Raw genomic sequence first — 46946 nt, forward strand, 5'->3', positions numbered from 1 at the left:
GTACCGGCTCGGTTCCTTGCAAATGGCTGGCATACTTACAACCGCCCGCTCAAGCCGCCCCCACTGACCGGGGAGATGGAGCCTCTGGGAGGGTTCTCGAGTTCGATGATGACGCGTTTCATGGGGGGTCTCTGGGTTGACTGGAGGAACAGTGGGCTAGGAACAACCGGGTAATCGGCAGCCAGCCCTCAGCGAGGTTCTGGATCCCTTGTATTCATCAGCATGATTGCACCGTGGAGCCTGCAATCGAGTTCGCGTTGCAGAACCAGGCACATTTCCCTACGCAACACTGGACGCAACACTGGCTTCGAAACCCCTATTCACCCCCTTGCCAGCAAACCCACCTGAGCCTCGCCTGCGAAGGCGCTTTTTGGACCAGAGTTGGCTGGTCTGGTTCGGCGGGGCATGGAGTCTTCGCTCCTGGCCTTTGAGCCAGGTTCGCGATTCTCACAAAAACGTAATCCAACCTTTGGTAGGTGGTTCCAGAGGCTCAGTCCAGGCGGCGATAGACATGGGGTAGTGGGCGAAAAATCAAGTCCGAAGCGGCTTTCTTAATATATGGTCGAATCGGCTGGACAAAAGTGTGGTTATGTTATACGCTTACCTCATCCGAGTTGGTACAAAAACCAAACGGGGGAAGGAACAAAACGTAAGTGAACTGAAGAACCGACCGCAACGCACACCCAACGAGCCGCCCGACACCTAAGCCCCTAGCAGAAGCGCCCTGTGGCGCAGACCGAAACGGAAGTGGATGATGAAGAAGCTCGAGCTACCCCTGCACCCCCATCTGAAAGCCATTTTTGGTTCCCCTGCCGACGCCCCTCTGGCAGCACTCGACTGGGAAACCAAAAACCACAAGCTGATGTACGACCACGGCCTCGAGAGCAGCCCCTTGTAGCCGTTTGGCGCTTCGCGGCTGCCAAACCACCCCGAACCGGCCCCCCCAGGTCTCGTGGTTACAACCCGCAAAGCCTGCGCTTTTGTCCACAGCAAACTGGCTGAAAGACCGTCTCAGTTTTACCCGCCAGAGGACGGTACCCGGTGCAGCAGCACACCCCTGAACCGCTTTTTAGCCAAAAGCCCCAACATACCTGACCGAAATGTACAAGGAGTAACACATGTCCACCAATCTGGTTCTTATCAGCGGCGTCCTCAGCAAGCACGAGCTTCGCTACACCCCCAAAGGCACCCCTTTGCTCGAGGTCTCCCTCATCGGCAAGCGGGCCATCGGCGAAAACCTCCTCTTCTTCCGCACCGACCTCACCTTCTATGGCAAGCTGGCCGAGAATTGGGCCAATCAACTGGTCGGCGGGCAGGCCTACCAGGCCATGGGTCGCCTGGTTTACGAATCCTGGGAAGCAGATGGCGTGAAGGGCTCGCGCCTGCGCATTGTGGGCGAGGAGCTCTTCAAGCTGGAAAACGCCGATGTGCGCGAGGAAGAAAAAGGCCCGGTGCTCTTTGGGGCCGAAAACCGGGTGATTTTGTCGGGCGGCCTGACCGCCGATCCCGAAATTCGCCAGACCTCGCTCAAAACCCCGGTGGCCAGAGCCAGCCTGGGCTTCTCGAGCTGGGATTCTTCCGCAGGACAGGCCCGGAGCCACTACATCGAGCTGGAAGCCTGGCGCGACCTGGCGGTGCAGTTTGCCGGTCTAAAGAAGGGTTCACAGCTACTCCTGGAAGGCTCGCTCAAAACCGAGGTCTGGGAAGACAGAGAAACCAAAACCAAGCGCTTCAAGCGCGTCCTGGAAGTCCAGCGCGTTACCCCCTTGGCCCGCATCCGCAGCACCGAGCACAACCCGGAAAAACCGCAGGTGGTGGGCACCAGGGCCAAAACCAAAACCAGGGCCGCCTGAATTGCCCTTCCGTGCTTCGGGGACCAATCGGCATAGAGGCGCACGGGCCGTGCGCCTCTACTTTCTCGAATGACGGTGCAGATGAAATCGGCTTATCGCGCTCTTCACAGACGTGACCGCCCATCCAGGCGGCCACGGTTCTGTTCAGAACCAGGCTTTCTCGAACCCGAGTGGCTCATAATGAGCGCTCTATCGCTGAGCGAGCCGTAGGAGGGGCGAAGCAGGAAGCAGCAACTTGGAGGTAGAGGGCAGGTGTTGGAGACCTACCACCTACCTCCCGACCACCCACTCCCATCTTGTGAATCCTTGAAAGCTGCTGGTACGCCTGAAGTCGGTGTTTCATCACCGCCCAAATAGGCAGGCTGGCAAAGGAGCAGGCTGGGAAAGGTCCACCACCTATCCCTCAATGATTTCCAGCGCTGACCTACGCCCTGCGATGACCCCCCAAAGTTGCTGAAGGGCCGAAAGCTATCTATGGTCAGTCCAGCCGCTCGTAGGCGGGCAGGGTCAGGAACTCCTTGAACTCGGGTTGCAGCACCAGTTCGTCCAGTAGTTGGGCGGCCTCCTCGAGGTTCTTCATCCCGGCCAGCTTGGTCATCTCTTCCTGCTTGAGCTGAGCATACAACTCAGGGGTGAAGGTGCGCCCATCCTCCAGCTTGGCGCCCTTGCGAAGCCACTGCCACAGCTGCGAGCGGGAGATTTCGGCGGTGGCGGCGTCTTCCATCAGGTTGAAGATGGCCACCGCCCCGCTTCCGCCCAGCCAGGCCGCCATGTATTGCAGCTCCACGCTGATGTTGTTGCGAACCCCGGCCTCGGTAATTTTGCCGCCCGGCACGTTGAAGTCAATGAGCTGTTCGGCCCTCACTTGGCCGTCTACCTCCTCGCGCAGGCGGTCTTTCTGGTGGGGCTTCTCGCCCAGCACCCGGTCGAAAACAGCCAGGGCCACCGGCACCAGGTCGGGGTGGGCCACCCAGGTGCCGTCGAAGCCGTCCCCGGCCTCGCGCTCCTTGTCCTTGGTGACCTGTTCGATGGCCCGTGCGTTCACCTCGGGATCCTTGCGGCTGGGGATAAAGGCCGACATCCCCCCAATGGCGTGGGCCCCGCGCTTGTGGCAGGTACGCACCAAAAGCTCGGTGTAGGCCCGCATGAAGGGCACGGTCATGGTGACCTGGGCCCGGTCAGGGAACAAGACATCGTGGGTGGCGAACTTCTTGATGCAGCTGAAGATGTAGTCCCAGCGCCCGGCATTGAGGCCCGCGGCGTGCTCGCGCAGCTCATAGAGGATTTCCTCCATCTCGAAAGCGGCCAGGATGGTCTCGATGAGCACCGTAGCCCGGATGGTGCCCTGGGGAATCCCCAGGTAGCTCTGGGCGAACTTGAAGACCTCGTTCCAGAGGCGGGCCTCGAGGTGGCTCTCGAGCTTGGGCAGGTAGAAGTAAGGCCCGCTGCCCCGCTTCAGGAGTTCATGGGCGTTGTGGAAGAAGTAGAGCCCAAAGTCGAAGAGGCTCCCCGACATGGGCTCGCCGTCCACCAGCACGTGCCGCTCCAAGAGGTGCCAGCCCCGGGGGCGCACCAGCAAAGTGGCAATTTTCTCGCCCAGCCTGTATTCCTTCTCGGGCGTGCTCAGGCTAATGGTGCGGCGCACCGCGTCCATCAGGTTCTGCTGGCCCTGCACCACGTTGGCCCAGGTGGGCGAGAGGGAGTCCTCGCAGTCGGCCATAAAGACCTTGGCCCCGGAGTTGAGCGCGTTGATCATCATCTTGCGCTCGGTGGGGCCGGTAATCTCGGTGCGGCGGTCGTTGAGGTCGGGCGGTGCGGGCGCGACCTTCCAGTCGCCCTCGCGCATGAAACGGGTGTGGGGCAGGAAGTCCGGTTTCTCACCGGCGGCAATGCGCCGGGCCACCTCGGCGCGGCGTTGCAGCAGACCCTTGCGAACCGGATTAAACTCGCGTTGGAGCCCGGCCAAAAAGGCCAGGGCTTCGGGGGTGAGCACGCTCTCGGAAGCGGGGAGCTTTGGGCCGATAATCTCAACACCTTTGGGCATCTGGCTCATAGGAGTCTCCTGGGTACAGGGAGCAGAACGGCTTGCCTCCTGGCTATGCCCAAGCCTAGCCCCTTGAAAAAGAGTTTGTCAATCAGTGAGATTATTTTGCATCTATTGAAAAATAGAGCCGGCTCACCTATGCTCTAAGACTATGGAAACCAAGCGTCGCCCAGGGCGCAACCGCTCCACCGAGGTCGGCGAGGTGCGCACCCTCGAGCGCGGCCTGCACCTGCTGGAAGTGCTGTCCGAGGCCGAAACCCTCTCCCTTTCGGAACTGGCCCGCCGCACCGACCTCTCCCCCAGCACCGCCTACCGCCTGCTGGAAACCCTGCGCCGCCGGGGCTTTGCCGACTGGGACGAGGCCAGGGGCCTGTGGAAGGTGGGCCTGCGGGCCTACCAGGTCGGCTCGGCTTTCCTGACCCGGGGCGGGCTGATTGAGGCCGCCACCCCGGAGATGGAAAAGCTGGTGGACGAACTCAACGAGACCGTCAACCTGGCCGTGCTGGACGGCCACGAGGTAATCTACATCGCCCAGGTCGAGGGGCGGCAGCTCATCCGCATGTTCACCCGCATTGGGGCCCGGGCCCCCATCTACTGCACCGGGGTGGGCAAGGCCCTGCTGCTGGAGCACAGCGAGGCCGAGGTGCGGCGCATTGTGGGGGCCGGGCCCTTCAAGCCCTACACCGCCAAGACCATCACCACCTTAGAGCGCTTCCTGCACACCCTGCACGAAGCCCGCCAGCGCCGCTACGTGCTCGACGACGAGGAGCGGGAGGACGGGGTGCGCTGCATTGCCGCCCCCATCCACGACAACCGGGGCAAGGTGGTGGCCTCGATGTCGCTCTCGGCGCCCGCCACCCGGGTGCCCGACGAGCGGCTGCCCGAGCTCGGAGCGCGGGTGCGCCAGGCCGCCGATGCGGTCTCGGCCCGGCTGGGCTGGGCGGGGTCTCAAGCTCCAGGCTCCACGTGTACCTGAATGGCCTCGAGCGCCAACCCCACCCGCACCACACTGTAGCGCGCTCCGGGGGCTGAAGGGCCGTCGTAGCCCCTCGTTTCCGGAGATTTGAAAAAGCGCACCCGCACCCCCCTTGCGCTAAAACTATCCTCCAGGCCCGCCCTGAACGACAAGCCCAGAGCTGCCGGGTCGGGGCTTTGCACCAGGCGGGTCAGCAGCCAGGGCAAGATGCGGGGGCCAAAGACATCGGTGCTCACAAGGTTTTTTAGCTCCGGGTCGGGTTCGGTCATCGGGCTGCGGCCTAGGTGTATCAGGAACTCCCCCAGGGCCGGGTCGTAGCAGTCGCCCTGGGCCAGCAGGCTCACCTGCCAGAGGGCAGGGGTGCGCTCGAGGAAGGCCACATGGCTGGCCCCCACCACCTCCCAGGGGCCCCGCTCCGGCACCACCAGCGCGGTGTTTTCGTCTACCCCCACACCAAGCTCTACCCCGACCTGCTCCACCGCCCGCATGAGCCGCCCAAAGCGCCCCCAGGCCAGAAAATGCTGGTCTACCTGCACCTTCCTGACCAAGCCCAACCCCGGCTGCAAGGAGAGCGTATCGCCCTCCCCCAGCCAGGTGTCCAGACTTGAACCTCCGGCAATCATGGGATCGGCCATCACCGCCGTCCCGGCACTGCTGCCGGCCACCCCGGCGCCTTCCGTAAACCTGCGCCTGAGCAGCGCCAGCACCGGCGTGCCCTGCAAAGCCTGGGTAATCCGGCGCTGATCTCCCCCAGCAAAGAAAAACCCCGAGCAGCTTTCCATTTGCCGCAGTACCGCAGGGTCATGGGCAAGACTAGCGGCGTTCTCCAGCGTGATACCAATGTGCTGGGGGTCGAAGCCCTGCGCCCTGAACATGGCCGCATTCCCTTCCCAGCTTTGGGCCGGGTGGCTGCTGGCGGTGGTAAAGATGCCGATGCGCGGGCCGCAGTGCTCCAGGATGCTGGCAAACACCGCCCGGTTATCGGCCTGAAGCGCCCCTCCTATCAGAACGACGGTTCCCATGTTCTAAAAAAACCGGGATTGCTCCCGGCCCTGAGTCGCATACTTGGGTTCGGGCAGCTACCCGATGCGGGCCTCCACATATTCCCGCTCACCGGCCACAATTTGCCGGGCGAGTTCGATGTCCTTGGGGTACTCCTTGCCCCGGTTGATGAGATAAGTCTCGTAGCGCCCAATTTCGAAGTGCTCGACCACTCGTTTGAGGGCCCTGCTCAGGTCAAACTCCTTGCAGGAAAAAATGTCCACGCTGATGAAGCGCTGGCTGGGAAAGGTATGAATCGCAATGTGGCTCTCGGCGATGATCACCACCCCCGAAATTCCCTCCGCCTGACCTGGCATGGCCGGGTAGCGCTGCACGATGGGCGGCAGCACCTTGGTCATCTCCATCTCTTCGGGAAGCTGATCCAGAACCTGCCGGATCAGCTCGAAGTCCGCCAGCTTTTCTGCGTTTGCGTGGTAGCCGTCTATCATCAGGTGCGGGCCAAAACCAAACAGTTCCAACCTCGTATCCTCCAAAAGCTTGCGGCTTTCAAGCCCTGGGTTTTTCCCCGCGCCTTGTCCGCAGCCCCTGCAAGACGGCCACCCAAGGGTCGTCTCAACAGCCCATCATTATGGGCAATGGGGGGGTCAGTGTCAATCAAAGCCCCAAAAAGGCGCTTCTGCACAAAAAATAGGCACCCTTCAGAGCAAGTAGATTGGAATAAGTGTTATTAATTACACCAGTCCCCCCACAGGTCAATGTGTGCCCCTATTGGTTTCCATACCAACCTTAAAGCGGGTATAGTCTAGAGGAAATGAGCACGAAACCTGTGACAGGTAGTGAAAAGCAGACCTCGGACCGACAAGACAACTGGTGGATCGAGCCCCTCTTCACGGTGCTAAGCCTGGGCCTGTTTGGGTTGTATGCGCTGTGGGTTGCCTGGAATCGCCAGCACTACGAGTACGGACCGTATCTTTCGCCCTTCTACTCGATTCCCATACCGGGCGTTCATGCCAAAGACCTCGACTGGCTGGCCATCTCCCCCGCGTTTCTGGTGCTCTGGATTCCCCTTGGCTTCCGCGCTACTTGCTACTACTACCGCAAGGCCTACTACCGGGCTTTTTTCTGGGATCCCCCGGCCTGCGCCGTCCCGGAGCTGCGCAAGGCCTACAGCGGCGAGCGCGCGTTCCCCTTTGTGCTCAACAACCTGCACCGTTATTTCTGGTACCTGTCGGTTCCGGTTGTCGCTTTCCTCTGGTACGACGCCATAAAAGCTTTTTTCTTCGAGGATGGGTTCGGGGTTGGGGTGGGCAGCCTGGTGATGCTTGGCAATGTGATTCTGCTCTCCTACTACACCTTCTCCTGCCATGCCTGGCGGCACATCGCCGGAGGCTGCCTTAACTGCATGTCCAAGCACAAAACCCGCTACAACCTGTGGCAACGCATCACCCGCATCAACGAGAGCCACGGTTTCTGGGGGGTGACCAGCATGCTGTCGGTGTGGTTCACCGATGTCTACATTCGCCTGTGCTCGATGGGCACCATCACCGATTTCCGCCTTTTCTAAAGGAGCCAGATTATGGAATCCTACACAACCTACGACTACGACGTACTGGTCATTGGCGCGGGGGGCGCGGGCCTCAGGGCAGCCATCGCAGCCATTGAAAAAGGGGCCAGGGTGGGCGTTGTCACCAAGAGCCTCCTGGGCAAGGCCCACACCGTGATGGCCGAGGGGGGCATGGCCGCCGCCATGGGCAATGTGCGCCCGGAGGACAACTGGAAGGTGCACTTCCGCGACACCCTCAAGGGCGGGGGGATGCTCAACAACTGGAAGATGGTGGAAAACTACACCAAGGAAGCCCCCGACCGGGTGCGCGAGCTCGAGCAGTGGGGCGCGGTCTTCGACCGTACCCCCGATGGGCGCATCAACCAGCGCAACTTTGGGGGCCACTCCTACCCCCGGCTGGCCCACGTGGGCGACCGCACCGGCCTGGAGCTGATCCGCACCCTGCAAGACCACGCCGTCAAGATGGGCATTCACGCCCACATGGAGACCACCATCTACCGCCTCCTGACCGACGCGGGCCGGGTGGTGGGGGCCCTGGGCTTCAACCGCCAGACCGGCGAGTTTCTGGTTTTCCGGGCCAAGGCGGTGGTGCTGGCGACCGGGGGCCTGGGCCGGATTTACCAGATTACTTCCAACTCCTGGGAGTGCACCGGCGACGGCTTCTCGCTCGCCAGCATGGTCGGCGCCGACCTGATTGACATGGAGTTCATCCAGTTCCACCCCACCGGCATGGTCTGGCCTCCCAGCGTGATGGGCATCCTGGTCACCGAAGGGGTGCGCGGCGAGGGTGGGGTGCTCAAGAACAGCCTGGGTCAGCGCTTCATGTTCGACAACGTGCCCGAGCGGTACAAGGGCGAGTTTGCCGAGACCGAAGAAGAGGCCGAGCGCTGGTTGCAGGGCGACCGCAACGCCCGCAGGCCGCCGGAACTCCTCACCCGCGACGTGGTGGCCCGGGCCATCCGCAAGGAGGTCAACGAGGGCCGGGGCAGCCCCCACGGCGGCGCTTTCCTGGACATTGCCAGCCGTCGCCCTGCCGACTACATCAAAAAGAAGCTCCCCAGCATGTACCACCAGTTCATGAAGCTGGGCAACCTGGACATCACCAAGGAGCCCATGGAAGTGGGCCCGACCTGCCACTACGTGATGGGGGGGGTGCGGGTGGATCCCGACACCCAGGCCACCAACGTGCCGGGCCTGTATGCAGCCGGCGAAGTGGCGGGTGGCCTGCACGGGGCCAACCGCCTGGGGGGCAACTCGCTTTCCGACCTGGTGGTTTTTGGCCGCCGGGCAGGCCTGGCCGCCGCCGAATACGCCGCCCAGCAAACCGGCTCGTACCAGGTGGACGAGGCCCAGGTACAGGCCTACATTGCCGAGGCCCTGCAGCCTTTCCACAACCCCCAGGGCGAGAACCCCTTTGCTCTGATGAAAGAGCTGCGCAGCACCATGCAGAAAAACGCGGGCATCATGCGCGAGGAGGGCGAGCTCAAAACGCAGCTCGAGATCCTGGAAAACCTTAAAAAGCGGGCCTGGAACACCTCGGTCTCGGGGGGAAGGGCCTACAACCCGGGCTGGCACACCGCGCTGGACATCCGCCTGATGGTGGAGATTTCCCAGGCGGTGGTGCTGGCTGCGCTGGCCCGTAAGGAAAGCCGGGGTGGGCACGCCCGCCTGGACTACCCCGACCCCGACCCCACCTTTGCCAAGCTCAATCACATCATCCGGCGCAGCCCCGACGGCAGCCTGAGCGTGGTGGCCGAGCCGCTGCCGGAGATGCCGGAAGAGCTGCGTAAAGTGGCCGAGGCCAAAGACCTCAAGGAACTCAGCGATAAGGTAGGAGCCTAAGATGTCAACCGTCACCTTCAGAGTATTTCGAGGCGACCGGAGCGGCGGTGAGCTCAAAGACTACACCGTCGAGGTACAAGAAGGCATGGTGGTGCTGGATGTCATCCACCAGATTCAAGCCGAACAGGCCCCCGACCTGGCCTGCCGCTGGAACTGCAAGGCCGGCAAGTGCGGCTCCTGCGGCGCGGAGGTCAACGGCAAGCCCACCCTGATGTGCATGACCCGCCTCGACACCATTGACACCTCCAAACCCGTTACGGTGCGGCCCATGAAGACCTTCCCGGTGATCCGCGACCTGGCCACCGATGTAAAGTGGAACTACGAGGCCAATAAGAAAATCAAGCCCTTCACACCGTCGCCCAACACCGACTGGATTATGTTCCAGGAGGATGTGGACCGGGTGCAGGAGTTTCGGAAGTGCATCGAGTGCTTCCTGTGCCAGAATGTCTGCCACGTGCTGCGCGAGCACGACGAGAAAACCGGCTTCATCGGGCCGCGCCTGCTGGTGCGTACCGCCAGCCTGGAGATGCACCCCCTCGACACCGCCAACCGCCTCGAGATGCTCAAAAACGAAGGCGGCATCGGCTACTGCAACATCACCAAGTGCTGTACCGAGGTCTGCCCCGAGCACATCCACATCACCGACAACGCCATCATCCCGCTCAAGGAACGGGTGGTGGACGAATACTACGACCCGGTTCTGGGATTCTTCCGGCGCCTCTTTAGCAGCAAGAAGCGGGCCGAGCCCAGCGGTCAGGCAGCCGACGACTGAGTAACCCCGAAGCCGGGCCCCTCTCCAGGATGCGAACAGGAGAGGGGTTTATTTTTGCTTCATTCACCGAAGCGCTCGGGGTATTACCCCCGGCTGGACGGCACCACATAAGGCCAGGTCAGTGGCCTCTGTCAGACCATTTGCGAAACCCCGAACCTATTGCAGAATGATAAGAAAGTTTTATGCCGCCGCAGCCCATCCTCGAGCTCGAAGACTCCACGGCTCCCCTGCGGGCCCGGGCTTATTTTTACATCCTGCCGGTGGTGGTGTGGGCCGCGCTGTTTGCCTGGTTCCAGCTCGACATCCCCAGCGAGGAAACCTTTTACGAGAAGTATTCGCTGCTGATTATGGCGGTCTGGTTGGGGCTGTGCTGGTTGGGGCTATTGCTGCCCAGGTGGGTGCGCTTTCACACGGTCGAGCGGGGGGTCTTCTGGAGCACGGCGCTGCTGATGGTGTTCAACGTTTACTATAACCTGCTGGCCGTGAACAGCGAGGGGCTTTGGAATTCCTCGCTGTGGATTGCGGTGGTGTTTGTGATGGCCTACTTTGTGTTCGCACCCCGCCAGGCCTGGCTGGTTTCACTGGGAATTTTCGCCGCTTTTGTGATAGTGGGCCTGCTAGCCCTGGTGCCCCCGTCCTTGCGGGGAATGCCCCTGGACCAAAACGCAGTCGTACAGCTTTACGTTTCTCAGTTGTGCTATTTGATTCTGTTCCGGCTGCTGGTGCTCTCCAAGGAGCACTCCCTGCGGGTGCGCCTCGAGGCGGCGAAACTATACGGGCTGGCCCACACCGACCCACTAACCAATGTAGCCAACCGCCGCTCGATTATGGAAGCCCTGTATCAGGCCCTCGAGCAAAACCGTCAGACCGGCCAACCCCTGTCGCTGGCCTTGCTCGATCTGGACCGCTTCAAACAAATCAACGACCAGTATGGGCACGAGATGGGCGATAAGGCGCTGGTGCATACCGCCCAGGTTCTAAAGCAAAACCTGCGCCCAGGCGACCTGTTGGGGCGTTGGGGTGGAGAGGAGTTTGTGCTGCTGCTACCCAATACCTCCCTCCAGGAAGCCCGGCAGCTTTGTGAGCACCTCCAGCAGAAGCTAATCGAGAACCCCCTGGACAACCTGCGGCCTGTGTCGGCCAGCTTTGGCATTGCCACAGCAACGCCGGGCGACACGCCCGATTATCTGATCTCCAGGGCCGACACCGCAATGTACCTCTCAAAGCAGGCGGGGGGCAATCGGGTGGAAGTAGCCTAAGCCAAGCCGCTGACCTCGAGAACAAACAGCACATACATCAGCAAAAACAGCATTCCCTCCCAGCTCGAGATGCGCCGATCCTGCACGAGCAGGTAGAACAGCAGCGCGGAGCCCACCACAAAGGGCAGCGCAAACCCCGTCAGTTCGGGCGGCGCCTTGACCCCGCCGTAAACGGCCCCCGCCCCCACCACCACCAGCGCGTTGAACACACATGAGCCCAGGATGTTGCCCACCGCCAGGGAAGCCTTGCCCTGCCGTGCCGCCGTGATGCTGACCACCAACTCGGGCAGGGTTGTGCCCAGGGCCAGAATCGTCACCGCCACAATGGCCGTGGGCACGCCGAGGCCGCTGGCCAGGCCCTGAAGACTGCTGACCGTCCAATCGGCCCCGAAGTAGATGCCCACCGCACAAAGCCCCACCATGAGCAGATCCCGGCCCGCAATAGGGGGCCTGGTTTCACTCTTCTGCCCGCTGCCACCTTCCTTCAGCAAATACGCCACATAGACCCCATAAACGGCCAGCAAACACAGCCCCTCCACCCGGCCCACCACCCCGTCAAACATCACCACTCCCAGCACAAAGGCCGAGCCCACCAGGAAGTGCAAATCTATGGCAATGTAAGCCTCGCCCAGATACACCGGGCGTAAGACCGAAAAAACCGTGCTCACCCCCAAAATCAGGAGCAGGTTGGAAACATTGGCCCCCAGCACGTTGCCGCTCACGATCTCCGAGACCCCCTGGCTTACCGAGACCAGCCCCGAAACCAGTTCGGGCAGCGAGGTGCCCACCCCCACAATGATGACCCCCACCATAAAGGACGACAGGCCCAGGGCCAGCCCGATGCGCTCGGCAGCTCCGGTGAATAAACGCGCGGAGATAAGCAGCAAGGCCAGGCTGGCGATGAAGGTCAGGAAAAGCAGCAACATGGCGTACTCCCAGACAGCACCATACCCGACCAGGCTCTATCCAACCAGCACATAGCTACTGGAGCAGGGCAAGGCTGTTTTGCCAGGCATCCACGCTCAGGGTGCCCACTTGACGTCGCTTTCCAGCACACACAGTAAAAATCCACCCGCAAGGATGCGGTTGTTGTCTGGGTTTGACTGCGGGGCTAACGGCTTCGTTGCCCGGGGCTGCACGGGCATTATCGAGTGTCGGAAACTGCTCACCGAGGTCTTGCAGCAGGTGATGTAGCCAGCCCGCTCGTTTCCCAATGATTGTACAGAGGTCGCGCAATAAAGCCCCCGCCCAACAGCCGCTCGCCCTGGTAAAGCACCGCCGACTGCCCTGCCGTCACAGCAAACTGAGGCTCCTCGAGGCGAATCACCATACGGCCCGGGCCCAGCTGCTCGATGCGGGCCGGTACGGGCCGGGTGCGGTAGCGCACCTGCACTTCGAGCCGCTCCGGTAAGTCCTGCGGCTCTACCAGCAGGTTGACCTCGCGGGCCTCGAGGCCCCCCCACAAGCAAGCCTCGCGGGGGCCGACCAGCACCTCGTTGGTGGCCGTATTGACCCGCACCACGTAGCGCTCGAGGTGGCTCTTCCACAGGCCCAGGCCCTTTTTCTGCCCTACCGTGTAGAACTGCGCTCCGCTGTGCTCGCCAATTTGCTCGCCGGTTTCCAGGTCTATGAGGGGCCCCGGGCGGGCCGTCAGGTGACCCGCCAGGAAGTCCTTCAGGTCGCCCTGCACAAAGCAGATGTTCTGGCTCTCGGGCTTTTGGGCGGTGGGCAGGCCAAACTGCTCGGCCAGGGCCCGCACCTGGGGCTTTTCCAGGTGCCCCACCGGGAAAAGCATATGGGGAATGGCCTCCTTGGGCGTGCCCCACAGGAAGTAGGTCTGGTCTTTCTTGGGGTCGCCCCGGTACAGCCCGTCCTCCCGGTTAATCACGTAGTGCCCGGTGGCCACATAGTCGCAGCCCAGCATCCGGGCCTTCTTCAAAAGCGAGTCGAACTTGACCCGGGTGTTGCAGTTCACGCAGGGGTTGGGCGTCTCGCCCGCCTGGTAGCCGGCAATGAAGGGGTCAATGATTTTGGCCTGGAACTCCTCGCGGTAATCGAGCAAATAAAAGGGAATGCCGATGATATCCGCGACCCGCCGGGCCTCGTAGGCGGCATCGGGCGAGCAGCAGGTCTCGAAGCAGTCATCCTGTTTGTGGTCGGGCCAGAAGCGCATCATGGCCCCGATCACCTCGTAACCCTGCGCCTTGAGCAAAGCCGCGCTCACCGAGGAGTCTACCCCCCCGCTCATCGCCGCCAGTACACGCTTGCCCACGTTGAACCCCAGGAGCCAGGGCTCCCGAAGATTAAGTGTACCCGATGCTTTTAGGAGCCAGGGCACACTTCCACCGTCGAGACTGGGCAGACTTCAGGGGCGTGTCCATCATGGCCCTGCGGAGGGCGGCCCAACCCCCATCCCCCTATTCACCTCGGCTTGACCGGCCATCTGCACCGAGCGTGGCTTGCTTGACCCGAACCATGCCTAAGGTGTCTCCCGCTTGTTGACCGAACCGACCACAGTGGCATAGCATATCGCCTGGGAGTAATCCCGTGCCTTTAATCCCGATCCCGCGAGGTCGGAAAGGAGCCAGAATGAACCATTTCAAAGCCCAAAAAACAGAGCCAGGCGCCCGCTTTGGGCGCGTTTTTTTGTCCACGGGGGAGCCATGACCTTCAAATCCAAGCTGCTTAACCACGAGGAAGTCCGCCGCGCCCTGACCCGCATCGCCCACGAGGTGATCGAAAAGAACAAGGGCAGCGAGGGGTTGTGCTTTGTGGGGATTCACACCCGGGGCATCAGCCTGGCCCGGCGGCTGGCAGACCTGGTCGAGAAGTTCGAGGGCAAGCGGGTTCCGATGGGCATTCTGGATATCACCCTCTACCGCGACGACCTGACCGAAATCGGGCTGCAACCCAAGGTACGCGAGACCCGCATCCCCTTCGATTTGAACGGCAAAGCAGTGGTGCTGGTCGACGACGTGCTCTACACCGGACGCACCGCCCGGGCAGCCCTCGATGCCCTGATTGACCTGGGCCGGCCCAGCCGCATCTACCTGGCGGTGCTGGTCGACCGGGGGCACCGCGAGTTGCCCATCCGGGCCGACTTTGTGGGGAAAAACCTGCCCACCGCCCGGAGCGAGGTGGTCAAGGTCAAAACCCAGGAAGACGACGGCGAGGATGCGGTCGAGCTATGGGAAATGGAGGGCGCATGAGCGAGTCGGCCACCCCTACCTTCCCCAAGCACCTGCTGGACTTTCGGGACTGGAGCCGCCCGCAGGTGGAGAGCCTCCTCGAGACCGCCCAGATGATGCAGGAGGTGCTCTCGCGCCCGGTCAAGAAGGTGCCCGCCCTGACCGGCTTCACCGTCGCCACGGTTTTTTTCGAGCCTTCCACCCGCACCCGCCTCTCGTTCGAGCTGGCCGCCCGGCGGATGTCCGCCGATGTGGTCAGTTTTGCCAGCGCGACCAGCTCCACCACCAAGGGCGAGACCTACAAAGACACCCTGCGGACGCTCGACCAGATGGGCATTGACGCCTACATCCTGCGGGTGGATGCCGCCGGGGTCTGCCACCAGGCTTTTGGCTGGTTGCAAAAACCCATCATCAACGCCGGAGACGGCTGGCGGGCCCACCCCACCCAGGCTTTGCTGGACGCTTTTACCCTGCGGGAAAAGCTGGGGAGTCTGGAGGGTAAAAAAATCGCCATTGTGGGCGACATCCTGCACTCCCGCGTGGCCCGCTCCAACGCCGAGCTGCTGCCCATGCTGGGGGCCTCGGTGGTGGCCTGCGGCCCGGCTACCTTGCTGCCCGGCCACCTGATCGGGGCCAGCCTCACCACAAACCTCAAGGAAGCCCTCTCCGAAGCCGACGCGGTGATGGTCTTGCGGCTGCAAAAAGAGCGCATGGACAAGGGGCTGCTGCCCTCGCTGCCGGAGTACATCGCGGGCTACCAGGTGACCGAGGAACGCCTCCGCTGGGCCAAGCCCCAAGCACCCCTCCTCCACCCCGGCCCCATGAACCGCGACGTGGAACTCGAGGGCAGCCTGGCCGACACCCCCCGCAGCCTGGTCGAGCGCCAGGTGGCCAACGGGCAGGCCGTCCGCATGGCCGTGCTGTATCACCTGCTGGTGGGGAAGAAAAGCTGATCACCAGTAGCCGGTAGCCCATTGCAAGGAGCTTTATGAAGGGTGAAATCCTGATCAAGAACGCAAAACTGGTTGACGGGCGCGGCGAGCACGGCCAGGCCGACCTGCTGATTGGCGAGGGGCACATTCTTTCGCTGGCCGGGGGCGATGCCCCCACCGTGCTGGACGCTGCAGGGAGGGTGCTGTCGCCGGGGTTTTTCGACCCCCACGCCCATCTGCGCGAACCCGGACAGGAGGTGAAGGAAGACCTAAAGAGCGGCCTGACGGCGGCTGCCAGAGGAGGCTATACCGATGTGGTCTCGATGCCCAACACCTCGCCCGTGGTGGACAGCCCCGAGGTGGTGCGGGCGCTGAAGGAGAAAGCAGCCCGGATCGGTCAAGCCCGGCTCCATCCCGCCGCCGCCCTGACCCAGGGACAGGAGGGCAAGGTGCTGAGCGAAGCCCGCTTGCTACGCGAGGCAGGAGCCGTCATGCTCACCGACGATGGGCGCACCAACGAAGACGCCGGCGTGCTGGCCCAGGGCCTCCAGTACGCTGCTTCGTGGGGCCTTTTGGTCTCGGTCCACGCCGAGGACGCCGGACTGCGCCGGGGCGGGGTGATGCACGAAGGGGAGGTTTCATTCCGGCTGGGCCTGCCCGGGAACACCGGTTTTGCCGAGGCGGCCCGCATCGCCCGCGACCTGGAGATTGTGCGCTATGTGGTGCAGGGGCCGGGGGCCCTAAGCCTGGAACCGGGAAGAAGCCTTCTGCACGTGCAGCATCTGAGCACCCGCCGGGGTCTGGAACTGCTTCGGCAGGCCAAGCAGGCCGGGCTGCCCGTGAGCACCGAGGTGGGGCCGCACCACCTGACCCTGACCGATACCCATCTGGAGAGCCTCAACCCCATCTACAAGGTGGCCCCCCCGCTGCGTACCCAGGCCGATGTAGAGGCGCTTTTGAAGGGGCTTTTGGACGGGACCATTGACTGCATCGGCACCGACCACGCCCCCCACACCCAGGACGAAAAGGAGCTGGACATGCTGCGGGCGCCTTTTGGGATTCCCAACATCGAGGTCTGCTGGCCCCTGCTCTACACCGAGCTGGTGCTCAAGCGGGGCTTTCCCCTGCCCACCCTGCTCGAGCGCTTTACCGATGGCCCCCGGCGCCTGCTGGGCTTCCCGCCCATTCACCTGCGCGAGGGAGCCGAGGCCAGCCTGGTGCTGTGGAGCCCCGCCGACGAGCGCCCGGTGGAGCCCCACACCTTTGCCTCCAAGGCCAAATACAGCCCCTGGGCCGGCTGGGTGCTGCGGGGCTGGCCAGCTTTGACGCTGGTGGAGGGGCGGGTGGTGTATGCGCAAACGGTGCAGGTGTGAGCACCGGCGGGGTTTTTGTGCTACCGAGCATTTGTGGAACGCAAGGCCTGCCACTGCCCTGCTCAACCCTCTTACCAACCTTTGCGTGAACACTTTGCATGGCATGGAAGCGGTGCGCCGGAGCAGGGGTTGGGGCGTGGGGAGCAGGGGTTGGAGACCGACCACCCGCTCCCACCCAGTGTTTCCTTGAAGGTCGGAGGTACGCCTAAAGTTGGTATTACGCGAAGGCTTTTTCCTTGAAAGAACAGTGGCCGCCTGGGTAGGCGGCCACGTCTGTCAAGCGCGCGATGAGAAAGCTTGAAACGGGGGGTCAGCGTCTTCAATAGGGCAGCGGCCAGGTTCGGAAATAATCCCGAATCCGGCCCCATAGCCCCACCAGACCCCGGGGTTCCAGGATCAGAAAGAGCAGAATCAGCACCCCAAAAGCCACGCTGCGCCAGGCCGAAAGCTGGGCCACGTACTGTGGCCCAAAGGCTCCGGCAATCACGCTCAGGACTTCGGGAATCAGCACGATGAAAAAAGCACCCAACACCGCACCCAGCACGGTTCCGGCCCCACCCACAATCACAATGGCCAGGTACTGAATGCTGAAGGAGAGCACGAAGTTTTCCGGGGTCACCGCCCCAATCAGGTGCATCAGAATGCCCCCGGCGATGCCCCCGTAAAAGGCCGAAAGGGCAAAGGCGGTGAGCTTGGAGCGCACCAGGTCTACCCCGGAAAGCTGGGCCGAAAGGTCGTTGTCGCGCACCGCGAACCAGGCCCGGCCCGCGCGGGTGGAGAGCAGGCGCTTGGCATAGAAGAACATCGGGATGGCAAAGAACAGACCCAGGTAGAAAATCACCCGGTCGTCGGCCAGCGAAAGGCCCAGCATGGTGCCCTCAGCCGGGAGCTTGCGCCCCGCCACCCCGCCGGTGAAGTCTGTCCAGCGTTTGAAGATGTAATCGGCCAGGAACTGAAAGGCCAGGGTGGCGATGGCCAGATAAGCGCCCTTGATGCGGAGGGAAGGAATGCCCAGCACCACGCCGATGAGGGCGGCCACCAACCCTCCGGCAAGAATGCCCAGGGGGGCCAGGTCGCCCGAGAGGTGGCTGGAGGTATAGGCGCCAATCCCCACAAAAGCGGCCTGACCCAGCGAAATCTGGCCCGCACCGCCCACCAGCAGGTGCAGGCCCAGCCCGGCCAGCGCAGCCACCAGAATCTGGGTGGCGACAAACATCGGGTACTGTGGCAACAACAAAGGCAGCAGCAGCAACCCCACAATGGCCACGGCCAGCCAGAAGCGGCCCTGCGGGGTGCTGGCGTAGGCTTCATCCTGGCGGTAGTCCTCGCGCACCGTGCGGGAAAAGCGACGGCTAAAGGCATCGGTGAGGGATTGACTCAGGCGGTACATGGTCGGGTCTCCTCCGGAGATTCCACAGGCTCCATCACGTTCCTACCTTCTGTCCGGCGGATACCGGTGTGCCCACATCGGCAATCTGGACTTCGGCCTCGAGGGTTCCCTGGCCCTCCAGGTAGCGGATGGGCAGGCTCAGCCTGACCTGCTTGGAGCCGTCGTAGAGGGCCGCCAGCAGGCCCGCATAGCGCGACTCCACCGTGCCGCGCTTGACCTTGCGGGTGCGGGTAATCTCCTCGTCGTCGGCGTGGAGTTCCTTGGGCAGAATAGCAAAGCGGCGCACCTTGAGCTCCTCGGGCAGGCTCTCGCAGGCCATTTTCAGCTCCTGGGCAATCAGCTCGTAGACCAGCGGGTTGGCGGTCAGGCTCTGGTAGGTGGTGAAGATGATGCCGCGCTTGCGGGCCCAGTTCTGGGTGTTCTCGGGGTCGAGCTCGATCAGGGCGGTCACGAAGGGCCGGCCATGGCCAATCACCACCGCCTCCCGGATGTAAGGCGAGTACTTCAGGCGATTTTCCAAAAACTGCGGCGCAAAGCGGGTGCCGTCGGCCAGGGCCCCCACCTCCTTGAGGCGGCCCAAAAGCACCAGGTGACCGTTTTCATTGAAGAAGCCGGCATCGCCCGTGCGGAACCAGCCATCTTCGGTGAAGGACTCGCGGGTGGCCGCCTCGTTTTTGAAATAGCCGCTAAACACCTGCGCACCCTTGACCTGAATCTCGCCATCCTCGGCGATGCGCACTTGGGTATTGCGCAGGGGCTTGCCCACCGTCTCGGGTGGGGTATCGCCGGGCAGGTGGGCCACGCTGGTGGCCGCCGTCTCGGACTGGCCATAGACCTGGCGGATATCCACCCCCAGGGCGCGGAAAAAGGTGAAGACCTCCGGGCCCAAAGGCGCCCCGCCGGTAGCGGCAATGCGGCAGGCCGCCAGCCCCAGGCGGGCCCGGATCGGGCGGGCCACCAGCGGATAGGCCAGCGCCCGCGCCAGGTTCAGGCCAAAGCCAATCGGCTCTTTGCGGAACTCGCGCTGGGCGCACTCGAGCAAAACCCCCATGCCCCAGCTATACACCGCTTTCTTTAGGCCGTCGGCATCCTCCATGCGGCTGCGCACAATGGCCGCCATATCCTCCCACAGCCGCGCCGGGGCCAGGTAGAAGTCGGGCTGGACTTCCTTGACGTCCTCACGCAGGGTAATCATGTCCTCCGGGAAGTGCAGCACGGTACCGTCGGTCAGGCCCCGCACCACCGTTAGCATCTGTTCGCCAATCCAGGGCAAGGGCAGGTAGGAAAACACCCACTCGCCCCCGGTGATGGTAATGGTGTCCTTGCCCGCCTCGGCCCCCGCAATCAGCTGGGCATGGGTCAGCATGGCCAGCTTGCTGCGGGCCGTGGTGCCCGAGGTCGGGGCCAGCAGGGCAATGGTCTCGGGCCTGACCCCGGCTCTGGCCGCCTCCACGGCCTGTCGGCTCGGCCCCGACTGCCCGAGCTGCTGGGCTGCGCTGAAAGGCCGCACCCGCTCGCTCCAGTACTTGCTCATGCCGGCTTCTTCCCAGACCAGCACAAACCGGAGCCTGTCCAGGTGGGGCAGCACCTTGTCGAGTTGTTCTTCATCCGAGACCACGATGCCCGCACACTCGGAGAACTCGATGAAATAGCCGACCTCCTCCGGCATGGCGTCGGCGTAGATGCCCATCGGCCAGGCCCCCACGGCCTGGGCGGCCAGCTCGGCCATCACCCACTCCGGCGCGTTCTGGCCCAGGATGGCCAGCACCCGGCCCGGCTCCAGCCCCAGTTGCAACAGCCCGCCCGCCAGGTCGTCCACCTTCTCCTTCAGCTCGGCCCAGGGTGTGGTCTCCCACACCCCCAGGCGCTTGACCCGCAGGGCCGGTGCCTGGGGTTTGGTCTGGGCGTGATGGGCCAGGTAGTCCACCAAAGTCCGGCTCATGCGCTCCTCCCCAAATAAGCCTCGGCCACCCGCGGGTTCTCCCGCACCCCTGCCGGGGCGCCCTGGTACAGCACCTCGCCATACGACATCACCAGCACGCCGGTGGAGAGCTCGAGCACCGCCTTGAGGTCGTGCTCAACCAGCACCAGCGTCACCCCCCACTCGCGCCGGGCATCCAGCAAAAAGCGGGCCAGGTCTTGCTTTTCCTCCAGGCTGAGGCCCGCCATCGGTTCGTCTAAAAGCAGCAGTTTGGGCCGCCCGGCCAAGGCCCGCGCCACCTCCACCCGCTTTTGCAGGCCGTAGGGCAGAGCCCCAGCCGGCGCGTGGCGGTAGGGGGAGAGGTGCAGGTAGTCCAGCACCTCCTCGGCATGGCGGCGAATTTTCCACTCCTGCACTGCTTTAGGGGCCAGGTCGGTGTAGCCGCCCACGGCCAGCTCGGCCCCCAGTTTAACATTGTCCAGCACGGTCATTCCCCGGAAGAGCTCGAGGTTCTGGAAGGTGCGGCCCAGCCCCTTGCGCACCCGGGCCTGGGGGCTTTGCCCGGCCAGGTCTTCGCCCAGGAACACCACCCGGCCCTGCTGCGGCCTGTACAGCCCCGACAGCACGTTGAGCAGGCTGGTCTTGCCGGCCCCGTTGGGGCCAATCACCGCAAAGAGGTCGCCCTCCGAAACACTAAAACGCACCCCCACCAAAGCCTTGACGCCCCGGAAGGAGAGGTGCAGATCCTGCGCCTCCAGCAGCACCCTAGCCATACAGACCCTCCACCCAGGCCGCCCGCCTGCGCCCCACCGCCGCGCCCTTCCAACTCAGACCCATCGCTTCCTCCTGCGGTAGCGTTTGGCCTCGGCGAACCCCCCCGCCACCGCGCCGCCCAGGTAGAACTCCATCACGTCGGCATCGGCCTGGGCTTCCTGGGCCGTCCCCTCGAAGACCACCCGGCCCTGCTCCATCACATACACCCGCTCCACAATGGCAAAGGCCGCCCGGGCGTTCTGCTCGACCAGCACCAAAGTCAGGCCCTTGTCGCGCCGAAGTTCGTTCAGGACGCGCATGACCTCCTCGGTCAGTTTGGGCGAAAGCCCCAGGCTGGGCTCGTCCACCACCAGAATTCGGGGTTCGGTGAGGAGGGCCATGCCCAGCAGGAGCATCTGCTGCTCACCCCCCGAGAGGTAGCCCCCCTGCTCGAAGCGGCGCTCGTAGAGGCGGGGAAAACGGGTAAAAATCTCGTCGGTAATCTCCTTCTGGCGCTGCGGTGTGAGCTTGTGGGCGGCAGCCCGCAGGTTTTCCAGCACGGTCAGGTAGCGAAAGATGGGGCGGCCCTCGAGGATGGCCGTCAAGCCCAGCTCGGCCACCTTGAGGGCGGGCAGGTGGTTGGCCTCCTGCCCGTTGACGACAATCTTTCCATCCAGAACCCGGCCATCGTACTGCGGCAACAAACCCGACAAGGCCCGCACCAGGGTACTTTTCCCGGCCCCGTTGGGGCCTAAGAGCGCAATGGCCTCACCGGCCCCTGCCCGCAGGCTCACGCCCTGCAGGGCCAGGATAACCCCGCGGTAAACCACCTTCAGGTTCTCTACGTTTATTTCAGCCATATTCACCTTGTTTCAAGTCGCGCGCGCTGGCGTTGCCCAATCTGCGATGTATACTCACCCCTCACACCCGCTCGATGCGGTGCTGGCCCAATAGGCCGTAGGGGCGGAAGAGCAGCACCAGCAAAACAATCAGGAAGGGTATGGCCTGGGTAATGCCGGGCAGGAGGGACTCCAGGTAAAGCTGCGAAAAGGCTTCAATGAGGCCAATCAAAAGCCCCGCCACCACCGCTCCCGGCACCGAGTCGAACCCACCCAGAATGGCCACCGGAAAGACAATCAGCCCCAGCAAGACCAGATGGTGACCCGGCCCGCCCCCTCCCGCCGCCCCGGCTAAAAAGGCGCCGCCCACCGTGGCCATCACCGCCGAGATGCCCCAGGCGATGGCGACCACCCTGGGGGCGTTGATGCCCATGGCCAAGGCCGCAGTCTCGCTTTCGGAAACCGCTCTCAACAAAACCCCATACCGGCTGTATTTGAGCCCCCCCACCAGCAAGAGCGCCAGCGGCAGGGCCAGCAACAGGCTCCAAACCGCCTTGGAGGATAAAAACACCCCTCCCAGGCTGAAGGCCAGGTTGGGCACCTCCTTGGGCAGCTGGGCCACATCGGCGGCCCCCATGGCTTTCTGATCGGGCCCCCACAGAATGAGCGCTGTGCCGTCCAGGGTGGAGGCCAGACCGATGGTCGCCATAATCACGGCCACCACGTTGCGGCCCAGCAGGGGCCGCACGAACCCCCGCTCCACCAGCACCCCAAAAAGGAAAGCCAGGGGCAGCGCCAGCAGAATGGCCAGGAGCAGCGGAAAAAAGAGCGACATGGTGTAAGTCAGGTAAGCCCCGATCAGCATGAACTCGGCGATGGCAAAGTTGACCACACTGGTCGCCCGATAGACCAGCACAAACCCAGCCGCAATGACCGCGTACAATGCGCCGTTGGCCAGACCATTGAGGGCGGTTTGTATAACAAGTGCAAAATCCATTGTTTAGCCTTTTGCGATATGCAGAGGGCCGAGAGCCCCAAACCCTGGCCCCGACCCTCGACGCTGGTCAGCAAGTTTAGAGTTTCGAGCCGTCCACCCAGTCGGTGATGGCGTCAAAGCGCCCATCCCGCACGTTGGCCCGCCAGAGTTTGGTGAAGGGCAGCCGACGGCTCACCCAGCGCATGTTGCGCGCCTGCCCTCCGGCGTTGTAGTCGCCCAGCCCCTCGAGGGCCTCAATCATGCCGGGACGGGTCAGCTTACCTGCCGCCGCCGCCCTCCGCATCGCCTCGGCAATCACATCCATGGCCATCCAGGAACCCATGTAGTAGGTTGTGCGGTAGGACAAATCGCGGCCTTTGGCCCGCCGCAGGGCCCGAATCTGCTCCACCGCAGGCACGGTGGTGTCGTAGTAGTAAGCGTTGTGGTAGGTCACAATGAAGCCATCGGCGGCGGCCCCTGCCCGCTGCATCAGGGCCAGTTCGGCGGAGTAATAGGTGCCCATAAAGGTCGCCCGGATGCCCTGCTCCCGCGCAGCGCGCACCAGAATGGGCTCCACCGTCAGCACATAGCCTTGCAAAATCACGAAATCGGGCTGGGCCTGGCGTAGCTTGGTCACGATGGGGGTGGCGTCGGCAATGGCCAGCGGCGTCACCTCCTCGCCCACAATCTGGAAGCCCAGCCGGGCCGACTGCTCCTTGATGAAGGGGATGGGGTCGCGGCCAAACTCGGAGTTGGAGTAGCACAGGAAAATTTTGGCCCCACGCCCCCTCTGGCGGCGTATCTGTTGCAAAAGCGCCCCGGCCATGTCGTTGTAGGTGGGGCCGAACACGAAGATGGTGGGGTAGGTTTGTGGGTCGGCCAGTTCGTTGGAGAACGAGGTGGCCGTGTAGGGCAGGCGCAGGCGGGTGATTTCAGGGGCCAGGGCTTTGGACAGGCCGGTGGAGTTTCCGTACACGAAGACCAGCTCCTCCGGGCTTTCGCGCTGCACGATGCGGTTGAAAACAGCGGTACCCCGGGCCACATCGTAGCCATCGTCCTCCACCACCAGCTCAAAGCGTCGCCCGCCAATCCCACCAGCATCGTTGATGCGGTCGGCTGCATCACGGAATGCGTCCAAAGCCGCATTGCCCGCAAAGGCAAAGGCACCGGTGAGGGGCAGGATGGCCGCGAGCTTGACCGGACGGGCCTGAGCGCGGGCAATCATCCAGGGGCTATACACCGCAGAAGCTGCCAGACCTGCTTTGAGCACTTGCCGACGGTTCATTTTCATGTACTTCCTCCTTTTGGGTTACTGGTTCGATTGTGTTGTGCCCATAGGATACATGACCACCCGCAATTTGTGTACCCGGTTCAAAACCTTTCGGAAAAAGCCCGCCCCTATCGAAATTGAAGGGCCTCTATAAAGCCCCTCCTCATTGCTCAAAGACCGGCCTGCTGCCGAGCCTGACGCGTCATTTGGTTTTTTTGAGCGCGCTCAGAGTATCGCGCTTTTCACAGAGCGGGCCGCCCATTCAGGCGGCCACGGTTCTATCCAGAACAGACTTATCTCGAACCCGCATAGCTCAGAATGTGAGAAGAGCACCCCACTTCAGCCCGCTTCCACATACGAGGCGATGTACTCCAATTCCTTCAGGTGCCGCAGGTCGTGGCCAGCCAGCATCTGCACGATGAAGGTGATGGTCTCGGGGCCGCGTTCGGGGTGGTAGGCCACTTTGTTCCAGTCCTGAGGCTCCAGGTTGCGCAATAGCTCGAGGTTCCACCGCCGCAGGCCGCTAAAGGCATCCAGGGCCAGCCGGGCCGAGTAACTCTCGTAGTTGCGGTAGCGAATGCCCCAGCGGTCGTGGTCGAAGGCCTGGGCCTTTTCGGTGCCGGCCAAGGCCTGGCGCAGGCGGAAGCCGTAGCCAATCTCGAGGTCGGCGAGGTGGCAGTAGATCTCCCCTGCCGTCCAGTGGGTCAGCTCACAGCCCCGGCGCATGTCCAGCCGGGGGAACAAATCGCTCAGCAGTTCGGGCGTCTGCGCCAGCACTTCCAGGGGGTCGCGGTCACCCAGGGCCTCGAGGTTCTTCTGGACATACTCGAGTTTTTCCATACGACCATGCTAGTGCCAGAGCCCCGGTACAGAATTCCCCTTTCACAGACGTGGCCGCCTACGAAAACGAGAAGGGACAAAGAGACGTGCCTCACCGAGGTGAAGCCCGCTTGTCTGCGTTGCGTCTGGGCCGAGACGCACGTTTTCGAGTTTCCAGGCGGCCACTGTTCTGTTCAGGACAAAGCTTGCTTATAGTCGAATGGCTCTAAATATGTGAAGAGCGCTCTAAGCCCCGGCAAAGGACAGCTCGGCCACCTCCACCATGGGCGAACCCACGATGCCCATCATGGGGTTCCACTCCAGCTTGGTGCCCAGGGCGGTGATGTGGGCCAGCAGGGTTAGAAAGTTGCCGGCCACGGTAAAGTTCTCCACCGGATAGGCCACCTCGCCCCCCTCGACCCGAAGCCCCAGGGCTTGCAGGCTGAACTCCCCCGAGATGGGGTTGGCCCCGGCGTGCAGGCCCATCAGGTCGGTTACGATGATGCCCTCCTCCAGCCTCACCCCCTGCCCTGGCTGCACGAACAGGTTGGAAGGCGCCACGCCCAGCACGCCCTTGTAGCTGCGCGAGGCATGGCCGGTGTTCTCCACGCCCATCCGACGGGCGGTCTCGGAGTTGTGGGCGAAGGTGCGAAGCACCCCATTTTCAATGAACACGGTGCGCCGGGCTGCGGTGCCCTCGGCGTCGAAGGGGCGCGAGGCCAGCCCGTCGGGCAGGGTGGGGTCGTCCACCAGGGTAAAAATCTCCGAAGCCACCCGCTGCCCCAGCTTGTCGGCCAGCAGGCTCTTGCCCTCCAGCACGTTCTTGGCCGAGAGCAGGAACCAGCCCATCATGCCCAGGAGCTGCCCAAAGGCTTTGGGCTCGAGGTAGGCCCGGTAGCGCCCGGTCTTGAGGGGGCGGGCCCCCAGCAGCCGACCGGTGTTCTGAAGGAAAGCCTGGGCGGTGCGGCCCGGCTCGAGGGCGTGGAACTCCTTGGAGAGGTCGAACTCGTAGCCCTGCTTGAGGCTCTGCCCTTCGGCCATGACCGCGCTGGTGAGGAGCAGGGCGTAACCGTTGCGAAAGGCCCCGGCCACCCCCTGGGTGGAGCCCAGGGTGGCCTGGGTCTCACGCTCGGCGTAGCGGGTCATCTGCACCTGCTTGACCCGGGGGTCGGCCCGTAGGCCTGCCTCGAGGGCCAGGGCCGTCTGGCGCTTTTGCTCTAGCGGGGCCGAAAGCCCCTCGCCCAGCAGGTCGTGCTGGCCCAGCGCCCCTCCGGAGGGCAGGAACCCGCCTGTCTCCGACTGCAAGAGGGCGTTCTCGTGGGCCTCCTGGAGCACCCAGTCCAGGGCTTCCGGGGTGCGCTCCTCGGTGTAGGCGTAGCCGGTCTTGCCCGCCACCACCACCCGCACCCCCACCCCACCCTGGGTGGCCTGGGTAATCTCTTCCACCCTGCCGCCGTGGGCCTGGATGGTCAGCTCGCGGCTGTAGGTGGCCAGCACCTCGGCCTCAATGCCCAGCGCTCTGGCTTTTTGCAACAGGTAGTCTCTGGCTTCTTCAAAGGTCATCGGCGTTCCTCCAGTATGCAGGGTTCAGGGCGAGGAAACCAGCCCCGCTCAGGCTTGCCCACCCACCACAATCTCCGAAATGAGCAGGTGGGGCTGGCCCACCTCCACCGGCAGGCTGCCCGAAAGCGAGCCGCACATGCCGGGGCCCATCTCGAGGTCGTCGGAGACGGCCACAATGCGCTGGATGCTCTCGGGGCCCTTGCCCACCAGCATGGCCCCCCGCACCGGCTCCTCGAGGCGCCCGTGGCGGATGATGTAGCCTTCCTTGACGGCAAAGTTGTACTCCCCCGAGCCGGGCCGCACCTGCCCCCCGCCCATGTCGGCGGCATACAGGCCATACTCGATGCCCTCGAAGAGTTTTTCCTTGGGGGTGCTGCCGGGGGCAATGAAGGTGTTGCGCATCCGGCTGGTGGGGGCAAAGGTGTAGTCCTGGCGGCGGCCCGAGCCGGTGGGCCGGTAGCCGGTGAGCAGGCTGCCGAGCCGGTCTACCATGTAGCTTTTCAGCACCCCGTTCTCGATCAGAACGGTGCGCTCGGTGGCCTGGCCCTCGTCGTCGAACTCCTGCGAGCCCCAGCCGTGGGGGGTGGTGCCGTCGTCAATGTAGGTGACCACCTCGGAGGCCACTTTCTCGCCAAGCTTGTCGGAGAGCACGCTGGCCTTTTTGGCGACCGAGGTGGTCTCCAGGAGGTGCCCCAAGGCCTCGTGGAAAATCACCCCGCCGAAGCCGCTGCCAATGACCACCGGCATGGTGCCGGCGGGGGCGGGCTTGGCCCGCAGGTTGGTCAGGGCCTGCAGGCCCGCTTTGCGCCCAACCTCGGCGGGGGGGTAGCGGTCGAAGAGCTCGAGGCCCACCGAGAGCCCCGGCCCCACCACCCCGGTCTGCATTCCGCTCTCGTCCTGAGCGATGGCGGTCACATACAGGCGCGTGCGCACCCGACGGTCCTCGGCCCAGGTTCCTTCGCTCGTAGCCACCAGGACTTCCTGCTCCCACTCCATCAGGTCGCTTTGCACCTGCTTGATCTGGGGCCCCACCCGCGCCCCGGCCTCGGCCTCGCGGATGCGCTCCAGGCGGTAACGCTTGTCCCGTGCCGTAAAGGGAATCTCGGGGGCGTGCAGGCCTTGCGCGGTGGCCTTGCGAAAGTCAAGCCCGCCCCGGCCCCGCTCATCCACCTGCCCGGCGCTGCCCTTGAGCCTGACCAGGGTGTCGGTGAGCTCGAGCAAGCTCTCGGGGCTCAGGTCGTTGGTGTAGGCGTAGACCACCTCGGTTCCATAGAACAAGCGCAGCCCGGCGCCATACTCGAGGCCGCTGGTGGCCTCCTTCACCTCGCCCGACAGCACCCGCAAGGCCCGCCGCCGCCAGCGTTCCACATACAACTCCGCAAAGTCGGCCCCACCCACGCGGGCCTTCTGCAACACGTCGCCGACCAACGCTTCTGCTAGCACAAGACCTCCTTCTAACCCTGCCAGCCTACCAGGATTCCGCCCACCCCATACCCAACTTGAATTGCATTTTGCACGACCCGGCCTGATTGCAAATCAGCACGACTGGCACTGGAGCATTCCCAATAGTTTTCCCAAACCCCGACTCAACTCTGTGCACACCGCCAAACCCAGGTCACAGGCCCCTCGCCCAGCCCTCATCCTTTGCTCGTGGGCAGCCTTAAACTAGAGCTGTTTTGAAGGGGCCCCTTGTTCTTCTGTTGCTTCTGGCGCTGCTCTTGGGCAGCGGGGTCTGGGGTCAAAGCCTGCCCCCCATTCGCATTGGCGACCAGCCGGGGTTTGCACGGGTGGTACTCGACCTGCCCAAAAACACCCCCTACACCATCGAGCCGCTCGGGGCTGCCCTGCGGGTGACCTTACCGGGACAGACCCTCACGCCCGGCCTGCACTTCGTGAGCCTGCCCGAGCTGGCAGGCTATGTGCTGGAACAGCATGAAGACAAGGCGGTGCTGATTTTGCTCACGCCTCAGGGGGTCACGCCCCGCTCCGGGTACAAGACCATGACCCTGGCCGCCCTGGAAGGGGATGGGCAGCGGTTGGTGATTGACCTCTCGGGGGCCTTTGTGGATACGAGTCCGCTCTCCTCCCCACCCGGTTTTCGCTTTATAAAGGCCCAGGGGCGGCGCTTTTCGGTGGTGCTGGACGCCGGGCACGGCGGCCCCGACCCAGGGGCCATGGGGCCGGTGGCCGAGAAATGGGTGAACCTCGAGGTGGCCCTGCGGGTGCGCCGCCTGCTGCAAGAGGCCGGGGTCGAGGTTACGCTAACCCGCGAAAGCGATACCGCCTTTTCTCCCGACAAGCGCACCGACCTGACTCAGCGCATAGCCCTGGCCGAGGGCAAACAGATCTTTGTTTCCATTCACGCCAACGCCACCGTACCGGCCCGGGCCGATGGTTGGTGCGGCCTCGAGGTCTACTACTTTGGCCCCACGGGCGCCCGCCCTTTTTTTCCACCCCCGGCCCCCCTCACCCCCCCGCCCGTGGCCGTCACCCCCAGTCCGCTGGATATCCTGGCTGCTGCAACCCAGCCAGGCACCCTCGACCCCGGCGCCCAGCCCAGCCCCGAGGACGTAAACCCCATCCCGCCCCAGAGTCTGCCCAGCCCCACCCCCCAGATGAACTCGGCCCGCCGCATGGAACTCTCGCGCACCCTGGCTGCGCGGGTGCTCTCGTACATGCTGGGGGCCACTGCCGCCGTCAACCGAGGGGTGCGCAGCGCCGATTTCTTCGTCATCCGCTACGCCAGCGTCCCGGCCATCCTGGTGGAGATGGGCTACCTGAGCCATCCCATAGAGGGGCAGAACCTGCGCGATGCGAACTATTTAGACCGCATCAGCTACGGCATCGCGCGGGGGGTGCTGGAGTATCTGGAAAACGACCATCCGCTCGAGTAGCCCCCCCTAGCCCCTCAGGGCAGCCTTAACTAAGCAATATCAGGAGCGGCTCTGACATCCTCCACACCTGCCCTGCACCCCTTCCTGGGCTGTTGTTGGCAAATCGTTACGCGAACCCTCCCGCTTGGTTTCTGTTACCCTACTCGGCATGGAGTTTGTGATTAACCTGTTGCTGATTGCCGCCGGCATCGTGCTTCTGTACTTTGGGGGCGAAGCGCTGGTGAGAAACGCGGTGGTGCTGGCCCGCAGTTGGGGCATCAGCACCATGGTGGTGGGCCTCACGGTGGTGGCCTTCGGCACCAGCAGCCCTGAGCTGGCGGCCAGTCTGGCGGCGGCCCTCTCGGGCAGTCCGGCCATCGCCATCGGGAACGTGGTGGGTTCCAACATCCTGAACATCCTGTTCATTCTGGGCCTCACCGCCCTGATAGCCCCCATCCGGGCCCAGGCCCAGTTCATCAAGCGCGAGGTGCCCATCATGATCGGGGCGGCCTTGCTGCTGTTTGTATTTCTTAACTTTGACCAGCAGATAAGCCGCCTCGAGGGGCTCTTATCGGTGGCCTTGCTGGGCCTGTATATCTGGTTTTTGTACAAGAGCAGCACAGGCGAAAGCACCGAGGTGCAGGGCGAGTTCGACCAGGAATATGGCAAACCCATTCAAGCGGGCTGGCCAACCTACGCAGGGGTGGTGTTGGGGCTGGTGCTCCTGGGGGTGGGGGCCCGCCTCCTGACCATCGGGGCGGTGGAGCTGGCCCGGGCCTTTGGGGTTCCGGAGCTTGTGATTGGTCTGACCATCGTGGCCCTGGGCACCAGCCTCCCGGAGGTGGCCGCCTCCCTCATGGCAGCCCTGCGCCGCGAACCGGACATCGCCCTGGGCAACATCGTGGGCTCCAACATTTTCAATATTCTGGGCATTCTGGGCATTACGGCCCTGGTACAGCCCATTGGCCTGCCCTGGGAGAGCATCGTGCGTGACCTGTGGGTCATGCTCGGGGCCAGCGTCCTCTTGTGGCCTTTTCTGGTCACCGGGTTCCGGCTGGGCCGGCGCGAGGGGGGCCTTTTTCTGGGGTTGTACGGGGTCTATGTAGCCCTTCTCATCCGAACCGCCAGCTAAGGCGCAACTAGCTGGTGCATGCGGGCCAGCAGGGCAAGGGCCCGTTCCAGCGCCAGGCGCATCTCCCGTCCGGTTTTGGCTGCCATTTCGGCCTCTATCAGTATCTCCAGGGCCTGGGCGATGGCCTCCCCGGTCATTTTCTTGGCAAGCAGCAGGGTTTGTTTGGCCGCGTAGGGGTGCATGCCCAGGGCGCTGGCTGCCATCCCCTCCCCCATCATGGGGTCGTCCTGCAACAGCGCCCAGGCTTTGGCCACCCGCACATACTGCCAGGACAGGGCACCTAAAATCCGCAGGGGGTCTTCACCCCGCTCGAGGAGTTCGCGGGCATACTTGAAAGCCTGGGTGGCCTTGCCCTCGGTGGTCGAACGCACCAGATCGAAGCCGGAAATGGGGGTGTCCAGGGCTGCCAGGGCCTGCACTTTCTCGAGGGTCATGGGTGGAGAGGCCAGGCTGAGTTTTTGCAGTTCCTGGTCGAGGGCTTCCAGACCCAGGGCGGGGTTTTCGGCGCTGCCCTTGCCCCCGACCAGACCCGCCAGATACGACGCGATGGCCCCTGGCAACTTGAGGTCGTAGTGGCGGGCGCGGTTGACGACCCAGTGGGTCATCTCCTTGGGGCCGGGGGTGGGGTGGTCACGCTTCTGGGCCCTGTCGGCATACCACTTGCTGCGGGCTGCCGTGGGGCGGGGGTCGAGCAACAACACCACGGCATCTGCTGGGAGCCCTTCCAGCACTTCCCTGAGGGGTTTCCAGTCGGCCTCGGTCAGGTCGCGCAGGTCCACCAGGGCCCCGCCGGGGCCAAAAAGCCCCCCTTGAGCCTCCTGGGCCACCAGAATGGGCTCCGGGGGCATCAAGTGGGGGGCCAGGCCCTGCAAACGGGCCTCTTGCAGCAGGGCTTCGCGGGCCAGAAAGCTGTCGCCGGTAAAAACCTGAATCATGTCCAGGGGCAGGATACCAGAGGGAGGGCGCAGGGGTTGGGGGGTGCAAAAAAGGCCTGGCTCTGCTGGCACCAGCCAACCGGGGTTCTCCGACCTGCGAGGGGTCAACTCCTTTTTCTCAGACTCATCGCACCTCCCACCCTTACGCCTCACAAAGTGATCGCGCTAAAGCGTAGTCATGTACCCGGCGCAGCAAAAACCGCTGCATCGGGTATTCGTGGGAAGCGCTCTCAAACCACAGCCTCGAGCGCCGTCGGTTCCGGTGTGGGCTCGAGCGGCGCCCGTGATTCATCCGAAGGGCCAGGTTTATGCCCGTGCTTATCGGACTTTTCAGCCTCCGGTTTGACCCCCTGGGTGCTGGCGTACTCCCACCAAAGCTGCAAAAGCTGGGGCTCGAGGTCGGCCACCATCCCTTGCAGGCGGGTCAGCTCGTTGCGGGCAAAGCCGCTATTGACGACCACACCCACCGGCTGGAGGGTGAACTTGGCCCAGGTGTCCCCGTCGCGGGTCACGAAGATGTGCGGTTTTTCCTGGGCGCTGCCCGACTTGACATAGAAGCGAAAACCACCCCGGCGCATGAGCGTCAACATGCTTAAAGTTTAGCCAACCCTGCTCGAGGTTCTCGTGTTTCTGACCATCCCGGGCATTGCGCGAACAACCATGCTGCCCTGCCGGCCCACCCAAGCCCCCGCATTTTTCGTATAGATTGAACCCAGATGGACGACCGTCTGCGGCTCCTGATTGCAGTGGCCCTGCTGGGGAGCTTTGCGCTTTTTAGCTGGCGCGGCCTGGGCGAGGCGTTTCGGGAGCGCGGGCGCTACACCGATGCCCTGGGGCTGATACCCGCCGCCGCCACCCCCTTGCGCTTCGCCGTGCCCTCGCTGCGCGAGCTTGCGGTGCGCTACCACCTCGAACCCACCCAGGCCACCTGCGCCCTGTGTCATATTGGTCGGGAGAGCACAAGGCAACTCAATCCTTTTGGCCGAGACTATCAGACCATCGTGCGCCGGATGCTGGACGAAACTGTGGCCGCCGACAGCCCCGAAGCCCGCAGCATCTTTCAGCTCAATGTGGCCCAGATTCGCCAGGCCCTTCGGGAGGTCACCCAGGATGGGCTCGACTCCGACGACGACGGGTTTGACAACGACCTCGAGTTGCTCTTTGGTTTCAGGCCGGGTGAGGCCGAGTCCAGGCCCAACCTGAAGCCGGAGACCTTATTGGACTACCGGGCTCGCTTACGTGGGCTGGCCCGGGAAGGGCGACTCGAAACCTTGCTTCGCTCGGGTGTCCGGGTCGGGCAGGATGAACTGCCGGCACGCGGAACTGATTTGGTCTCGAAGAGCAGTGTCCTGGCTTACTGGGGCTTCACCCCAGACCAGACCCCCCTGGTGCGGCTGGAGCGGCTGGCCCTCTACAAAGCGGCGCTCCATCAATAAACCACCCCCCAGTAATGGGGGGGTAGAAAAGAACCTGACTCAGCGAAGGCTAGTCCGCCGCCTGAGGCTGGGGTGTGCGGGTGCTTTCGCCGCGCAGGAAGAAGAAGAGCCCCAGCACGAAGGGGATGAAGGGCATCCAGAGGTTGGGGTAGGGATAGAACAGGGCGATGGCCAGCAGCCCCATCACCCAGCTTTCCCAGCGCTGCAAGGGCCGGCGGGTGTACCCCACCGTGGCGGCGGCCAGAAAGACAATGGCTGTACCGGTGAAGAAGAAGCGCTCGAGGATGATCAACCAGCCCTCAATCCCCGGCACGTTCTGCACAATCGGCAGAATCAGCAAGCCGGTTCCGGTGAAGGAGAGCAGGAAGAAGAAGCCGATGATGTACTTGGCCAGCGCCACCCGCGCCGCATAAACCCCGGTCAGGATGGGGTTGGTCTTGAACACCGAGGCCGCGGCATAACCCGAGAGGGCCACCGGGGGGGTCACATCGGCCAGCACCGCGTAGTAGAAGAGGAACATGTGGGTCGCCAGCGTCGCGGCCAGCACCGCCTGCTGGGGCTCGAGGCCATACCCCTGGAAGTTAGCGGCGGCAATCTTGATGATGGCGGGTGCGGTCAGCGAGGCGGTAAGCACGTAGGTCGCCGTGGGCGGCACCCCCATTCCCAGAATCAGGCTGAAGACGGCGGTGACCAGGGTCGCCAGCAGCAGGCTTTCGCCCGAAACCTGCCCCAGGAACAACGAGAACTTGGAAGGCAGGCCGGTAATCACCATCATGCCGAAAATCAGGTTGGCGGCCACAATCGCCGAGCCGATGGGAATGAGCTGGCGGAAGCCCTCGGCCAGCCCCAGGGCAATCGGCTCAATGGCCCCCCGCAGCCTGCCGCTGGCCCAGGCCGGATAAACAAAGGTGCCCAGCAACAGCCCCAGCACAGCTAGGGTAATGGGCAGAACCGGTATTTTCCCCAGTTCCCAGCCTGCCAGCACCGGCAAAAAAGCCCCCAGCAAAGCCAGCCCGATGCCCAGGGGCAGCCCCAGTTTGTAGGCTGGACTCCGCATGGCCTCGGCCAGGGGGGCAGGCCGCAAGGTGGGGTCGAGGTAGCAGACCAGGATAAAGGCCAAGGAAGCCAGGTAGACCGCGGTCGAGACCTCGGTGCCCAAGAAGAGCATCACCACAATCAGGATGATGGGGATAAAGATGGTGCTGTAGCGCAGGGCATAGCTCCGCCGCAGGGTTTCGTCGCCCCCCACCGGAGGCAGCTTGGCCTTGCGGGCATAGAACTCGTTGAAGGTCAGAATCCCCGCCAGATACAAAAGCATGGGCCCGATGGCCATGATGACCACCCACAGATAGCTAATCTGCAGGATTTCCACCATCACAAAGGCAATCGAGCCCAGCACCGGCGGGGTGATGAGGGCAATGGTGCCCGCAGTGGCCACCAGACCCGCCGCAATCATCTTGTCGTAGTTGGCTTTTTCGTAAAGGGGTTTGGTCAGGGTGGCCACAAACTGCGTATCCGCCGCCCCCGAGCCGCTAAACATACCCATGAAGACCGAGGCGATGCCGGTCACCCGTCCGGGGGTCTGCGGGGTGCGGCCCACCAGGGAAAGGGCGATGTTGGCCACCACTCGCCCCAGCCCCAGCGCCCCTATCAGCCCCGAGAGGATGGTGAAGTAGACCAGGTACTTGGCCGAGACCCCGGTAATAAGGCCGTAGATGCCCGCTTCGGTCTCGTTGTAGGTTTTGCCCAGAATCAGGTCGATTCCGTTTTTGGCGCCCCGGAAGGTGCCCGGTACGTACTGGCCATACATGTTGTAGGCCAGGAAAATCAGCACCAGCGAGGGCATGATGGGGCCCAGCAAGCGAGAAACCAGCCCCAGCACCAGGATAATGATGCTGAAGGACATGGCCATATCCCAGCCCGCCGGAATCACCGCCCGGTTGACCAGCTCCTCGTAGTAGCGCACCTGGTAAGCCCAGGGCGCAATGGCCAGCAAGGCAGCGGCGATGTCAGTATAGCGGCGCAACTGGGGCCACAAAGCCGGTAGCACGGCCAGCGCCCAGGCCAGGGTTCCCATCAGCTTGCCAGCCAGCGGGATGTCCACCCCTGGCACGTTGGGCACCCAGAAGGTATAGAGGAAAGGCAGGGTCAGGGCTGCAAAAACCCACGCACCGATGGTTCGCCTGGTGGCCGGAAGGCGAGAGGTGATGAGATAACCTGCAACCAGGAGCAGCAAAACGTGGGTAGCCCGGCGAAGCTGAACCTGGTCCAGGATGCTAAAATCCCAGCGGCTCAGGGGAGTAAAAGGGTGTACCACCAGATACAGGCTGAAAAGGGCCGCTACGAGCAGAATAATCCAGATGACGCGCCCCATCCGGGTGGTTCTACCCGCGCTATCCTGAGGTATTTCCATAAGACCTCCTCAAAACAGGCACCTGAACACCTCGCGGTATTGGTTCCAGTTTAGAACCTCTGCGAACACCACACAGCCCAGAGGCAAAAGCCTTTTTCGAGTCAGCAAAAAGCTCCCCCACCCGGGTTGAGGGAGCTTTGGACGTGGCTTTCAAGGTCTACCGGATGGCGCCGGTCTCACGCAGGTAGCGCAAGGCACCGGGATGGAAGGGAATGACCACTTTTTGGTTGTACAGGTCTACGGTGTTCTTGATGGTGGTGTCGCGGGCCGCGGCGGTGGCGGTCACCAGGGTTTGCAGGTTGCTGAAAACCGCCTTCATAATGGCCGCGGCCAGGTCGTCGGGCATGGAGGCCGGGCACAGGAACACGTTGCCGGTGTAGAGGGCAAACACGTTGTCTTTGGTGCCGTAGGCGGCCTTGGGCAGCACACCGGTGGTGATGATACCGGGGAACTCTTTCATCAGGAGCTGGGCCGTGGGGCCATTGCGGGGAGAATCTACCAGCTTGATCTGATCCCCTTTGCGGGCCAGGCTCTGGGCCAGCTCCACCACACTGGCGGTGGGCACCCCCCCAACCCAGAAGTAGGCATCGATGGTGCCTTCGGACAGGGCTTTGGCCGATTCGGCGGCGGGCAGGCGCTCCCGTTTGGCAAACTCACGCACATCTACACCGGCCCCCTTGAGCACCAGCAGGGCCAGGTTTTCGGTCGAGGAGCCGGGCTGGCCGGTCGAGACCCGCTTGCCCCGTAGGTCGCCTACAAACTTGATGCCCGAGTTTTCGGTGGTCACGATGTGGATCAGGCTGGGGTACATGTAGAACATGATGCGCTGCATGTCGGCCTTGCGCTGGGCAAAGCGCGGCTCTTCACCCGTGTAGGTGACCAGGGCCGAATCGGTGGTGGCCAGGGCACAGTAGTAGGTGCGGGAGGCTGGGTCGGTGCGGTCGCGCAAGAGCAGCAGGTTGTCGTAGGAACCCCCGGTTTGTTGAGCGGTGGCATCGGCCACTCCCGACTCGCTCAGCAACTTGGCAATGGCCTGCCCGTAGAAGAAAAACACGCCCCCAGTGCTACCCGTAGGAATAACCACCCGGGGACGCTGCTGGGCCAGGGCCGCCCCCAGCACCAGCATCAAGGCAATTACAAGCACTTTCCACAGCTTCATTGAAAAACCTCCTGAAAACCGGATCAAAAACGGCGTAGTGGGTCACCCAAAACATCGTTCTAGCCCGATGTGTCTTGGGTTATGCTTCCGGCTGTGGTCAGTTTACATATTACATGTAACATGTCAAGGGGCAGACGCCAGAATACCTGCCGGTAGGGCGCAATCTAAAACGTAAAGTTGGAGTGAATCTGTCTAGATGGAGCTATGAAGCCTCGAGCCAAGCTGCAATCCGAACGTCTCGCCGACAAGGCCTACGCTGTGTTGCGCTCCCAGATTTTGAAGGGGGTGTTGCCGCCCGGCCACGCCCTCAGCGTGCCGGAGCTATCGCGCCAGCTCGGGGTCTCGCGCAGCCCGGTGCGCGAGGCGGTGTTGCAGCTGGTGGCCGAGGGGCTGGCCCGGGAACAGGCCCACAAGGGAGCGGTGGTGGCCCATTTCAGCCTCGAGGATGCGCTGCAAATCCTGGAGGTGCGCGAGGTGCTGGAGGTGGCCTCGGTGCGGCTGGGCGCCAGCCGGGCCGCTCCTGAAGACCTGGCCCGGCTGAAGCAGGTGCTGCAAGCCCAGGCCAAGGCTCTTCAGGAGAGCGACTTTGTGGGCTACCAGGCCACCGATCTTCAGTTTCACAGGCTGCTGGGCACCCTCAGCCACAACCCCGTACTGGAGCGGATGGTGGGGCTGCTCAAGGATCAGTCGCACCTGGCGCTGGAACCGGCAGCCCGCAGCCTGGCCCAGCTCGAGCGGGGGTACCACGAACACCGCTCGGTGCTGGCTGCCCTCGAGGCCCGCAACGCCGAAGGCGCCGGCCTGGCCCTTCTGAAGCACTTCAAGCGCATCCGGGAAAGCCTGGAAGGTTGGCTGGTAACGAAATAGACCGCTCTTCCCATACGATGAGCCATTCGGGTTGGAGAAAGCCTGGTTCTGAACAAAACAGTGGCGGCCTGGAAACTCGAAAACATGCGTCTGGGCCCAGGCGCAACGCAGACCAGCGTGCCTCACCTCGGTGCGGCACGTCTCTTTGTCTCTTCTCGTGTTCGTGGGCGGCCACGTCTGTGAAGAGCGCAATAATGCGCAGTTCCAGGTTCCAGCGTAGTGGCAACCTTCAAAGATATTGAGCGGGGGCGGTCGGAGGTGGGGCGTGGTCTCCAGCACCCGCACCCTACCCCCGTCCCTGCCTCAACACCCCCACCGCTTGCCGGGTGTTCCAGCCAAAGATGGTACTGGAGAGCTTTGCGGACGCAAACCCTGCAAAACCGGAATCAACTTCCAGGCCCGAACCGGTTGCGTAAACTGACCGGCGGGTCAGTTTAGGGGTATGATGGGGGGGTGCTGGCGCTGGCCCTGCTACGAGACCCCCAATATCGCACCTACTGGATTGCGCTGTTCCTTTCCCAACTTGGCACCTGGATGCAAGCAGCCACACAGGGTTGGTTGGTGCTGGAGCTGACCGGCAGCGCCGAGCGTCTGGGCTTGGTGGTGGCTTTGCAGTTTCTGCCCTCGCTGCTTTTCTCCATTCCAGCCGGGGTGCTCTCGGATCGGTACAGCCGACGCAACCTCCTCTTCATCACCCAGGGCGGCATGGCGATGCTGGCCTTTGGCATGTTTGCCCTGATCGTGACCGGGCTGGTGCGCTACGAGCACGTCCTGGTGTTCGCCTTCCTGTACGGCATGTTCAACGCCATGGACCTGCCCGTGCGGCAAGCCTTCACGGTGGAGCTGGCCGGTAAGGATCGCTATCCCGGCGCCATCGCCCTCAACTCTTTTGGTTTCAATACCTCGAGGCTGGTGGGGCCGGCCCTGGCCGGGCTGCTCATCGCAGGTTTCGGGCTTTCCTGGAGCTACCTGGCCAACGCGCTTTCCTTCATTCCGCTCATCGCGGTGCTGTTTTTCACACCCGGCGGCAAAATAGAGCCCCAGCATCGCGGGGTCATGGAGGATGCCCTCGAGGGCCTGCGCTTTGTCTGGCAAGAGCCCCTGGTACGGCAGGTGGTGGTGCTGGTGGGGCTGACCAGTCTGCTGGGCATGAACTTTCAGACCATCGTGCCTTCCTATGCAAGGCTCGAGCTTGGCCTCGACGCGCAGGGGTTCGGCTTCCTGATGTCGGCAGTGGGCCTGGGTTCAATCGTGGCCGCCCTGGTTCAGGCCATTGCCTCCAGGGCCCGCCCCATGCGGGCCGTGATCGGCAGCATTATTCTGGGTACGTCGCTGATGACCCTGGCCCTGCCTCTGCCGACCCTCTGGGTCGCGGTGGTGCTGGGCATTGGTGGTCTGGGCATGATTACCACCATGCTCAACTCCAACACCACCGTGCAACTCATTGCGCCCGACCGCATCCGGGGCCGGGTGATGTCGGTGTACTCGATGGTCTTGCTGGGCTCGGGGCCGCTGGGCGCCTATCTTTCGGGCTTTTTGATCGAGGCCCTGGGGGCCCGCTGGGGCGTGGCCGTGATGGGCCTCCTGACCCTGATGGCGGCCCTGGTCATGATTCGCTTTCCCTGGCCCAAAGCGCTGGCCCCCGCGCCCAAAGCCGAGCCGCCCATGCCCACCCCCCAGGTTGCCTCCGACTGACCCCGCCTGGGTATGCTGTGCAAGGTGGAGATACTGCCGGCCCTCGAGGCCCGCTACCAGATGCCCCTGACCCCGCTGGTCGGCGGGGCCGAGGCCCGCACCTTTGCGGGGGATGGGCTGGTGTTCAAAGTCTACCCACCCCAAACCACCGAACCAGGCGGCATCTACGCCGCGCGCCTGGAAGCCCTGAACATGACCAAAGCAGGGCTGGCCGAGTGGGTCGTGGAGGCCTACACCCTCAACCAGCACGGCATTCTGGTAACCCGGCGCTACCCCGGAACCAACTTTACCCCCACCCGCTTCAGCCAGGCCGCTCTGAACGAGCTGGCCCGATTTTTCGTACACCTCCACAGCATCGCAGAACCGGGCGTGGTCAGCCGTTCTCGTCTGCAAAACCGCCTCAACCAGTTTGGCGGCACCCTGCACGACCTTCCCCAGGCCCAGCAGTTGGTGGGCTGGCTCTGGCAGCACATAGACGAAGTCGCCGGAACCCCCCAGGCGTTCTGCCACCGCGACCCCCATGCGGGCAACATCCTCTTGAAGCATCCCGAGGCCCAGGGCGTGCCCGAGGCCCTGGTGGTGGACTGGGTGCGCGCCCAGCCCGACGACCCCGCCCGCGACCTGGCCATCCTGACCACCGGCACGCTGGTGCTGCTGGGCGAGGAAAAGGCCACCGCCGCCCTGCAAAGCATTGTACAGAGCTACCCCGAACCCACCCTGCTCTGGCGCCGCCTGCGCTTCTGGGTGCCCCTCACCTACCTGCACGATATGCACTGGTTCCGCACCAAAGAGCCGGCGGGTTTCGAGGCCGCCGTGGCCGACAAGATGCCCAAGGCCCTGCGGTTCTACCAGGACTTCAACCCAGAGCTGGCCTGATGGGTAGGCCCAAAGCTTGAGGCTTGCATCTCAACCTTCGACTGACCCACGACCCCACCGCGAGCGTGCCCCGGCATTTTCATTTGCCCTCTGCTGCATCCCAGTGTTACGATTCAGCCAACATGAAGGTGACCGTGGTCGACCACCCCCTGGTGCAGCACAAGCTGGCCATCATTCGGGACAAACACACCGGCAACAAAGAGTTCCGTGAGCTGATGGAAGAGGTCACCATGCTCATGGCCTACGAGGCCATGCGCGACCTCGAGCTTGCCCCCGTGACCATCGAGACCCCGCTCACCACCATGACCGCTCACATGCTCTCGGGCAAAAAACTGGCGGTGGTCGCCATTTTGCGCGCCGGTCTGATTATGGTGGACGGCATCCTCAAGCTGGTGCCGGCGGCCAAAGTGGGCCACATCGGGCTTTACCGCGACCCAGAAACCCTCAACCCGGTGGAGTATTACTGCAAACTCCCCGCCGATATTGCCGAGCGCAGGGTCTTCCTGACCGACCCCATGCTGGCCACCGCAGGCAGCGCGGTGCACGCCCTCTCCATCCTGAAAGCCAGGGGGGCCCACCACATCAAGCTGATGAGCATCATCGCGGCCCCCGAGGGCATCAAGCGGGTACAAGAAGCCCACCCCGACGTGGAAATCGTGGTCGCCGCCATAGACAGCCACCTCAACGACCACGGCTACATTGTGCCCGGCCTGGGCGATGCCGGGGATCGGATTTACGGCACCAAGTAGCCAGGGGCTCCGGGCAGGGCGCGCACCTTCATTTGCGCATAACCACCCGCACGGCCCGCCAGGGTTTTGGGTGGGATATTGCGCTCTTCACAGACCTGGCCGCCCACGAAAACGAGCATGCGTCCGGGCCGAGACGCATCTAACACACCAAGGCGTGCGCCGGGCCTTTTCCCACCCACTCCCCCTGCACAAATCCTCACCCGTTCGCTATAAGCTAGAGCGGCTCAGGTATGATTGAGTTTCTCAAATCCATCGGCATCGCCAACCCCACCGGCTCGGGCTGGATGATTGTGGTGTTTACGTTCCTGGTGGCCTGGACCGTGACCTGGCGGTTTATGCCCAGGGTAAGGCAGTTTGCCCTCAAGGTTGGCTGGGCCGACCAGCCCAATGCCCGCCGTCTGAACAAGGAACCCCTGCCCAATGCGGGAGGCCTGGCCATTTTTGCGGGCGTGGTGGCTGCCCTGGTCGCGGCTACCGCTCTGCGTCCCATTCTGATTCAGGAAGTGCAGGTGCAGGTGCTGGCCATTTTGCTGGGGGGGGCCATCCTGGTGCTGGTGGGTTTTGTGGATGACCAGTTCGGCCTGCCCCCGCTTTTTCGCCTTTTGGTGCAGTTTCTGGCAGCGCTGCTCCTGGTCGCGGTGGACATCCGCTTTCATGCGGCCTTCGGCACCGCCCTGGACCCCTTCTGGGGCACGGTGCTCACCATCGCATGGGTGGTGGGTATCACCAACGCAGTCAACCTGATGGATGGTGTAGACGGCCTGGCCGGGGGCATCGCCTTTATTACCGCCATGAGTCTGCTGGCGGTATCGGCCCAGAACCCCCAGTGGGCGGCTGCCACCCTGGTGCTGGCTGCGCTGGCGGGTGCGGCGCTGGGCTTTTTGCGGCACAACTTTTTCCCCTCCAAAATCATCATGGGCGATGCTGGAGCCTATTTCTTTGGCTATGTGCTGGCCGCCACCGCCTTGCTGGGAAGCCTCAAGGTGACCACGGTTTTTTCGCTGGTTCCCACCGCCTTGTTTTTGCTGCTGCCCATTCTGGATACCTCGCAGGTGTTTGTCCGCCGCCTGCTCAAGCGGCAAAACCCCATGTCCACCCCGGGCAAAGACCATATTCACCACCGGCTTCTGGCCAGGGGCTTTTCCCAGCGGCGGACCACCGTTACCCTCTGGGCCATTACCCTGGCCCTGAATCTGGTGGCCATGTGGGTGCAGGGGGTGGGGGGGGTGGTCATTGCGGTAACGATTATGGGCACCGCATCGCTGCTGGGCTTTACGGTCTGGCGCAAGCTGCGGGCCGTTTGGAAGGAGACCGCACAGCAGGCTCCGGGAAGCGCTTAGTTCTGCGTCGCACAAAAGCCCGTTCGTGCCCCCCTCGCTCGGTTCCTCCCCGACCTCGCAGGGGCGGCCTGAGGTTGCAGACCTGGCCCTTCATGCAATGGGCCTGGGCAAGCACCCTCCCCAACCAGGGCCTCGAGGGCAACCACCCTTTGGAATCTGTGGCCGAATGTGGGTATCTTGACGACCGTGTACTCAGCTCGAGGCCGAGGTATAGCTCCGCAGGGCAAAGCGCCAGAAGAACCTGGAAAAAACCAGTAGAAAAACCGCTATCAGTAGGGCCAGCCCCAGACCGGTCAGGGTCAGGCGGCCCAGCGCGGCCTCGGCGGGCACCGTGGTCAGGAAGGCCACCGGCACCACAAAGGTGAAGACGAAGCGGTAAGCCACCGGAAAGGCCTGCACCGGGAAACGCCCGGCCTCGAGCAAGGCCCGCAGGACTTCGGTGGCGTTGGCCACCTTGACAAACCAGATGCTGCTGGTGCCGATGATGAACCACAGGCTGTAGAGCATCACAAACGCCACCGCCAACAGCCCGAAGCCCATCCAATAGTCGGCCAGGCTCAGCCCCAGGCGCTGGCCTGCGTACACCCACAGCAACAGTCCAATCACCCCATCGCTCAGGCCCCAGGGCGAAAGGGTGCGAAAAGAAAGCCAGAACTGGCTGTCCAGCGGCTTTAGCAGCACAAAGTCGAGGGTACCTTTTTGCACCTGCTCCACCACCCGGTTCAGGTTGGGCGAGAGCAGGGTAAAGGCGAAGCCATCCAGCATCAGGAAGGCGCCCAGCACCAGCAAGGCTTCCTCGAACCTCCAGCCCCCGGGCTGGTAGCCCCCCTGGTAGAGCAACGAGATTCCGAACAGGCTTCCGGCGGCTCCGCCGAGGGCCGAGAGCAGAGCCACCAGAAAGTTGCCCCGATACTCGAGCTCGGCCGCCAAGGCGGTTCCCCAAAAGCGGCTCAGCACCCGAAGATAGCGCATGGGCTCAGTGTATCAGGCGGCCCAACGGGTCACATGGGGTTTAAGATGGCCTTTGCCCAGAGACATGGTGCGAATCCAGATGCGTTCAGCCTTCGGCTTGGGGCTTTCCCTTCCCTAGCCCCTGAAAGGCCCCCCGCGCCACACCACCGGCCCAATGATTTTGACCGGGTCGTCGCGGTGGCGCACCACCGGCGGCAGGCTGCGGCGGGCCGGGTAAAACACGATGTGTTCCCCCTCTTCCCGGTAGCGCTTGATGAGCAGCACCTCGTTCTGGCCATCCCAGGCCACCACCACGTCGCCGGCCCTAGGCATTCGGGCGGTATCCACCGCGACCCGGTCTCCTGGCGCGATGCTCTGGCTTATGGCCCGCACGCCCTCGGAAACCATGCAGTCGCCATTGACCGCAAAAACCACCACGTTTTCGGGCTGGGCCCCGAGTTTTCGCAGGTCCTCCAGCGGCACCGAGGCCAGTTCTTCCATGGAGGCCGAACCCTCCTGACCCGCCCAAACCGCTGCCTGGACCGGGAACGTGACAAATCGCAGCCTGGCTTCCATGCGCCGGGCTCCCTCAGGCACCGGGCTTTCGGAAAAGGTTAGCTCCAACCCGGTCGCCTCCGAGAACTCCCGCAGATTCCAGCCCAGCACCTGCAGCAGAGCCCGCAGTTTGGCCGCTCCCAGGCCCAGCGTGGGGTGAATCAGGCCGCGCTCGAGGCGGCTCACCTCGGTCTGGTTGAGCAGCCCCGATGCCTGCGCTAGCTGGCTTTGCGAGAGGCCCTGGCGCTGGCGTTGCTGGCGGATGGCAATGGCCCAGTAAGGGGGGTTCATGGAATGGCCTCGAGACGATGCTAAGTCATTTTGATTAAGAGGTAAGGAAAAAAGTCATATTGACTAATCATCTCTTCTATAATAGCATATCACAACCGATTGTTCTGTTTTTAGCGTAATCCCTTCAGACCCAGGTGCCCCATGGAACCCAAACCCTCCACCCTCGATTTTCTGGCCCGGCTCGAGCCCTGGCAGTTTTGGGGCATTATCGGCCTGTTCGCCGGTGCGGGCGCCTTGCTCCGCTTCCTGGTCGAGAGCGCACAAGGCCCGTGCTGGAAGAGGGCTCTGCGCGTTTTGAGCAGCGCTTTCTGGGGCACCCTGGCCGCCCTCCTGGTCTCGGACTGGCTCACCCTTTCGCCCAAAAGCCTTCTGGTTCTGGCCACGCTGCTGGGCTGGGTTGGCTCGGAGGTCACCCTGGGCCAGCTGCTCAGGGTTGTGGGCAAGAAGACCGACCTGAAGCTCGAGGCCCCTAAATCCCCCCGCAAGAAAAACGGTCGGAAAAAACCGGTGAAATAGAGCGCTCTTCACGTACTTAGAGCCATTCGACTAGAAAGCTTTGTCCTGGACAGAACAGTGAGCGCCTGGATAGGCGGCCATGTTTGTGAAGGGCGCGACAACATCCCAGAAACCACGCTCACTTTGACGCCCCCCGCTCTGCCGATAGCATGAATGCCATGGAGCTTGGCTACTCTTTTTGTCCGAACGATACATTTATTTTTTACGCCCTGGCCCACGGCAAGGTAGCCACCCCCTTCCCCATTGCCGAACGCCTGGAAGACGTGGAAACCCTCAACCGCTGGGCCCTGCAGGGCCGGCTCCCCCTCACCAAAATCAGCTACGCTGCTTACGGACGCCTGCGTGAGCAGTATGTTGCGCTCCGCGCCGGAGGGGCCCTGGGGCGCGGGGTGGGGCCCCTGCTGGTGGCCCGGCAACCCCTGAACAGCCTGCGGGGGCGGAAAATTGCCATTCCGGGTCAGAACACGACCGCGTTTCTTCTGCTCTCCCTCCATAGCCAGGGCTTTGAACCGATGGAGATGCGCTACGACCACATCATGCCCGCTGTGGCGAGGGGCGAGGTGGACGCCGGTCTTATCATCCACGAATCGCGCTTTACCTATCCCCAGCACGGGCTGCAAAAGTTGCTCGATCTGGGCGAGTGGTGGGAGCAACAAACCGGCCTGCCGCTCCCCTTGGGGGCCATTCTGGCCCGGCGCGACCTGGGCATGGAAACCATTCGGGCTGTAGACGGCGCGGTGCGGGCCAGCCTGGAGTATGCCCGGGCCCATCCCCAAGAGACCGTGGCCTACATCAAGCAGCACGCCCAGGAACTGCAAGACGAAGTGATCTGGGCCCACATCCACACCTATGTCAACGAGTATTCGCTGGATGTGGGGCCCGAAGGCGAGGCCGCCGTGGCCGAGCTGTTCCGCCGCGGCGAGGCCGCCGGGCTCCTGCCCGCTTCTCACCTATCGCTCTTTGCTTGAACCCGGTGCAGGCTTGGCCTGTTTAGGGGGAGAAAAACCGTGTCTGCTGGCCTTCTTTGGAACTTTGTCCAGCCGCTTTACACGGGGGCCCCAATAGGCGTGTTTCTCACAATTTGTATTCTTCACCAAAAGTGTCCTCGAGCCAGAACCGCTAAATTAAAGCCATGACCCCGGAGTTTATCGCCACACTGCCGCCCGAGGCCAGGGCCGAAGCCGAGCGGGTATTCCGTAGCTTCACGGCCCGGCGGGGCAGCTATGTGTGCTATCCCGAGGACGAAGCCAAGACCCTGTACTTCGTGCAGGAGGGCTGGGTTCGGCTGTTCCAGCTGGGGCCCCAAGAAGAAGAAATCACCCTGACCGTGGTGGGGGCCGGAGACATTTTCGGCGAAGGCGCCCTGCTGCCCGGTGAGCGCTACGGCGTGTTTGCCGAGCCGCTGGTTGACTGCGAGCTGCTCTCGGCCTCCAGAGAAGACCTGCAACGCCTGACTGGCCGCTTCCCCGAGGCCCAGGCCGCTTTTGTGCTCCTGCTCTCGCGCAGGCTGCGCAAAGCCGAGGAACGCCTGCGGGACCTGCGCTTCAAAGAGGTGCTGCCCCGGCTGGCCAAAGCCCTGCTCTCGGCCATGCGCAAGGGCGAGGAGGGCCTCGAGGTCACCCTCTCCCATCAAGACCTGGCCCACCTGGCCGGCTCCACCCGCGAAACCATTACCAAGGTGCTGGGCGAGCTGGCCATGGACGATGCCATCGAACTGGGCTACCGGCGTATCCTGATCCTCAAGCCCGACACCCTCAGGCGGATGTCGCTGTAGCAAAAAAACGCTGGGACGGCCCGGCCACATCTGGCTTGGAACCTCGAGGCAAGCGCAAATTCTGGATTCCAAGGCATCTTTGGGTTATGCCAAAGCCACCTGCACCCACCTGGGCCGCAATGCCGCCACAAGTTACGCTACGACGAACCCCCAGGCGATAGAATCCCCTAGCCATGCCCGACCCCCTGCACCCGTTTCTGCCTTATGACCTACAAAGCCTGCCGGATTTGCTGCGCACGGCCCGGGATGCGCCGCGCGAGGCCCTGCGGGCAGGGCTGGTGGCCTACCTCCAGCGGCTGGGCGCCCCCAAAGCCAGCCTCGAGGCCGCCGAGCAACTGGCGCACCCCAACAGCCGGGTGGTGGTCAGCGGGCAGCAGGCCGGGCTGCTGACCGGGCCGGCCTACACCTTTTACAAGGCCCATGCCGCGCTCAAGCTGGCCAGGGCATACACTTCCCTGGAACAACCGGTGGTGCCGGTCTTCTGGGTGGCTTCGCAAGACCACGACACCGACGAAATCCGCAGCGTGGAACTGCTGGACTTCGAAGAACGCATACACCGCCTGGAGCTCCCCCTTCCCCCAGCGCACCCTGCCGGGCGCATTCCCTTTGCCCCTTATTTTGCCCAGGTCTGCAACCTGCTGCGCTCCTTTAACGGGTATCCCGAGGTGCGCGAGCGCATCTGCCGGGCCATGCTGGGCAACTGGAGCTACAGCGAGGTTTTTGCCCGGCTGATGCTGGAATTCCTGGGCCCTTATGGGCTGGTGGTCTTCGACCCCATGGCCAAGGAGCTGGCCCCCCTGTTTGTGCCGGCCCTGGAGCGGGAGATTGCCAATCCCCTGGCTTCCTCCGAGGCCATCAACCGCACGGCCCAGGCCATGAAACAAGCGGGCCTCGAGCCCGCGCTGGGCCGGGGCGAGGCCGCCACCAACCTGTTTTTGGAGGGTTCGGATGGGGTTCGTCGGCTGCTGCGCTTCCGCGAGGGTCGCTTTGACGACGGCCTGGAACGCTACAGCCCCGCCGACCTGCGAGCCCTGCTGGCCCACGACCC

General features: G+C 63.4%; 42 protein-coding genes. 22 read left to right on the forward strand and 20 right to left on the reverse strand.

Translation table 11 applies throughout. The annotated features are described in order from the left end of the window. The first annotated feature begins 751 nt into the window (after positions 1 to 751). Together NZN28_RS03850 and NZN28_RS03855 are read left to right on the forward strand one after the other, a co-directional pair. Positions 752 to 898, forward strand: coding sequence for a hypothetical protein (locus tag NZN28_RS03850; protein WP_295395454.1), 147 nt, complete (start codon positions 752 to 754; stop codon positions 896 to 898). A gap of 220 nt (positions 899 to 1118) precedes the next feature. Next, complete coding sequence (locus NZN28_RS03855) at positions 1119 to 1853, forward strand: single-stranded DNA-binding protein (RefSeq protein WP_295395455.1); 735 nt, start codon at positions 1119 to 1121, stop codon at positions 1851 to 1853. A 478-nt stretch (positions 1854 to 2331) separates the two neighbouring features. Here the strand turns inward: NZN28_RS03855 and aceB are convergent, their stop codons facing one another. Continuing rightward, complete coding sequence (aceB, locus tag NZN28_RS03860) at positions 2332 to 3906, reverse strand: malate synthase A (RefSeq protein WP_295395456.1); 1575 nt, start codon at positions 3904 to 3906, stop codon at positions 2332 to 2334. 142 nt (positions 3907 to 4048) lie between these two features. Between aceB and NZN28_RS03865 the strand changes: the two genes are divergently transcribed. Beyond that, positions 4049 to 4873: an IclR family transcriptional regulator gene (locus NZN28_RS03865; RefSeq protein WP_295395457.1), complete on the forward strand. Its 825-nt coding sequence runs from the start codon at positions 4049 to 4051 to the stop codon at positions 4871 to 4873. Here the strand turns inward: NZN28_RS03865 and NZN28_RS03870 are convergent. Beyond that, positions 4846 to 5895, reverse strand: a complete 1050-nt coding sequence (locus NZN28_RS03870) for a cyanophycinase (protein WP_295395458.1) — start codon at positions 5893 to 5895, stop codon at positions 4846 to 4848. The genes NZN28_RS03865 and NZN28_RS03870 overlap by 28 nt on opposite strands. Before the next feature lie 57 nt (positions 5896 to 5952). Beyond that, positions 5953 to 6393: an adenosylmethionine decarboxylase gene (gene speD / locus NZN28_RS03875; RefSeq protein ID WP_295395459.1), complete on the reverse strand. Its 441-nt coding sequence runs from the start codon at positions 6391 to 6393 to the stop codon at positions 5953 to 5955. Positions 6394 to 6686: 293 nt separating this feature from the next. Here speD and NZN28_RS03880 point away from each other — a divergent pair, with 293 nt between their 5' ends. From NZN28_RS03880 to NZN28_RS03895, 4 genes are all read left to right on the forward strand, one after another. Beyond that, positions 6687 to 7439: a succinate dehydrogenase gene (locus NZN28_RS03880; protein WP_295395460.1), complete on the forward strand. Its 753-nt coding sequence runs from the start codon at positions 6687 to 6689 to the stop codon at positions 7437 to 7439. A 12-nt stretch (positions 7440 to 7451) separates the two neighbouring features. Beyond that, positions 7452 to 9281, forward strand: coding sequence for a fumarate reductase/succinate dehydrogenase flavoprotein subunit (locus NZN28_RS03885; RefSeq protein WP_295395461.1), 1830 nt, complete (start codon positions 7452 to 7454; stop codon positions 9279 to 9281). A 1-nt stretch (position 9282) separates the two neighbouring features. Then, positions 9283 to 10053, forward strand: a complete 771-nt coding sequence (locus NZN28_RS03890) for a succinate dehydrogenase/fumarate reductase iron-sulfur subunit (RefSeq protein WP_295395462.1) — start codon at positions 9283 to 9285, stop codon at positions 10051 to 10053. Positions 10054 to 10235: 182 nt separating this feature from the next. After that, positions 10236 to 11312, forward strand: coding sequence for a GGDEF domain-containing protein (locus NZN28_RS03895; protein WP_295395463.1), 1077 nt, complete (start codon positions 10236 to 10238; stop codon positions 11310 to 11312). On the opposite strand, the gene NZN28_RS03900 is transcribed toward NZN28_RS03895, so the two are convergent. Continuing rightward, positions 11309 to 12238: a sodium:calcium antiporter gene (locus NZN28_RS03900; protein WP_295395464.1), complete on the reverse strand. Its 930-nt coding sequence runs from the start codon at positions 12236 to 12238 to the stop codon at positions 11309 to 11311. The two genes, NZN28_RS03895 and NZN28_RS03900, sit on opposite strands and share 4 nt — an antisense overlap. A gap of 239 nt (positions 12239 to 12477) precedes the next feature. Then, the gene (mnmA, locus tag NZN28_RS03905; protein ID WP_295395465.1) at positions 12478 to 13584 is read right to left on the reverse strand and encodes a tRNA 2-thiouridine(34) synthase MnmA; all 1107 of its coding nucleotides are present in this window, start codon (positions 13582 to 13584) and stop codon (positions 12478 to 12480) included. 391 nt (positions 13585 to 13975) lie between these two features. Between mnmA and pyrR the strand changes: the two genes are divergently transcribed. From pyrR to NZN28_RS03920, 3 genes are read left to right on the forward strand one after another with little or no spacing between them, the layout of a single operon-like run. Beyond that, positions 13976 to 14521 carry a bifunctional pyr operon transcriptional regulator/uracil phosphoribosyltransferase PyrR gene (gene pyrR, locus NZN28_RS03910; RefSeq protein ID WP_295395466.1) on the forward strand — a complete coding sequence of 182 codons (546 nt, stop codon included), beginning with the start codon at positions 13976 to 13978 and terminating at the stop codon, positions 14519 to 14521. Then, a complete protein-coding gene (locus tag NZN28_RS03915; protein WP_295395467.1) occupies positions 14518 to 15453 on the forward strand; it encodes an aspartate carbamoyltransferase catalytic subunit in 936 nt (311 codons plus the stop codon). Before pyrR ends, NZN28_RS03915 begins: the two co-directional genes overlap by 4 nt. Before the next feature lie 35 nt (positions 15454 to 15488). Further along, positions 15489 to 16805, forward strand: a complete 1317-nt coding sequence (locus tag NZN28_RS03920) for a dihydroorotase (RefSeq protein ID WP_295395468.1) — start codon at positions 15489 to 15491, stop codon at positions 16803 to 16805. A 319-nt stretch (positions 16806 to 17124) separates the two neighbouring features. Here NZN28_RS03920 and NZN28_RS03925 read toward each other — a convergent pair whose 3' ends face one another. From NZN28_RS03925 to NZN28_RS03965, 9 genes are all read right to left on the reverse strand, one after another. Further along, on the reverse strand, positions 17125 to 18195 hold the full coding sequence (locus NZN28_RS03925; protein ID WP_295395469.1) for a branched-chain amino acid ABC transporter permease: 1071 nt from the start codon (positions 18193 to 18195) through the stop codon (positions 17125 to 17127). A gap of 34 nt (positions 18196 to 18229) precedes the next feature. Beyond that, a complete protein-coding gene (locus NZN28_RS03930) occupies positions 18230 to 20137 on the reverse strand; it encodes an AMP-binding protein (protein ID WP_295395470.1) in 1908 nt (635 codons plus the stop codon). Further along, positions 20134 to 20889 carry an ABC transporter ATP-binding protein gene (locus NZN28_RS03935; protein ID WP_295395471.1) on the reverse strand — a complete coding sequence of 252 codons (756 nt, stop codon included), beginning with the start codon at positions 20887 to 20889 and terminating at the stop codon, positions 20134 to 20136. Before NZN28_RS03935 ends, NZN28_RS03930 begins: the two co-directional genes overlap by 4 nt. 54 nt (positions 20890 to 20943) lie before the next feature. Continuing rightward, positions 20944 to 21729 carry an ABC transporter ATP-binding protein gene (locus NZN28_RS03940; protein WP_295395472.1) on the reverse strand — a complete coding sequence of 262 codons (786 nt, stop codon included), beginning with the start codon at positions 21727 to 21729 and terminating at the stop codon, positions 20944 to 20946. Between the two features lie 61 nt (positions 21730 to 21790). Next, the gene (locus NZN28_RS03945; protein ID WP_295395473.1) at positions 21791 to 22705 is read right to left on the reverse strand and encodes a branched-chain amino acid ABC transporter permease; all 915 of its coding nucleotides are present in this window, start codon (positions 22703 to 22705) and stop codon (positions 21791 to 21793) included. A gap of 76 nt (positions 22706 to 22781) precedes the next feature. Next, positions 22782 to 23969 carry an ABC transporter substrate-binding protein gene (locus NZN28_RS03950; RefSeq protein ID WP_295395495.1) on the reverse strand — a complete coding sequence of 396 codons (1188 nt, stop codon included), beginning with the start codon at positions 23967 to 23969 and terminating at the stop codon, positions 22782 to 22784. A 324-nt stretch (positions 23970 to 24293) separates the two neighbouring features. Next, positions 24294 to 24794: a DinB family protein gene (locus tag NZN28_RS03955; RefSeq protein ID WP_295395474.1), complete on the reverse strand. Its 501-nt coding sequence runs from the start codon at positions 24792 to 24794 to the stop codon at positions 24294 to 24296. Between the two features lie 225 nt (positions 24795 to 25019). Next, a complete protein-coding gene (locus NZN28_RS03960; protein WP_295395475.1) occupies positions 25020 to 26336 on the reverse strand; it encodes a TldD/PmbA family protein in 1317 nt (438 codons plus the stop codon). Between the two features lie 48 nt (positions 26337 to 26384). Further along, the gene (locus NZN28_RS03965; RefSeq protein WP_295395476.1) at positions 26385 to 27779 is read right to left on the reverse strand and encodes a TldD/PmbA family protein; all 1395 of its coding nucleotides are present in this window, start codon (positions 27777 to 27779) and stop codon (positions 26385 to 26387) included. A gap of 233 nt (positions 27780 to 28012) precedes the next feature. On the opposite strand from NZN28_RS03965, the gene NZN28_RS03970 reads away from it, so the two are divergent. Further along, positions 28013 to 29230 carry an N-acetylmuramoyl-L-alanine amidase gene (locus tag NZN28_RS03970; protein WP_295395477.1) on the forward strand — a complete coding sequence of 406 codons (1218 nt, stop codon included), beginning with the start codon at positions 28013 to 28015 and terminating at the stop codon, positions 29228 to 29230. A 148-nt stretch (positions 29231 to 29378) separates the two neighbouring features. Then, on the forward strand, positions 29379 to 30341 hold the full coding sequence (locus NZN28_RS03975; RefSeq protein WP_295395478.1) for a calcium/sodium antiporter: 963 nt from the start codon (positions 29379 to 29381) through the stop codon (positions 30339 to 30341). On the opposite strand, the gene holA is transcribed toward NZN28_RS03975, so the two are convergent. Both holA and NZN28_RS03985 read right to left on the reverse strand, forming a co-directional pair. After that, positions 30338 to 31276, reverse strand: a complete 939-nt coding sequence (holA, locus tag NZN28_RS03980; RefSeq protein WP_295395479.1) for a DNA polymerase III subunit delta — start codon at positions 31274 to 31276, stop codon at positions 30338 to 30340. The genes NZN28_RS03975 and holA overlap by 4 nt on opposite strands. Before the next feature lie 230 nt (positions 31277 to 31506). Further along, on the reverse strand, positions 31507 to 31866 hold the full coding sequence (locus NZN28_RS03985) for a DUF4160 domain-containing protein (RefSeq protein WP_295395480.1): 360 nt from the start codon (positions 31864 to 31866) through the stop codon (positions 31507 to 31509). Between the two features lie 126 nt (positions 31867 to 31992). Between NZN28_RS03985 and NZN28_RS03990 the strand changes: the two genes are divergently transcribed. Next, positions 31993 to 32712: a hypothetical protein gene (locus tag NZN28_RS03990; RefSeq protein WP_295395481.1), complete on the forward strand. Its 720-nt coding sequence runs from the start codon at positions 31993 to 31995 to the stop codon at positions 32710 to 32712. Between the two features lie 49 nt (positions 32713 to 32761). Here NZN28_RS03990 and NZN28_RS03995 read toward each other — a convergent pair whose 3' ends face one another. After that, a complete protein-coding gene (locus NZN28_RS03995) occupies positions 32762 to 35125 on the reverse strand; it encodes a TRAP transporter fused permease subunit (protein WP_295395482.1) in 2364 nt (787 codons plus the stop codon). 157 nt (positions 35126 to 35282) lie between these two features. After that, the gene (locus NZN28_RS04000) at positions 35283 to 36284 is read right to left on the reverse strand and encodes a TAXI family TRAP transporter solute-binding subunit (protein WP_295395483.1); all 1002 of its coding nucleotides are present in this window, start codon (positions 36282 to 36284) and stop codon (positions 35283 to 35285) included. A 204-nt stretch (positions 36285 to 36488) separates the two neighbouring features. Between NZN28_RS04000 and NZN28_RS04005 the strand changes: the two genes are divergently transcribed. The 5 genes from NZN28_RS04005 (at position 36489) to NZN28_RS04025 (ending at position 41811) form a co-directional block, all read left to right on the forward strand. Beyond that, a complete protein-coding gene (locus tag NZN28_RS04005) occupies positions 36489 to 37151 on the forward strand; it encodes a GntR family transcriptional regulator (RefSeq protein WP_295395484.1) in 663 nt (220 codons plus the stop codon). 453 nt (positions 37152 to 37604) lie between these two features. Next, the gene (locus NZN28_RS04010; protein WP_295395485.1) at positions 37605 to 38846 is read left to right on the forward strand and encodes an MFS transporter; all 1242 of its coding nucleotides are present in this window, start codon (positions 37605 to 37607) and stop codon (positions 38844 to 38846) included. Between the two features lie 12 nt (positions 38847 to 38858). Next, complete coding sequence (locus NZN28_RS04015; protein WP_295395486.1) at positions 38859 to 39722, forward strand: phosphotransferase family protein; 864 nt, start codon at positions 38859 to 38861, stop codon at positions 39720 to 39722. A gap of 122 nt (positions 39723 to 39844) precedes the next feature. Further along, positions 39845 to 40471 carry a uracil phosphoribosyltransferase gene (upp, locus tag NZN28_RS04020; RefSeq protein WP_295395487.1) on the forward strand — a complete coding sequence of 209 codons (627 nt, stop codon included), beginning with the start codon at positions 39845 to 39847 and terminating at the stop codon, positions 40469 to 40471. Between the two features lie 230 nt (positions 40472 to 40701). Further along, positions 40702 to 41811 carry an MraY family glycosyltransferase gene (locus tag NZN28_RS04025; RefSeq protein ID WP_295395488.1) on the forward strand — a complete coding sequence of 370 codons (1110 nt, stop codon included), beginning with the start codon at positions 40702 to 40704 and terminating at the stop codon, positions 41809 to 41811. A gap of 192 nt (positions 41812 to 42003) precedes the next feature. Here the strand turns inward: NZN28_RS04025 and NZN28_RS04030 are convergent, their stop codons facing one another. Together NZN28_RS04030 and NZN28_RS04035 are read right to left on the reverse strand one after the other, a co-directional pair. Next, the gene (locus NZN28_RS04030; protein WP_295395489.1) at positions 42004 to 42783 is read right to left on the reverse strand and encodes an ABC-2 family transporter protein; all 780 of its coding nucleotides are present in this window, start codon (positions 42781 to 42783) and stop codon (positions 42004 to 42006) included. A gap of 114 nt (positions 42784 to 42897) precedes the next feature. Continuing rightward, positions 42898 to 43608: a S24 family peptidase gene (locus NZN28_RS04035; RefSeq protein ID WP_295395490.1), complete on the reverse strand. Its 711-nt coding sequence runs from the start codon at positions 43606 to 43608 to the stop codon at positions 42898 to 42900. 141 nt (positions 43609 to 43749) lie between these two features. Here NZN28_RS04035 and NZN28_RS04040 point away from each other — a divergent pair, with 141 nt between their 5' ends. From NZN28_RS04040 to bshC, 4 genes are all read left to right on the forward strand, one after another. Beyond that, complete coding sequence (locus NZN28_RS04040) at positions 43750 to 44124, forward strand: hypothetical protein (RefSeq protein ID WP_295395491.1); 375 nt, start codon at positions 43750 to 43752, stop codon at positions 44122 to 44124. 149 nt (positions 44125 to 44273) lie between these two features. Further along, on the forward strand, positions 44274 to 45092 hold the full coding sequence (locus tag NZN28_RS04045) for a 1,4-dihydroxy-6-naphthoate synthase (RefSeq protein ID WP_295395492.1): 819 nt from the start codon (positions 44274 to 44276) through the stop codon (positions 45090 to 45092). 164 nt (positions 45093 to 45256) lie between these two features. Then, entirely contained in the window at positions 45257 to 45898 is a 642-nt protein-coding gene (locus NZN28_RS04050) for a Crp/Fnr family transcriptional regulator (protein ID WP_295395493.1), read from the forward strand. Between the two features lie 173 nt (positions 45899 to 46071). After that, positions 46072 to 46946 (forward strand): bacillithiol biosynthesis BshC (gene bshC, locus NZN28_RS04055; RefSeq protein WP_295395494.1); only part of this gene is annotated, 875 nt, incomplete at its 3' end.

It is taken from the genome of Meiothermus sp. (assembly GCF_025056915.1).
GTDB lineage: Bacteria > Deinococcota > Deinococci > Deinococcales > Thermaceae > Meiothermus.

Bases quoted from the DNA above. Each gene is read 5' to 3' on its own strand.
- aceB (WP_295395456.1), bottom strand. From the start codon at position 3,906: ATGAGCCAGATGCCCAAAGGTGTTGAGATTATCGGCCCAAAGCTCCCC.
- NZN28_RS03885 (WP_295395461.1), top strand. From the start codon at position 7,452: ATGGAATCCTACACAACCTACGACTACGACGTACTGGTCATTGGCGCG.
- NZN28_RS03900 (WP_295395464.1), bottom strand. From the start codon at position 12,238: ATGTTGCTGCTTTTCCTGACCTTCATCGCCAGCCTGGCCTTGCTGCTT.
- NZN28_RS03950 (WP_295395495.1), bottom strand. From the start codon at position 23,969: ATGAACCGTCGGCAAGTGCTCAAAGCAGGTCTGGCAGCTTCTGCGGTG.
- NZN28_RS04030 (WP_295395489.1), bottom strand. From the start codon at position 42,783: ATGCGCTATCTTCGGGTGCTGAGCCGCTTTTGGGGAACCGCCTTGGCG.
- NZN28_RS03945 (WP_295395473.1), bottom strand. From the start codon at position 22,705: ATGGATTTTGCACTTGTTATACAAACCGCCCTCAATGGTCTGGCCAAC.
- NZN28_RS03940 (WP_295395472.1), bottom strand. From the start codon at position 21,729: ATGGCTGAAATAAACGTAGAGAACCTGAAGGTGGTTTACCGCGGGGTT.
- NZN28_RS03935 (WP_295395471.1), bottom strand. From the start codon at position 20,889: ATGGCTAGGGTGCTGCTGGAGGCGCAGGATCTGCACCTCTCCTTCCGG.
- NZN28_RS03850 (WP_295395454.1), top strand. From the start codon at position 752: ATGATGAAGAAGCTCGAGCTACCCCTGCACCCCCATCTGAAAGCCATT.
- upp (WP_295395487.1), top strand. From the start codon at position 39,845: ATGAAGGTGACCGTGGTCGACCACCCCCTGGTGCAGCACAAGCTGGCC.
- NZN28_RS04050 (WP_295395493.1), top strand. From the start codon at position 45,257: ATGACCCCGGAGTTTATCGCCACACTGCCGCCCGAGGCCAGGGCCGAA.
- NZN28_RS04040 (WP_295395491.1), top strand. From the start codon at position 43,750: ATGGAACCCAAACCCTCCACCCTCGATTTTCTGGCCCGGCTCGAGCCC.
- NZN28_RS04025 (WP_295395488.1), top strand. From the start codon at position 40,702: ATGATTGAGTTTCTCAAATCCATCGGCATCGCCAACCCCACCGGCTCG.
- NZN28_RS03895 (WP_295395463.1), top strand. From the start codon at position 10,236: ATGCCGCCGCAGCCCATCCTCGAGCTCGAAGACTCCACGGCTCCCCTG.
- NZN28_RS03990 (WP_295395481.1), top strand. From the start codon at position 31,993: ATGGACGACCGTCTGCGGCTCCTGATTGCAGTGGCCCTGCTGGGGAGC.
- NZN28_RS03975 (WP_295395478.1), top strand. From the start codon at position 29,379: ATGGAGTTTGTGATTAACCTGTTGCTGATTGCCGCCGGCATCGTGCTT.
- NZN28_RS03865 (WP_295395457.1), top strand. From the start codon at position 4,049: ATGGAAACCAAGCGTCGCCCAGGGCGCAACCGCTCCACCGAGGTCGGC.
- NZN28_RS03855 (WP_295395455.1), top strand. From the start codon at position 1,119: ATGTCCACCAATCTGGTTCTTATCAGCGGCGTCCTCAGCAAGCACGAG.
- NZN28_RS04000 (WP_295395483.1), bottom strand. From the start codon at position 36,284: ATGAAGCTGTGGAAAGTGCTTGTAATTGCCTTGATGCTGGTGCTGGGG.
- NZN28_RS03925 (WP_295395469.1), bottom strand. From the start codon at position 18,195: ATGTACCGCCTGAGTCAATCCCTCACCGATGCCTTTAGCCGTCGCTTT.
- holA (WP_295395479.1), bottom strand. From the start codon at position 31,276: ATGATTCAGGTTTTTACCGGCGACAGCTTTCTGGCCCGCGAAGCCCTG.
- NZN28_RS04035 (WP_295395490.1), bottom strand. From the start codon at position 43,608: ATGAACCCCCCTTACTGGGCCATTGCCATCCGCCAGCAACGCCAGCGC.
- NZN28_RS03930 (WP_295395470.1), bottom strand. From the start codon at position 20,137: ATGAGCCGGACTTTGGTGGACTACCTGGCCCATCACGCCCAGACCAAA.
- NZN28_RS03995 (WP_295395482.1), bottom strand. From the start codon at position 35,125: ATGGAAATACCTCAGGATAGCGCGGGTAGAACCACCCGGATGGGGCGC.
- NZN28_RS04045 (WP_295395492.1), top strand. From the start codon at position 44,274: ATGAATGCCATGGAGCTTGGCTACTCTTTTTGTCCGAACGATACATTT.
- pyrR (WP_295395466.1), top strand. From the start codon at position 13,976: ATGACCTTCAAATCCAAGCTGCTTAACCACGAGGAAGTCCGCCGCGCC.
- NZN28_RS03955 (WP_295395474.1), bottom strand. From the start codon at position 24,794: ATGGAAAAACTCGAGTATGTCCAGAAGAACCTCGAGGCCCTGGGTGAC.
- NZN28_RS03870 (WP_295395458.1), bottom strand. From the start codon at position 5,895: ATGGGAACCGTCGTTCTGATAGGAGGGGCGCTTCAGGCCGATAACCGG.
- NZN28_RS04015 (WP_295395486.1), top strand. From the start codon at position 38,859: ATGCTGTGCAAGGTGGAGATACTGCCGGCCCTCGAGGCCCGCTACCAG.
- NZN28_RS03985 (WP_295395480.1), bottom strand. From the start codon at position 31,866: ATGTTGACGCTCATGCGCCGGGGTGGTTTTCGCTTCTATGTCAAGTCG.
- NZN28_RS03960 (WP_295395475.1), bottom strand. From the start codon at position 26,336: ATGACCTTTGAAGAAGCCAGAGACTACCTGTTGCAAAAAGCCAGAGCG.
- NZN28_RS03890 (WP_295395462.1), top strand. From the start codon at position 9,283: ATGTCAACCGTCACCTTCAGAGTATTTCGAGGCGACCGGAGCGGCGGT.
- NZN28_RS03880 (WP_295395460.1), top strand. From the start codon at position 6,687: ATGAGCACGAAACCTGTGACAGGTAGTGAAAAGCAGACCTCGGACCGA.
- NZN28_RS03915 (WP_295395467.1), top strand. From the start codon at position 14,518: ATGAGCGAGTCGGCCACCCCTACCTTCCCCAAGCACCTGCTGGACTTT.
- NZN28_RS03920 (WP_295395468.1), top strand. From the start codon at position 15,489: ATGAAGGGTGAAATCCTGATCAAGAACGCAAAACTGGTTGACGGGCGC.
- NZN28_RS04005 (WP_295395484.1), top strand. From the start codon at position 36,489: ATGAAGCCTCGAGCCAAGCTGCAATCCGAACGTCTCGCCGACAAGGCC.